Origin of the sequence: Microbacterium sp. MRS-1 (genome assembly GCF_000585455.1) — a bacterium.
Lineage (GTDB): Bacteria > Actinomycetota > Actinomycetes > Actinomycetales > Microbacteriaceae > Microbacterium > Microbacterium laevaniformans.
This window is the reverse complement of the sequence record NZ_JAUF01000003.1, coordinates 1-44,050: the sequence shown is the minus strand read 5'-3', so window position 1 is coordinate 44,050 and position 44,050 is coordinate 1. Positions and strand designations below refer to the sequence as shown.

Annotated in this window: 39 protein-coding genes; 21 read left to right on the top strand and 18 right to left on the bottom strand. The window is 69.7% G+C overall.

The features are described 5' to 3' along the window. The 3 genes from sdhA to sdhC all read right to left on the bottom strand — a co-directional run. A partial coding sequence (sdhA, locus tag AS96_RS00620; RefSeq protein ID WP_036284492.1) for a succinate dehydrogenase flavoprotein subunit occupies positions 1–1,815 on the bottom strand: 1,815 nt, incomplete at its 3' end. 45 nt (positions 1,816–1,860) lie between these two features. After that, positions 1,861–2,325 carry a succinate dehydrogenase hydrophobic membrane anchor subunit gene (locus tag AS96_RS00615; RefSeq protein ID WP_036284489.1) on the bottom strand — a complete coding sequence of 155 codons (465 nt, stop codon included), beginning with the start codon at positions 2,323–2,325 and terminating at the stop codon, positions 1,861–1,863. Next, positions 2,325–2,759: a succinate dehydrogenase, cytochrome b556 subunit gene (gene sdhC / locus AS96_RS00610; RefSeq protein ID WP_081767938.1), complete on the bottom strand. Its 435-nt coding sequence runs from the start codon at positions 2,757–2,759 to the stop codon at positions 2,325–2,327. The genes AS96_RS00615 and sdhC overlap by 1 nt, the downstream gene beginning before the upstream one ends. A gap of 216 nt (positions 2,760–2,975) precedes the next feature. On the opposite strand from sdhC, the gene AS96_RS00605 reads away from it, so the two are divergent. From AS96_RS00605 to AS96_RS00570, 8 genes are all read left to right on the top strand, one after another. Then, positions 2,976–4,091: a mannose-1-phosphate guanylyltransferase gene (locus AS96_RS00605; protein ID WP_036284484.1), complete on the top strand. Its 1,116-nt coding sequence runs from the start codon at positions 2,976–2,978 to the stop codon at positions 4,089–4,091. A 162-nt stretch (positions 4,092–4,253) separates the two neighbouring features. After that, positions 4,254–5,378, top strand: coding sequence for a BMP family lipoprotein (locus AS96_RS00600; RefSeq protein WP_036284482.1), 1,125 nt, complete (start codon positions 4,254–4,256; stop codon positions 5,376–5,378). 89 nt (positions 5,379–5,467) lie between these two features. After that, a complete protein-coding gene (locus tag AS96_RS00595; RefSeq protein ID WP_036284479.1) occupies positions 5,468–6,982 on the top strand; it encodes an ABC transporter ATP-binding protein in 1,515 nt (504 codons plus the stop codon). Next, positions 6,979–8,289 (top strand): ABC transporter permease, encoded by a 1,311-nt coding sequence (locus tag AS96_RS00590; protein ID WP_051498707.1) that lies wholly within the window; start codon positions 6,979–6,981, stop codon positions 8,287–8,289. The genes AS96_RS00595 and AS96_RS00590 overlap by 4 nt, the downstream gene beginning before the upstream one ends. Continuing rightward, complete coding sequence (locus tag AS96_RS00585) at positions 8,286–9,569, top strand: ABC transporter permease (protein WP_036284476.1); 1,284 nt, start codon at positions 8,286–8,288, stop codon at positions 9,567–9,569. The genes AS96_RS00590 and AS96_RS00585 overlap by 4 nt, the downstream gene beginning before the upstream one ends. An 8-nt stretch (positions 9,570–9,577) precedes the next feature. Beyond that, complete coding sequence (locus AS96_RS00580; RefSeq protein ID WP_005048137.1) at positions 9,578–9,979, top strand: cytidine deaminase; 402 nt, start codon at positions 9,578–9,580, stop codon at positions 9,977–9,979. Then, entirely contained in the window at positions 9,976–11,292 is a 1,317-nt protein-coding gene (locus AS96_RS00575; RefSeq protein WP_036284473.1) for a thymidine phosphorylase, read from the top strand. Before AS96_RS00580 ends, AS96_RS00575 begins: the two co-directional genes overlap by 4 nt. A gap of 40 nt (positions 11,293–11,332) precedes the next feature. Continuing rightward, entirely contained in the window at positions 11,333–12,448 is a 1,116-nt protein-coding gene (locus AS96_RS00570) for an adenosine deaminase (RefSeq protein ID WP_036284471.1), read from the top strand. Positions 12,449–12,657: 209 nt separating this feature from the next. Here AS96_RS00570 and AS96_RS00565 read toward each other — a convergent pair whose 3' ends face one another. From AS96_RS00565 to AS96_RS00535, 7 genes are all read right to left on the bottom strand, one after another. Then, positions 12,658–13,554, bottom strand: coding sequence for an endonuclease domain-containing protein (locus AS96_RS00565; protein WP_036284468.1), 897 nt, complete (start codon positions 13,552–13,554; stop codon positions 12,658–12,660). Positions 13,555–13,808: 254 nt separating this feature from the next. Then, complete coding sequence (locus tag AS96_RS00560) at positions 13,809–14,957, bottom strand: mannitol-1-phosphate 5-dehydrogenase (RefSeq protein ID WP_036284466.1); 1,149 nt, start codon at positions 14,955–14,957, stop codon at positions 13,809–13,811. After that, complete coding sequence (locus AS96_RS00555) at positions 14,957–15,394, bottom strand: PTS sugar transporter subunit IIA (RefSeq protein ID WP_005048150.1); 438 nt, start codon at positions 15,392–15,394, stop codon at positions 14,957–14,959. The genes AS96_RS00560 and AS96_RS00555 overlap by 1 nt, the downstream gene beginning before the upstream one ends. A gap of 129 nt (positions 15,395–15,523) precedes the next feature. Continuing rightward, positions 15,524–17,203, bottom strand: coding sequence for a PTS mannitol transporter subunit IICB (locus tag AS96_RS00550; RefSeq protein ID WP_005048152.1), 1,680 nt, complete (start codon positions 17,201–17,203; stop codon positions 15,524–15,526). A 31-nt stretch (positions 17,204–17,234) separates the two neighbouring features. After that, positions 17,235–18,899 carry a phosphoenolpyruvate--protein phosphotransferase gene (ptsP, locus tag AS96_RS00545; protein ID WP_005048154.1) on the bottom strand — a complete coding sequence of 555 codons (1,665 nt, stop codon included), beginning with the start codon at positions 18,897–18,899 and terminating at the stop codon, positions 17,235–17,237. A gap of 20 nt (positions 18,900–18,919) precedes the next feature. Continuing rightward, complete coding sequence (locus AS96_RS00540) at positions 18,920–19,195, bottom strand: HPr family phosphocarrier protein (RefSeq protein WP_005048157.1); 276 nt, start codon at positions 19,193–19,195, stop codon at positions 18,920–18,922. Beyond that, a complete protein-coding gene (locus tag AS96_RS00535) occupies positions 19,192–19,536 on the bottom strand; it encodes a PTS sugar transporter subunit IIB (RefSeq protein WP_005048160.1) in 345 nt (114 codons plus the stop codon). The genes AS96_RS00540 and AS96_RS00535 overlap by 4 nt, the downstream gene beginning before the upstream one ends. 109 nt (positions 19,537–19,645) lie before the next feature. Here AS96_RS00535 and AS96_RS00530 point away from each other — a divergent pair, with 109 nt between their 5' ends. Continuing rightward, positions 19,646–21,571, top strand: coding sequence for a BglG family transcription antiterminator (locus AS96_RS00530; protein WP_036284464.1), 1,926 nt, complete (start codon positions 19,646–19,648; stop codon positions 21,569–21,571). A 34-nt stretch (positions 21,572–21,605) separates the two neighbouring features. On the opposite strand, the gene AS96_RS00525 is transcribed toward AS96_RS00530, so the two are convergent. From AS96_RS00525 to AS96_RS00515, 3 genes are read right to left on the bottom strand one after another with little or no spacing between them, the layout of a single operon-like run. Further along, on the bottom strand, positions 21,606–22,172 hold the full coding sequence (locus AS96_RS00525) for a GNAT family N-acetyltransferase (RefSeq protein WP_036284462.1): 567 nt from the start codon (positions 22,170–22,172) through the stop codon (positions 21,606–21,608). A gap of 35 nt (positions 22,173–22,207) precedes the next feature. After that, positions 22,208–23,902, bottom strand: coding sequence for a phospho-sugar mutase (locus tag AS96_RS00520; RefSeq protein WP_036284460.1), 1,695 nt, complete (start codon positions 23,900–23,902; stop codon positions 22,208–22,210). Further along, positions 23,899–24,732 carry a purine-nucleoside phosphorylase gene (locus AS96_RS00515; RefSeq protein ID WP_036284458.1) on the bottom strand — a complete coding sequence of 278 codons (834 nt, stop codon included), beginning with the start codon at positions 24,730–24,732 and terminating at the stop codon, positions 23,899–23,901. Before AS96_RS00515 ends, AS96_RS00520 begins: the two co-directional genes overlap by 4 nt. 106 nt (positions 24,733–24,838) lie before the next feature. Between AS96_RS00515 and AS96_RS00510 the strand changes: the two genes are divergently transcribed. Continuing rightward, positions 24,839–26,290: an NAD(P)H-quinone dehydrogenase gene (locus tag AS96_RS00510; protein WP_005048170.1), complete on the top strand. Its 1,452-nt coding sequence runs from the start codon at positions 24,839–24,841 to the stop codon at positions 26,288–26,290. A 36-nt stretch (positions 26,291–26,326) separates the two neighbouring features. On the opposite strand, the gene AS96_RS00505 is transcribed toward AS96_RS00510, so the two are convergent. The 3 genes from AS96_RS00505 to AS96_RS00495 all read right to left on the bottom strand — a co-directional run bounded on the left by AS96_RS00505 (position 26,327) and on the right by AS96_RS00495 (position 29,343). Continuing rightward, positions 26,327–26,776: a hypothetical protein gene (locus AS96_RS00505; protein WP_036284456.1), complete on the bottom strand. Its 450-nt coding sequence runs from the start codon at positions 26,774–26,776 to the stop codon at positions 26,327–26,329. Positions 26,777–26,778: 2 nt separating this feature from the next. Beyond that, positions 26,779–28,575, bottom strand: coding sequence for an acetyl/propionyl/methylcrotonyl-CoA carboxylase subunit alpha (locus AS96_RS00500; RefSeq protein WP_036284454.1), 1,797 nt, complete (start codon positions 28,573–28,575; stop codon positions 26,779–26,781). Between the two features lie 78 nt (positions 28,576–28,653). Then, positions 28,654–29,343 (bottom strand): Maf family protein, encoded by a 690-nt coding sequence (locus AS96_RS00495; RefSeq protein WP_005048178.1) that lies wholly within the window; start codon positions 29,341–29,343, stop codon positions 28,654–28,656. Between the two features lie 58 nt (positions 29,344–29,401). On the opposite strand from AS96_RS00495, the gene AS96_RS00490 reads away from it, so the two are divergent. From AS96_RS00490 to AS96_RS00475, 4 genes are all read left to right on the top strand, one after another. Next, positions 29,402–30,748, top strand: coding sequence for a class I SAM-dependent RNA methyltransferase (locus tag AS96_RS00490; RefSeq protein WP_036284453.1), 1,347 nt, complete (start codon positions 29,402–29,404; stop codon positions 30,746–30,748). A 71-nt stretch (positions 30,749–30,819) separates the two neighbouring features. After that, a complete protein-coding gene (locus AS96_RS00485; RefSeq protein ID WP_036284450.1) occupies positions 30,820–31,488 on the top strand; it encodes a response regulator transcription factor in 669 nt (222 codons plus the stop codon). Continuing rightward, positions 31,478–32,716 carry a sensor histidine kinase gene (locus tag AS96_RS00480; RefSeq protein WP_036284447.1) on the top strand — a complete coding sequence of 413 codons (1,239 nt, stop codon included), beginning with the start codon at positions 31,478–31,480 and terminating at the stop codon, positions 32,714–32,716. The genes AS96_RS00485 and AS96_RS00480 overlap by 11 nt, the downstream gene beginning before the upstream one ends. An 8-nt stretch (positions 32,717–32,724) precedes the next feature. Beyond that, on the top strand, positions 32,725–33,753 hold the full coding sequence (locus tag AS96_RS00475; RefSeq protein ID WP_231477023.1) for a hypothetical protein: 1,029 nt from the start codon (positions 32,725–32,727) through the stop codon (positions 33,751–33,753). Between the two features lie 244 nt (positions 33,754–33,997). On the opposite strand, the gene AS96_RS00470 is transcribed toward AS96_RS00475, so the two are convergent. Beyond that, complete coding sequence (locus AS96_RS00470) at positions 33,998–34,237, bottom strand: acyl-CoA carboxylase subunit epsilon (protein ID WP_016463398.1); 240 nt, start codon at positions 34,235–34,237, stop codon at positions 33,998–34,000. 11 nt (positions 34,238–34,248) lie between these two features. Further along, positions 34,249–35,919: an acyl-CoA carboxylase subunit beta gene (locus AS96_RS00465; protein WP_442921697.1), complete on the bottom strand. Its 1,671-nt coding sequence runs from the start codon at positions 35,917–35,919 to the stop codon at positions 34,249–34,251. Between the two features lie 257 nt (positions 35,920–36,176). On the opposite strand from AS96_RS00465, the gene AS96_RS00460 reads away from it, so the two are divergent. From AS96_RS00460 to AS96_RS14620, 7 genes are all read left to right on the top strand, one after another. Then, complete coding sequence (locus AS96_RS00460; protein WP_036284444.1) at positions 36,177–36,965, top strand: biotin--[acetyl-CoA-carboxylase] ligase; 789 nt, start codon at positions 36,177–36,179, stop codon at positions 36,963–36,965. 82 nt (positions 36,966–37,047) lie between these two features. Then, positions 37,048–37,611, top strand: a complete 564-nt coding sequence (locus AS96_RS00455) for a PH domain-containing protein (protein ID WP_036284441.1) — start codon at positions 37,048–37,050, stop codon at positions 37,609–37,611. 219 nt (positions 37,612–37,830) lie between these two features. Next, a complete protein-coding gene (locus AS96_RS00450; RefSeq protein WP_036284438.1) occupies positions 37,831–38,946 on the top strand; it encodes a 5-(carboxyamino)imidazole ribonucleotide synthase in 1,116 nt (371 codons plus the stop codon). Between the two features lie 289 nt (positions 38,947–39,235). Then, a complete protein-coding gene (purE, locus tag AS96_RS00445) occupies positions 39,236–39,703 on the top strand; it encodes a 5-(carboxyamino)imidazole ribonucleotide mutase (RefSeq protein WP_036284435.1) in 468 nt (155 codons plus the stop codon). After that, positions 39,700–41,172 (top strand): LCP family protein, encoded by a 1,473-nt coding sequence (locus tag AS96_RS00440; protein WP_036284432.1) that lies wholly within the window; start codon positions 39,700–39,702, stop codon positions 41,170–41,172. The genes purE and AS96_RS00440 overlap by 4 nt, the downstream gene beginning before the upstream one ends. A gap of 3 nt (positions 41,173–41,175) precedes the next feature. Further along, a complete protein-coding gene (locus AS96_RS00435) occupies positions 41,176–42,279 on the top strand; it encodes a glycosyltransferase (protein ID WP_036284429.1) in 1,104 nt (367 codons plus the stop codon). A gap of 57 nt (positions 42,280–42,336) precedes the next feature. Then, the coding region (locus AS96_RS14620; RefSeq protein WP_442921696.1) for an LGFP repeat-containing protein at positions 42,337–44,050 on the top strand (1,714 nt) is incomplete at its 3' end.

Here is a 44,050-nt window from a genome sequence, read left to right as displayed (position 1 = left end):
CTCCATCGGCGGGTAGTTCAACTCGCCCGCCTCGTTCTTCGTGAAGACGACCGGCTTCCAGTCCAGGCGGATGTGGTCCTCGGGGTCGGGCGAGTGCGGGTCGCCGGTGAGGTAGGCCATCGTGTGCTGCATGTACTGCGCGTCGTCGCGGTCGGGGTAGTCCTCGCGCATGTGGCCGCCGCGGCTCTCCTTGCGGTTGCGGGCGGCGTAGGCGACGATCTCGGCGAGATCGAGGAGGAAGCCGAGTTCGACGGCTTCGAGCAGGTCGGTGTTGTAGCGCTTGCCCTTGTCGTCGACGTGGATGTTCTTGTAGCGCTGGCGCAGGTCGTGGATCGTGCCCATGACGTTGGTCAGGGTCTCCTCCGTGCGGAAGACCTGGGCGTTGGCGTCCATCTCCTCCTGCAGGGTCTTCCGCAGCACCGCGATGCGCTCGGAGCCGGGGTTGTTGCGCAGGCCCTCGATCATCTCGCGGACCCCCTTCGCGGGGTCGTCGGGAAGCGGCACGAACTCGGCGGTCTTGACGTACTCGACGGCGTTGCGGCCGCTGCGCTTGCCGAAGACGTTGATGTCCAGCAGCGAGTTGGTGCCGAGGCGGTTGGCGCCGTGCACCGACACGCACGCGCACTCGCCGGCCGCGTACAGACCCGGCACGACGGTGTCGTTGTTCTGCAGCACCTCGCCGTTGTTGTTGGTCGGGATGCCGCCCATCGCGTAGTGCGCCGTCGGCATGACCGGCACGGGCTCGGTGACGGGGTCGACGCCGAGGTAGGTGCGGGCGAACTCGGTGATGTCGGGGAGCTTGGTCTCCAGCACCTCCGCACCCAGGTGCGTGCAGTCGAGGTACACGTAGTCCTTGTGGGGTCCGGCGCCGCGTCCCTCGAGCACCTCCTTGACCATGCAGCGCGCGACGATGTCGCGCGGCGCGAGGTCCTTGATCGTGGGGGCGTAGCGCTCCATGAACCGTTCGCCGGAGGCGTTGCGGAGGATCGCGCCCTCGCCGCGGGCACCCTCGGTGAGAAGGATGCCGAGGCCGGCGAGCCCGGTCGGGTGGAACTGGAAGAACTCGATGTCCTCCAGCGGCAGACCCTTGCGCCAGATGATCCCCACGCCGTCGCCGGTGAGGGTGTGGGCGTTGGAGGTCGTCTTGTAGATCTTGCCGAAACCGCCGGTGGCGAAGATGACGGCCTTGGAGTGGAAGACGTGCAGGTCGCCCGTCGCGAGCTCGTAGGCGACGACACCGGCGATCTGGGTGTTGCCGTCGGCATCCTTCACCGTGATGAGGTCGAGCGCGTAGTACTCGTTGAAGAAGTTGATGCCGAGCTTGACGCAATTCTGGAACAGCGTCTGCAGGATCATGTGTCCGGTGCGGTCGGCGGCGTAGCAGGCGCGGCGCACCGGGGTCTTGCCGTGGTCGGCGGTGTGCCCGCCGAAGCGGCGCTGGTCGATCTTGCCCTCGGGGGTGCGGTTGAACGGCAGCCCCATGTTCTCGAGGTCGATGACGGCGTCGATCGCCTCCTTGGCGAGGATCTCCGCGGCATCCTGGTCGACGAGGTAGTCGCCGCCCTTGACGGTGTCGAAGGTGTGCCACTCCCACGAGTCCTCTTCGACGTTCGCGAGCGCCGCCGCCATGCCGCCCTGGGCCGCGCCGGTGTGCGAGCGCGTCGGGTAGAGCTTGGTGATGACCGCAGTGCGAGCACCGGGGCCGGCCTCGATCGCGGCGCGCATGCCGGCGCCGCCGGCGCCGACGATGACGATGTCGAACTCGTGGTAGTACACGCCGTCACGCAGGACGGCTTCAGGATGCTGGGTGCTCACGTCAGGGATGCCTTGTCTTCTGCTTCGTCGTTGCTGTGCTCGTCGTCACCGTGCGGCGCACATCTCGATCAGCCACTCCGTCGAGGAGTTCGCCACGCCCAGGCACGGGTCGAAGGTGAACACGACGAGGGTGCCGAGGAGGATGAGGAACCCGGCGGCGATCCACAGCGCCCAGACGAGCACCTTCCGGGTCGTCGCGCCGGTCACGTAATCGTTCACGATCGTGCGCATGCCGTTGGCGCCGTGGATGAGGGCGAGCCAGAGCATCAGCACGTCCCACCACTGCCAGAAGGGCGTCGCGAACTTGCCCGCGACGAACGCGAAGTCGATGCCGTGGATGCCCTCGCCGAGCATCAGGTTCACGAAGAGGTGCCCGAAGATGAGCACGATCAGCAGCACGCCGGAGGCGCGCATGTAGACCCAGCCGACCTTCTCGAGGTTGACGCCCTTCTTGCGGACCTGCGGCGACCGCGGGGCGGCGAGGTCCGGGTTCTGCGTGACGGCGGACATCAGTGACCGCCTCCCATCTGCGAGAAGACGATCGGGATGTGGCGGACGGCGAAGCCGCCGGTGGTGACGACCCAGAGACCGAGCACACCCCACCACAGCTGGCGCTGGTGACGCGTCGCCCACGGCCAGAGGTCCACGGCGATGATGCGCAGGCCGTTGTAGGCGTGGTAGGCGACGGCCGCGACGAGGAAGACCTCGCCGATGCCCATGATCGGATTCTTGTACGTGCCGATGACGGCGTCGTACGCCTCGGGCGAGACGCGGATCAGCGCCGTGTCGAGCACGTGCACGAGCAGGAAGAAGAAGATGGCGATGCCGGTGATGCGGTGCAGCACCCACGACCACATGCCCTCGTTGCCGCGGTACAGGGTGCCGCGAGGGGTCTTCGACGTGGTCTGGGCTACCGACGGTGTGACGCGTGCTGGTGCAGACACGGTCGTCCTCCCTTGGTGTGATCGGACGCTACGCTGCGGCGGGGCCTGATCGGCTGCGGGCCAGAGCCCTCTCGTCGCACACGGGCGCATTCATATCCTAAGTCGCCCCCTTCCACCCGGGCGAGGAAGGGGAGCCTAAGTTCTCTCGATATCGAGAGAACCGCACGAAAAGGCATTCTTTCGGAGGGGGACGGCCGAGGCGATAGCCTCGAAGCCATGGCCCGACCCATCGACGACTTCTACGCCGTGATCCCCGCCGGAGGTGTCGGCAGCAGGCTGTGGCCTCTCTCGCGGGCCGATGCGCCGAAGTTCCTGCACGATCTGACGGGGTCGGGTCATTCGCTGCTGCGGGACACCTGGGACCGGCTCGCACCGCTGTCGGGCGAGGACCGGATCGCGGTCGTGACCGGCCGCGCGCATCGCGCCGCCGTGGAGGAGCAGCTTCCCGGCATCCCCGATCGCAACGTGTTCCTCGAGTCCGAGCCGCGCGATTCCGCTGCGGCGATCGGTCTGGCGGCCGCGATCCTGCACCGACGCGAGCCGGACGTCATCATCGGATCGTTCGCGGCCGACCACGTGATCCGCGGCACGCGGGTGTTCGAGTTCGCCGTACGTGATGCGGTGGAGGTCGCGCGCGAGGGCTATATCTGCACCGTCGGAATCTCGCCGTCCGAGCCTGCGGTGGGTTTCGGCTACATCAAACGCGGCGGCGAGCTCATCGTCGACGGCGCGCGCGACGCGTCGCTCGTCGAGCGCTTCGTCGAGAAACCCGACCTCGAGACGGCGAAGCAGTACCTCGCCGATCGCGACTACCTCTGGAACGCGGGCATGTTCATCTCGCGCGCCGATGTGCTCCTGGCTGAGATCGAGGCGAACAACCCCGAGCTGCACGCGGGGCTTCTCGAGCTCGCCGAGGCGTGGGACGACCGCGATCGCCGTGGTCCCGCGGTCGACCGTATCTGGCCCAAGCTGCCGAAGATCGCGATCGACTACGTCGTCGCCGAACCCGCCGCCGAGAAGGGGCGCCTGGCCGTGGTGCCCGGCCACTTCGACTGGGACGACGTCGGTGATTTCGCCAGTCTCGCCAAGCTCAACAGCGGTGGACGCAAGAACGACCTCGCCATTCTCGGCGAGAACGCCCGCATCCTCTCCGATGCAGCCAGCGGCATCGTCGTCAGCCACACGAAGAGGGTCATCAGCCTGATCGGCGTGAAGGACATCGTGGTCGTGGATACTCCCGACGCGCTTCTGGTCACCACGAGCGAACACGCCCAGCGCGTGAAGGGCGTCGTCGACGCGCTGAAGCTCACCGGCCGCGGCGACGTGCTCTGATCACGAGCCACCGGGCAGGATGCCGTGTTCGTGTCGGCTTGATTGCGTCTTTGTAACCTTTCGCCCGCACCCGAGTGTGCAGCGTGCAAATCCCACGTCACAGTAGGTAACTTCGATCCGTGCGCCCGCGAAATCCGCGGGTCTATCAATGTGGAGGCTGCATTGACCATCTCGACCACCAAGAAGCTCGCCGGCATCACAGCTGCCGCGGGGCTCATCATCGCCCTCGCCGGTTGTGGCTCTGCCCCGACCCCCGCAGGCTCCGGCTCGGCCGCTGCCGGCGGCACCGTCGTGGACGGCTTCAAGCCCTGCCTGGTCTCGGACAACGGCGGCTTCAACGACAAGTCGTTCAACGAGTCGGCCAAGAACGGCATGGACAAGGCTGCCGCAGAGCTGGGCGTGAAGCCCCTCGAGGTGGAGTCGAAGTCCGACAACGACTACAAGCCCAACATGGACGCACTGCTGTCGGGTGGCTGCACGTTCATCGTGTCGGTCGGCTTCAAGCTCTCCGCCGCGACGGTGGAAGCCGCGAAGGCCAACCCCAACGTCAACTTCGCCATCATCGACGACTCCGCCGACACCGACCAGGATGGCAAGACCGACGCGCCGAACATCAAGCCGCTCCTCTTCGACACGGCTCAGGCTGCGTACCTCGGCGGCTACGCCGCCGCTGCGTGGTCGCAGGCATCCGGCGTGAACAAGGTCGGCACCTTCGGCGGCATGCAGATCCCGCCGGTGACCATCTTCATGGACGGCTTCGTCGAGGGCGTCAAGAAGTACGACGCCGACAAGGGCGCGAACGTCCAGTCGTTCGGCTGGGACGCGGCTGCGCAGAAGGGCTCGTTCACGGGTGACTTCAAGGCGAACGACACGGCCAAGCAGACCGCGCAGGGCATCCTCGACCAGGGTGTCGACGTGATCCTGCCCGTCGGTGGCCCGATCTACCTGTCGGCCAGCGCCGCCATCAAGGACAGCGGCAAGAACACCGTCATGCTCGGTGTCGACTCCGACCTCGCCGTCGCCGACCCCTCGGTCGCCGACCAGATCCTCGTCTCCGTCATGAAGCGCATCGACACCGCGGTGTACACCGCCGTGACGCAGGCGTCGCAGGGCAAGTTCGACGGCACGCCGTACGTCGGCACGCTGGAGAACGACGGCGTCGGCCTCTCGTCGTTCCACGACTACGAGAGCAAGCTGCCGGCCGGTCTGCAGGACGAGCTGAAGGCGCTGCAGGCGAAGATCGTCAGCGGCGAGATCAAGGTCACCTCGCCCAGCTCGCCCAAGTAATCCACGAGCACGAGAGCGGGGCGTTTCGCCGGCCGGCGAAGCGCCCCGCTCTCTTCTCGTGCCCGACCTCTCTGGATAGGGTCACACGTATGAAGCTTGAGTTGCGTGGCATCACGAAGCGGTTCGGATCGCTCGTCGCCAACGACCACATCGACATCGTCGTCGAACCGGGGCAGATCCACGCCCTGCTGGGTGAGAACGGTGCCGGAAAGTCCACCCTGATGAACGTTCTCTACGGTCTCTACCGGGCCGACGAGGGGCAGATCCTGCTCGACGACGTCGTCCAGGATTTCCGCGGTCCGGGAGACGCGATGGCCGCCGGCATCGGCATGGTGCACCAGCACTTCATGCTCATCCCGGTCTTCACGGTCGCCGAGAACGTCATGCTCGGTCATGAGCAGACCGGCGTCATGGGCTCCCTCGACCTCGCCGCCGCGCGGGCGCACGTGCGCGCCGTCGCCGCGCGTTTCGGGTTCGACGTCGATCCCGATGCCCTCGTCGGCGATCTACCGGTCGGCGTGCAGCAGCGCGTCGAGATCATCAAGGCGCTCTCGCGCGATGCCAAGGTCCTCGTCTTCGACGAGCCCACCGCCGTGCTCACCCCGCAAGAGACCGATGAGCTCATGTCGATCATGAAGCAGCTGCGGGATGAGGGCACGGCGATCGTGTTCATCACGCACAAGCTGCGCGAGGTGCGCGCCGTCGCCGACCGCATCACCGTCATCCGTCTCGGCAAGGTGGTCGGCGAGGCCGAACCCACCGCATCCAATACCGAACTCGCCTCGATGATGGTCGGTCGACCGGTCGAGCTGACCGTCCAGAAGAACCCTCCGCAGATCGGCTCGGGCGGCCTCGAGGTCAGGGACCTCCGCGTCATCGGTGCCGATGGCGTCGTCCTCGTCGACGACATCAGCTTCGACGTCCGTCCCGGCGAGATCCTCGCCGTCGCCGGTGTGCAGGGCAACGGCCAGACCGAGCTCGCGGAGGCGATCATGGGTCTGAGCGCGCACACGACCGGATCGATCATACTCGACGGCGCCGAACTCCTCGGCCGCAGCGTCAACCAGGTGCTCGCCAGCGGTGTCGGCTTCGTCCCCGAGGACCGCGGTGAGGACGGCCTCGTCGGAGCGTTCTCGGTCGCCGAAAACCTCATCCTCGACCGGTCCGACGACCCCGGTTTCTCCCGCTGGGGGACCATTCGGCGCGGCATCCTCGACGACTTCGCCAAGGAGCGCATCGCCGAGTTCGACATCCGCACGCAAGGCCCCGGCCAGGCGGCGGGTTCGCTCTCCGGCGGCAACCAGCAGAAGGTCGTGATCGCGCGCGAGCTCAGTCGCAGCCTCAAGCTCTTCCTCGCCTCCCAGCCGACGCGTGGTGTGGACGTGGGCTCGATCGAGTTCATCCACAAGCGCATCGTCGAGACGCGCGACGCGGGCATTCCCGTCGTCGTCGTCTCCACCGAGCTCGATGAGGTCGTTGCGCTCGCCGACCGCATCCTCGTGATGTACCGCGGGCGCATCGTGGGCATCGTGCCGGCGGACACGCCGCGTGATGTCCTCGGCCTGATGATGGCCGGCGAGAACCCGACGGAGGATGCCGCGTGAGCACCACGACCGAACCCGCCCCCCTGGCACCCGGCGCGGCGGTACCCCCTCCGCCGACGGCGAACCGCGTCATGACCGAGATCCTGCGCGGCAATGTCGTGACCACGATCCTGGCCGTCGTGCTGGCACTGATCGTCGGCGGTGTGCTCATCGCCGTGACCAACCCGGAGGTGCAGGCGGCATCCGGATACTTCTTCGCGCGCCCCGGTGACACGCTCTCGGCCGCCTGGACCGCCGTCGCCGGTGCCTACGCCGCGCTGTTCACCGGCTCGGTCATCAACCCGAACGCCCCCGACTTCCTGAGCGCGATCCGCCCGCTCGCGAACACCCTCGGCTTTGCGACACCGCTCATCGCGGCGGCTCTGGGCATCGCCGTCGCGTTCCGGGTGGGACTGTTCAACATCGGTGCGCGCGGCCAGATGCTCATCGCGTGCGCCGCCGCGGCGCTCGTGACCTTCCAGCTGGATCTGCCCGCGATCATCCAGGTGCCGCTCACGCTCGTGGTCGGCATCATCGGCGGCGCGCTGTGGGGCGGACTCGTGGGTCTGCTCAAAGCGCGCACCGGCGCGCACGAGGTGATCCTCACGATCATGCTCAACTACATCGCCTTCTACCTGGTGTCGTGGATGGTGCGTGTTCCCGAGCTGCTCCAGAAGCCCGACAACATCCAGCCGATCAGCCGGCCCACGCCGGAGAGCGCGCGCTTCCCGCTCCTGTTCGGCGAACAGTTCAACCAGCTCAACTGGGGCTTCGTGATCGTCATCGTCGCGACGCTGTTCGTGTGGTGGCTCGTTGAGCGCTCCAGCCTCGGCTTCCGCATGCGCGCTGTCGGCGAGAACCCGCACGCGGCCCGCGCCGCGGGCATCAGCGTTCCCCGCGTCTACATCTATGCGATGCTGTTCGCCGGCGGCCTGGCCGGCATCGCGGGCATGTGCCAGATCCAGGGCACGGTGACGAGCGGCTTCGACGGCGGTATCGACGCCGGTATCGGCTTCAACGCCATCACCGTCGCCCTCCTCGGACGCAGCCGTGCGTGGGGCACCTTCTGGGCCGGCATCCTGTTCGGCGCGCTCAAGGCGGGCTCGTTCCCGATGCAGGCGCTGCAGCAGATCCCGGTCGACATCGTTCTCGTCGTCCAGTCGCTGATCGTGCTGTTCATCGCCGCACCGCCTCTGATCCGCACGATCTTCTTCCTTCCCAAGACCGACGCCGAGCGCTCACCGCGTTCGCGTGCCCGCCTCGCGCGGCGCCGCGCCCGCGGCAACGGATCGGATGCCGGCAACGACCAGAAGGCGGTGGCAGCATGACCGCGCCGGTGATCGCTCCCGAGATCGGTGAGCCGACCGTCGTCCAGGTGCGCGCGATGAAGGTGCCGGTCACCCTCCTGGTGCTCGCCGGACTCCTCGGCATCCTGTTCCTTCTCGCTCCCCGCGACGGCGTCACCACGTATCGCCTCGCCGAAGCCGGGGCGGCGATCGCTCTGGGCGACGTGAGCATTCCGGCGCTGCCCGTGGTGTGGGCGGCGTGGGCGATCGCGACGGCGCTCACCGTCGTCTCCTTCGTCGCCGCCCGCCGGTATCGCCCGGTCGGGCTCTGGCTGCCGATCGTCTACGCCGTGCTCGCCATGGTCGCGTTCCTGACGTGGGCCGGTGCCGGCGCGTCCGGCGCCATCACTCTGGTCGGGCTGCTCGGCGGCGCGATCTCGCTCGCGGTGCCGTTGGTCTTCGGCGCCCTCGGCGGTGTCATCGGTGAACGGGTCGGCGTGGTCAACGTCGCGATCGAAGGGCAGTTCCTGCTCGGCGCGTTCACGGCGACCGTCCTTTCCAGCATCACGCAGAACCCGTTCGTCGGGCTCGTCGGTGCGATGCTCGGCGGTGTCGTCGTCGCCTTCGCCCTGGCCGCATTCTCGATCAAGTACATCGTCGACCAGGTGATCGTCGGCGTCGTGCTGAACGTCTTCGTGTCAGGCCTCACCGGCTTCCTCTACGGCGTCATGCTCGCCCCCAACACGCAGACGCTCAACAGCCCGGCGCGGTTCGACCTCATCAAGATCCCGATCCTCGGCGACATCCCCGTCATCGGTCCGGCCCTGTTCAACCAGACCTTCCTCGTCTACTTCATGATCGTCGTCGTCATCGTCGTGACGTGGGGGCTCTACCGCACGCGCTGGGGCCTGCGTCTGCGGGCGGTCGGCGAGCACCCGCAGGCGGCGGACACCGTCGGCATCAAGGTCAACCCGACACGATTCTGGAACGTGCTGCTGGCCGGCGCGATCGCCGGCATGGGTGGCGCGTACTTCACCCTCGTCTCGGTGCCGCAGTTCACGAAGGACATGACGGCGGGGCTCGGCTATATCGCCCTCGCCGCCGTGATCTTCGGCCGTTGGGATCCGGTGCGGGCGACGCTCGCCGCGCTGCTGTTCGGATTCGCCACCAACCTGCAGAACCTGCTGACCGTGCTGAAGACGCCGATCCCCAGCGAGTTCATGCTCATGCTGCCGTACGTCGTCACGATCCTCGCGGTGGTCGGATTCGCCGGCCAGATCCGGGGACCCGCGGCATCCGGCAAGCCCTATATCAAGGAGTGACCGCTTTCATGACCGACATCGACTGGGACGAGCTGCGCGCCGTCGCCACCGAGGCCATGCAGCGCGCCTACGCGCCGTACTCCCGCTATCAGGTCGGAGCCGCGGCGCTGGTCAGCGATGGACGCATCGTGTCGGGCTGCAACGTCGAGAACGCCTCCTACGGCGTCGGGCTCTGCGCCGAATGCGCCCTCGTGGGCGATCTGCACATGTCCGGAGGCGGGCAGCTCGTCGCTTTCGTGTGCGTCAACAAGGAGGGGGAGACGATCATGCCGTGCGGGCGCTGCCGTCAGCTGCTCAACGAGTTCGCCCTTCCGGGAATGCTGCTGGAGACCGTCTCGGGCATCCGCACGATCGATGAGGTGCTGCCGGATGCCTTCGGCCCGCGCGATCTCGAGGAGGTGTCGCGATGAGCGCGGCGCAGAGTGCGGCGGATGCCGCGGTCGAACCGTTCGACGCGGTCGACGTCATCCGTACCAAGCGTGACCGCGGTGCGGTGCCCGAGGACGCCCTGCGCTGGATGATCGACGCCTACACGCGCGAGTATGTCGCCGACTCGCAGATGGCGGCCTTCGCGATGGCCGTGCTCCTCAACGGCATGAACCGCGATGAGATCCGCGTCATGACCGATGCGATGATCGCCTCGGGCGAGCGCATGAGCTTCGCCGGTCTCGGCAAGCGCACCGTCGACAAGCACTCCACGGGCGGCGTGGGTGACAAGATCACGCTGCCGCTCGCGCCGCTCGTCGCGGCGTTCGGTGTCGCGGTGCCCCAGCTGTCCGGCCGCGGCCTCGGCCACACCGGCGGCACGCTCGACAAGCTCGAGTCGATCCCCGGCTGGCGCGCCGCCCTGTCGAACGAGGAGATGTTCGCGCAGCTGCGCGACGTCGGGGCCGTCATCTGCGCGGCCGGCTCGGGCCTCGCTCCGGCGGACAAGCGTCTGTACGCCCTGCGCGATGTGACCGGGACCGTCGAGGCGATCCCGCTGATCGCCTCGAGCATCATGTCGAAGAAGATCGCCGAGGGCACCGACGCGCTCGTGCTCGACGTGAAGTTCGGTTCCGGCGCGTTCATGCGCGACGTCGAGAGGGCACGTGAGCTGGCGCGCACGATGGTCGCCCTCGGCACCGACTCGGGCGTGGCCACGACGGCGCTGCTGACGGACATGAACACGCCGCTCGGTCTCACCATCGGCAATGCCAACGAGGTGCGCGAGTCGGTCGAGGTGCTCGCCGGCGGCGGCCCGGCCGACATCGTCGAGCTCACCGTGGCTCTGGCGCGCGAGATGCTCGCCCTGGCCGGACAGCCCGACGCCGACGTCGAGACCGCGCTGCGCGACGGGCGCGCCATGGACGCGTGGCGGGAGATGATCCGTGCGCAGGACGGCGATCCCGACGCGGCGCTGCCGACACCGCGTGAGACGCATACCGTGGTGGCGCCCCGCGACGGTGTCCTGACGCGGATGGAGGCGCTCCCGTTCGGCATCGCGGCGTGGCGTCTGGGCGCGGGACGCGCGCGCGCTCAGGACCCCGTCGTCCACGCCGCCGGCATCGACCTGCATGTCAAGCCCGGCGCATCCATCGTCGCCGGACAGCCGTTGTTCACCCTTCTGGCGGATGATGACAAGCGCTTCGAGCGCGCCCTCGACGCCCTCGAGGGGGCCTGGGAGATCGGAACGGATGCCCCGGCATCCACTCCGCTCGTCCTCGAGCGCATCACCGCCTGACCCTTTGCTCCACCCGCACAGCCCACCAGAAGGAAGCCCCATGGCCACCGACCCCCACGCCGACCCGAAGCTCGAGGGCGTCTCCATCCGCTCGCTTCCCAAGGTCTCGCTGCACGATCACCTCGACGGCGCGCTGCGGCCGCAGACGATCATCGAGCTCGCCGATGAGATCGGCCTCGACGTTCCGTCGACGGATGCCGAGGAGCTCGCCGACTGGTTCGAGGACCAGAGCGATTCGGGTTCACTCGTCGAGTACCTGAAGACGTTCGATCTGACGACCGCCGTGATGCAGAGCGCCGACGGCCTGCGCCGCGTCGCGAAGGAGTTCGTCGAGGACCTCGCCGCCGATGGCGTGATCTACGGGGAGGTGCGCTGGGCCCCCGAGCAGCACCTGGGCGGAGGGCTCTCCCTCGAAGAAGCCGTCGAGGCCGTGCAGGAGGGCATCGAGGAGGGCGAGGACGCCGTCGATCGCTCGGGTCGCGACATCCGGGTCGGCCAGCTCATCACGGCGATGCGTCATGCCGACCGCTCGCTGGAGATCGCCCGGCTCGCGGTCGCGTTCCGCGGCCGCGGTGCGGTCGGCTTCGACATCGCGGGGGCGGAGGACGGCTTCCCGCCGTCGCGTCATCGCGCCGCGTTCGATTATCTCGCCTCCGAGTTCTTCCCGGTGACGGTGCACGCGGGGGAGGCGGCGGGACTCGACTCGATCCGCTCCGCGATCCTCGACGGCCGCGCCCTGCGCCTCGGCCACGGTGTGCGCATTGCGGAGGACCTCGAGGTCGTGCAGCAGCAGGGCGACTCGGTGCTGGTGACCTTCGGCGACCTGGCGCGCTGGGTGCGCGATCGCGAGATCCCGCTCGAGCTGTCGCCCTCCTCGAACCTCCAGACCGGTGCGATCGCCGCGTGGGGCAAGAACCTCGAGGATCATCCGTTCGACCTGCTGTATCAGCTCGGCTTCGCCGTGACGGTCAACGTCGACAACCGCACGATGAGCCGCACCTCGCTCACGCGCGAGCTCGCGCTGCTGGCCGAGACCTTCGACTACCGTCTCGAAGACCTGGAGGCTTTCCAGCTGAACGCGGCCGCGGGCGCCTTCTTGTCGGTGGAGGAGCGCGAGGAGCTCATCGAGCTCATCGGCGAGGGCTTCGACGCCTGACCCGCACCCCACGGCAGCCCCGTCAAGGGTTCCGGGCCGGCTCGGGTTCGGGTTCGGGTTCGGGTTCTGGTTCTGGTTCGGGTTCTGGGTTCGGGCGGAGCGCGGGGGAGCCCGGTGCGCGTCTCGATCACGTCGATCACGGCCACCGTTCACAACTCCGGAGTTTCCGAGCAGGTTCGGCCCTCTGGGCCACGGATCGGCCTGTCCGTTCACAGTTCACCGGAGTTGTGAACTCGCACGGTGCGCGGCGTGGTGCGAGGGCCGCGGGCTACCGCCCGCCGGAGAACCTCGATCACCCATTCCGGACGGAAGAGGATGTCCTCGGCGAGCAGCCGCAGAGTCGTGAAGCCGAGTCCGATTGCGGCGGCATCCCTGCGGCGGTCTCGCTTGTGATCCCCCCACGACCCGTGGTGCGAGCGACTGTCGCACTCGATGACAAGCCAGCCGTCGACGAGGAGATCCACTCGGCCGACGCCGTCGATTCGAACCTGCAGGTCCACGTGGCATCCCAGACTGCGCAGCATGAGGCGGACGAGGGTCTCGGTACCCGCCTCCGCACGTTGGTCGAGAAGCGGCCGCAGGGATCGGTAGCGCCCGGGAACGTGCGCGAAGACGTCAGCGAGACCGTCTTCATCCACTGCCCCGAGATGCCACGCGCTGTCGAGCGTGGCGATCGCATCCCGCGGCCGCTGGCAGCGCACCGCTGCACATAGTGCTTCGCGGACAGGTACGAGCACATCATCGGCGGCGCTGGAGGTGGGACGCCAATGTCGCACGATCTCCGTCGACGCCTCCGGTCGCGGCGTGCGGGAGGCGTCCGGAGCGAGCTGGATGTGCAACCCCGCACGCTCCCGTACGAACACGCCGAGAAGTCGCAACAGTGAGACGCAGTCCAGGCGCCCGCCCCACTGCACCGCCGCGCACACCTGCGGATCGGTGTCCCGGGGCAGATAGTGATCGCGCCGCAGGCGCAGGAGCCGTCCGTCGCGCACCGCATCGGTGATCTGTCGGCCGGTGGCTCCCGCGGCGAGCAGGTGAGCACGCCGCAGAACAGCGGTCGGGACGTCGCTGGGCAGAACGGGACGGTCGGCAGAAGATCGGATCATGTCCAGAACTCTGACCGCGACGCCCGTCGGGCAGGGCTTTGTGTGCCGCGTCGGTGGACGACCGGGTTCAGCGGGGCGCGGGGGAGGAGTCGTCGCCGTTCACAACTCCGGAGATGCGCTCGCGACCGTCGGCCACAGCCCGGGCTGGGTGCGGTGTACCGAGGGATCTCCGGAGTTGTGAACGGTGGAAGGGGGCCCCGGGCTCCGCGGCCGGAAGCCAGCGCGGTCCGCCGTCCCGGGGTCGGGGGAGCGGGTCAGAGCTCGGACTGACGCTGTCCGACGACGGCTTCGACCGCGGCGAACAGCGGGTGCGACGGCTCCAGACCCGTCACCGCGGCGGTGAAGGTGGCCGCGTCCTCGGCGCGCAGTCGTCGCTGCATCTCCACCGACTGCTCATCGTCGGGCTCGTCGAACTCCAGCGCCGCCCCGATCGCCTCGACCAGGGCGGTCGTGGACAGCCCCCGCTCGGCGGCGGCCGCGGCGGGGCCGATGAACCGCTCGTGTCGCGAGAGTTTGCGCAACGGCTGGCGCCCGACGCGGCCGACGGTGTCGGGCAGAGCCGGGTTGGCGAAGCGGCGCAGGATCGTCGCACGGTACTCGGCGAGCTCGGCAGCATCCCATCCGTGCACCGCGACCAGCAGTGCGGACGTCTCTTCGAGCGCGGCGGCCACGCGGGAGACGATGGACGGATCCGCCAGCGCGTCGGAGATCTTCTCGACGCCCGCGCGGGCCCCGAAGTAGGCGGTCGCGGCGTGACCGGTGTTCACCGTGAAGAGCTTGCGCTCGATATAGGGGGCGAGGTCGTCGACGAAGTGGGCGCCGGGGATGTGGGGCGGGGCGTCGGCGAAGGGGGGCCGTTCAATGGCCCATTCGAAGAAGGGTTCCACGGTGACGTCGATCCCCGCGCCTTCCGGCTGTGCGGGCACGATTCGGTCGACGGCGGTGTTGGCGAACACCGCCCGGTTGCTGATCGCGTCCCACGCGTCACCCGCCTGCTCGCGGATCTCGTCGCGGAGGGTGTCGGTCGCCCCGATCGCGTTCTCGCACGCCATGACCTGCAGCGGAGGCCGAGACGGGTCGCGCAGGGCCAAACCGGCCAGGATGTGCGGCGCGACGAAGCGCAGGATCGTCGGGCCGACCGCGGTGGTCACCACCTCGGCGGTGGCGATCTCGTCGATCAGCGCCTGCGGATCGGTGGCGCTGTTGATCGCGCGGAAGCCTGTCACGACCGTGTCGGTGCCGCCATCGCCGACCTCGTGGACGGTGTACTCCGAAGCCGCGTTGATGGCGTCGACCAAGGATGCCGCGACATCCGAGAACACCAGCTCGTAGCCGCCTTCGTGCAGCAGCAGCCCGACGAAGCCGCGACCGATGTTACCGGCGCCGAAGTGGACGGCCTTCATCAGCCGTTCACCGTCGACAGCAGTGCGAACAGGTCCTCTGCGGTGGTCGCCGCCTTCAGGCGTGCGACCTCCTCGTCTTCGGAGAACATCAGGGCGATCTGCGAGAGGATGTCCAGGTGCTCATCGCCCTTGCCGGCGATGCCGACGACGAAACTGACCTTCTCGCCGTCCCAGTCGACGCCGCCGTCATAGCGGACGAACGAGAGCGCCGAGTCGAGGATGGCATCCTTCGTCTCGTTGGTGCCGTGGGGGATCGCGAGCTCGTTGCCCATGTAGGTGGACACGGTCTGCTCGCGCTGGAGCATCGCGTCGTAGTAGGCGGAGGTGACGGCTCCGGCGGCTTCGAGGATGTCCGCGGCCTCACGCATGGCGTGCTCTTTCGTGACCGATCCGGAGTGGATCCGAACCTGATCGATCTTCAGTACATCGCGTGACATGTCGTCCTCGTCTCTGTGCGTAGCGTCGTCTCGGTCATCGTACGTCTGGGCGACGCTGTATCGGGTGAGAGCCGCGGGGGCGGGGCATCGCGCATCCCGTCCCCGCGGCGTCAGGGTGGGCCTGAGCGATCAGGCCTGGTTCTTGTGCTGCTGGACCACCAGATCCACGACCTCGTCGTACTTCGGCGAGTTCATGAAGTTGTCCACCGACACGTGAGTCGCGTTCGGCGTGCGCCCGCGTGCGCGGTCGGTGAGCTGCTGCTGGGTGATCACGAGGTCTTCGCTGCCGTCGAGGTTGGCGATCGCCTTGTTGGTGACCGAGACGTCGTCGATGCCGGCCTTCTTGATCTTGTTGCGCAGCACGCTCGCGCCCATCGCGGACGAGCCCATACCGGCGTCGCAGGCGAACACGATGTTCGTCACGCGTGCGGCGGGTACCACCGTTCCCGCGGCGACGGCGTCGGCGGCCCGGTCGGCCGACAGCGACGACTGGTCACCCTCGAGCCCGGCGTTCGCGGCCGCCCCGGCGCGGAGGCCGGCGAGGGCCTCGGAGCTCTTGCCCTTGTTCGCCTCGGTCTGGGCGATCGCCGCCTCGAACGATGCGCTGGAGTCCGCCTCTGCGGCCAGGTCACGCTTGCGGGACGCCCGCAGGATCACCGCGGTGATCAAGAACGTCACGGTGGCGGCGAGGATCACCGACAGATACACGACGAACAGGTTGCCGACGCCCGGGCCGATGGCCGCGGCAGTCACGGCGATGATGCTTCCGGGAGCTGCCGGGAAAGCGAGGCCGCCGCCCAGCAGCATGTTGGTCGTCACGCCGGTCGCGCCTCCCGCGATGAGGGCGAGGATCGTCATCGGCTTGCTGAGCGCGTACGGGAAGTAGATCTCGTGGATGCCGCCGAAGAACTGGATGATGATCGCGCCCGGAGCCGAAGCGCGAGCCGCACCGACGCCGAAGAAGGTGAAGGCGAGCAGAAGTCCGACGCCGGGGCCGGGGTTGGCCTCGATGAGGAAGAGGATCGACTTGCCCGCCTCGGTCGCCTGCTGGATGCCGAGGGGGGTGAACACGCCGTGGTTGATGGCGTTGTTGAGGAACAGCACCTTCGCCGGCTCGACGATGATCGACAGCAGCGGGAGCAGGTTGACGCTGACGAGCCAGCCCACGATGCCGCCGAGGAACGTCGAGATTCCCAGCATGATGGGGCCGAAGGCGAAGAAACCGACGATCGCCAAGATCATGCCCAGGATGCCGGCGGAGAAGTTGTTCACCAGCATTTCGAAGCCCGGCTTGATCTTGCCGTCCCAGAGCTTGTCCATCTGCTTGGTGATCCAGGCCGCCAGCGGGCCCATGATCATCGCGCCGAGGAACATGGGGATGTCGGTGCCGACGATGACACCCATGGTGGCGATCGTCGCCACCACGCCGCCGCGCTCGCCGTAGACCATGCGACCGCCGGTGTTGGCGATCAGCAGCGGCAACAGATAGGTGACCATCGGGCCGACGAGGCCGACGTAGGCCGCAAAGTTGCCCGCATCGCCGCTCGCCAGCGCCGTCATCGCGCCGTTCCAGCCGATGTCCGCCGCGTTTCCGCCGCCACCGATGATCTCCGCGACGGGAGACCAGTGCCACCCGAACGGGCTCTCCGCGCCGAAGAAGCCCTTCGTGATGAAGAGCATCGTGATGAAGCCCCAGGCGATAAAGGCCGCGATGTTCGGCATGATCATGCCGGACAGGAAGGTGCCGAACCTCTGCACGCCGACGCGTGCGCGGTTCACCCCCGTCGATGTCGTGGACGCCGTTGTCATTGTCTTCGTTCCCTTCGAATGTGCCGCGCCGTCAGCCGGCGAGGTTCTCAGCGGCGGCCTGAGCCGCCGATCGTGCGGATGCCGCGTCATCGGCGGCAAGAGCGGCCGCGGCGATGCGCTCGGCATCCTCGCGGGTGTACTGCAGAAGCGAGGCGCGCACGTCCGCGAGGGCCGTGGGAGCCATCGACAGCGTCGTCGCGCCGAGGCCCACGAGCACGACGGCCAGCAGCGGGTCGGCGGCGGCCTCGCCGCAGATGCCGACCGGCTTGCCGTTGGCCTTGCCGCCGGAGGCGGTCATCTTGATCAGCTCCAGGACCGCGGGATGCCACGGGTCCTGATACGACGCGACCGAGCCGAGCAGACGGTCGGCGGCGAGCGTGTACTGCGTGAGGTCGTTCGTGCCGATCGAGGCGAAGTCCGCGATCTGGAGGATGCGCTTCGCCTGGATCGCGGACGAGGGGACCTCGACCATGACGCCGGCGGTCTTGATGCCGTACTCCTTCGCGAGCGTCACGAAGTAGTCCGCTTCCTCGACGGTGGCGACCATCGGCGCCATGACCCAGAGGTCGGCCTCGGTCGCGGCGTCCGCGTTCGCGAGCGCGGTGAGCTGCTCGCGCAGGATGTCCTCGCTGGCGCGGAGGGCGCGCAGGCCCCGAAGGCCCAGGGCGGGGTTGTCTTCGTGCGCGTCGTTGAGGAAGGCGAGGGGCTTGTCCGCCCCGGCGTCGAGAGCGCGGACGACGACCTTCTTGCCGGGGAACGCCTTCAGCAGCTCGGTGTACGACGCGGTCTGCTCGTCGACGGTCGGTGCCTGCGTGGCCGACAGGAAGAGGAACTCGGTGCGGAAGAGTCCGACGCCCTCGGCGCCCAGCTCGACCGCCTCGGCGGCGCCGCCCGGCTTGCCGAGGTTGGCCAGCAGCGGCACGGCGGAGCCGTCCTTCAGTGCACCCGGGGTGAGCGGGGCGGATGCCGCGGCGGCACGGTCGGCGGCGCGGTTGTGGGCCTGGGCGAGCTCGTCCTCGGTGGGGTCGACGGTCACGACACCCTTCGCGGCATCCACGATGACCGTCTGCCCGTCGGTGAGGTCCTTCGCGGCGGCGGCGCCGACGATGGCGACGATGGACTTCTCGCGCGCCAGGATCGCGGTGTGCGAGGTCGGCCCGCCGTCGGTCGTGATGAGCGCGAGCACCTGGTCGAGGTCGAGCAGGGCGGTGTCGGCGGGGGCGAGGTCCTTCGCGACGAGCACGAACGGGTGACCGGGGTCGGGCACGCCCGGGGCGGGCAGGCCGCGCAGGCGTGCGATGACGCGCTGGGCGACGTCGTCGAGGTCGGCGGCGCGCTCCCCGAGATAGCCGCCCATCGCGGCCAGGGTGTCGCGGAAACTCGCGAACGCCTCGTGTACGGCATACTCGCCGGTCTTGCCGGCGTTCACGCGCGTGGAGACCTCGGTGTCGAGTGTGGGGTCCTCGGCCATCATCGCCTGGGCCTCCAGGACGTCGCGGGCGAGACCTCCGGCCTTTGAGCCGCGCTCCTCGAGCTCACGGGCGACGGCGGAGACCGCCGCGCGCACGCGGGCCAGCTCCTCGTCGGGCGTCAGCGTGCTGGGTACGTCCGAGGGGGCGGGCAGCGGGTCGGCCATACGGGCCACGGGACCCTGGGCGACGCCCAGTCCGATACCCACTCCACGCAGTTCACTCATCTTCGGGTCTCTCTTTCGGTTCAGTTGTCGTCGTGGTCGGTCGTGAGCAGCTCGGCGAGTACGTCGAGCACGGCGTTGGCGTTCTCGCCTTCCGCGGTGAGGGTGACGTAGTCGCCCTTCTCCGCTCCGAGGGAGATGACGCCCAGGATGCTGGCGGCGTTGACCGGTGCACCCGCGCCTTTGGAGATCGTGACCTCCAGGCCGGAGTCCTTCACGCCCTGGGCGAAGAGCTTCGCGGGGCGGGCGTGCAATCCGTTGGACGATCCGATGCGGATCGTGCGGGACACAGAGCTCATGCGGGGTTCCTCTCCGTCGAAGCGGGCATGTCGGGGTCTGTCCTCAGGGTCTCGTCGATCAGCGCGAGGGTGCGCGTGCCGTGGAGATCGCTGTAGATGTCGGGCGGAAGGAGGATCACGCGTACGAGACGCGGCGCCGCTTCGCGACGGATGCGATCCAGGCTGCTCTGCAGGTGGGGACCCACGAGCACCACGTCTGCGGCATCGATGTCGATCGGGAGCGACTGCTCGGTGCCGGCGACGGCACTGAGCTCACGCTCGGCCGCCTGCGCCGCGTGACGAACACGCTGCGCGACGAACGTGCTCGACGCTCCCGCGCCGCACACAACGAGGATCCTCATCGATCCGCCTCCTTCTCCGCCATTCTTGTGAAAGCGCTGGGAGGCGACAACCACACCTGTTTCCGCGGGGGCGGAAACACCCCGCGATGGGCGTGGTTGACTGGTGGATATGAGCAGAGCGCGCCAGGACCGGGTCATCGCTCTGCTCGCGCGCGAGGATGACTGGCTTACGGCCGCCGAGCTCGCCGACATCGTCGGAGTGACGCCGCGCAGCATCCGCAGCTACGTCACCGCGCTCAACGCCCGCGTGCCGCGGGGCGTCGTCGTGGAGTCCGGTCCGCTCGGGTATCGCGCGGGTGCGGATGCGCCCGCAGCGCTGCGCGCCGGAGCGGATGCCGCGACACCGCGGGAGCGCGTGCACCGGCTCGTGCGTCGACTGCTGTCGGGCCGCGAGGGCATCGACGTCTTCGAGACCGCCGAGGACTTCCACGTCAGTCCGGCGACCCTCGAGGGAGACCTGGGCCGGGTCCGTGCGCTGCTGGGCGACACCGAGCTCACGCTGGAGCGCAGCGGATCGCGCGCGCGGCTGAAGGGCACGGAGATGGCACAGCGTCGCCTGCTGAGCCGGCTTGCCCACGACGAGACGGACGACGGCGCGTTCGACCTCGATGCCCTCCGGCGCAGCCTCGGCGCGGGATCGATCGGCGAAGCGGTCTTCGGCCCGTTCAAAGCCGATCTGGTTTCGGGTCTGCGCGAGCTCGGCTACTTCGTCAACGAGTTCGGTATCGGCGATGTGATGATGCACGTCGCCATCACCGCCGACCGCGTCGCCCACGACCGTGCGCTGGAGACGACGGCGCTGGAGAGCACGACGCCCGCTCAGGAGCAGGTGGGGACGCTGCTGGACACGCTCTGTGAGCGCCATCTGGGGGTTCGCCTGGGGGCGGGCGACCGGCGCCACCTCTCCGCGCTCGTCCTCGGCCGCGTCGTCGCGCCCGGTCCCGGTGAGGCCGCGTCGGTGACACGAGCGGGTCTGCAGCCCGAGGTCGAGGCGGCGGTGCGCGACGTCGTGCACCGTGCGGCATCCGAGTTCCTCGTCGACATCGAGCACGAGGATTTCGTGCTGCGTCTCGCCCTCCACGTGCAGAACCTGCGGCTGCGCGCACAGGAGCAGGCGTGGTCGCGCAACCCCCTCACCCGCTCGCTGAAGGCGACCTACCCGATGATCTTCGAGGTCGCGGTGTTCATCGCCGACGGGCTACGGGGGCTTCTCGGCATCCCGCTCCTGGACGACGAGATCGCCTACATCGCGATGCACGTCGGGGGTCAGTTGGAACGGAGCCGTCACGCCGGCACGGTGTTGACCGCGACGATCGTGTGCCCCGGGTACTACGAACTGCATGAACTGCTGCGATCGAGCGTGGACCGCTCGCTCGGACAGGCGGTCGACGTCGTCGGCGTCGACACACGGGCCGACCCCGACTGGCGGGCGATCGAGACCGATCTGATCCTCACGACGATCGACCCGCCCTTCGCCGGTGACGGCATCGTGCGCATCCAGCCCTTCCTGACGGAGAGCGACATCGAGCGCGTGCAGGCGGCGGCCGGCCGCGTGCGCCGCGCGCGTCGCTTGGCGCGACTGCGGGACGAGCTCGGCCGCTACTTCTCCGCCGATGCCTTCATCGGACGCGTCTCTGCGGACGCCGATGAGGAAAGCGTCATCCGCGATCTGGGAGCCCGGCTCGTCGCGCAGGGCGTCATCGACGAGGGATACGTCGAGCGCACGCTCGAGCGCGAACGGCTGTCCTCGACCGCATTCACGGACGCGCTCGCGGTGCCGCACGCGATCGGGATGACGGCGACGCGCACGGCGATCGCCCTGGGCATCGCCGACCCGTCCATGGCCTGGGGTGAGGGCCGCGTGCAGGTGATCGCAATGGTGGCCTTCTCCGAGAGCGATCGCGAAGCGTTCCAGACGGTGTTCGAGCAGTTGGTCGAGGTCTTCAGCGAACGCGACAGCGTGCAGCGGATCGTCCGCCGCGGCACGTCGTTCGGGCCCTTCCTGGACGAACTGGTGGCCGTCGTCGACGGTTGAGGCGCGCCCACGCCGCGTCGTCCGTCGTCGACGCTCAGCGCAGGCGAGCCTGAAGGCCCCGCTTCACCGTCGGCCACTCGTGCGGGAGGATCGAGTAGATCACGGTGTCGCGCAGGGCGCCGTCGGGACCCACTCGATGATTGCGCAGCACGCCGTCCTGCTTCGCGCCGAGACGCTCGATCGCGGCGCGCGACTGACGGTTGTGCCAGTGCGTGCACAACTGCACGGCGATCACGTGGCACGCCTCGAACGCGTGCTGCAGGAGCAGGAGCTTGGCGGCCGTGTTCACGCCGGTGCGCTGCACTGTCGGCGACAACCAGGTGTAGCCGATCTCCACCCGCGGACTGTCGAGATCGATGGTGCAGAACGTCGTCATCCCCACCGCCACGCCGTCGACCACCACCGCAAACGGGTTCATGCGTCCGCTGTCGCGTTCGGCGAGCCGGTGGGTGATGTCCGCGCTCGCGTCTGAGGGAACGGAGGTGTACCAGGCGTATTCCAGCCCCTCGCGGGCGCGCTGGAGCTCGGCCGCGTGATCGGCCCGCAGCGGTTCGAGTCGGACACGCTCGTTCTCGAGGACGACAGGCTCGGTCAGCAGCACGCGCTGAACCTCCCCGGGTCGCCCCACCGCCGCACTCACCCCTGCGCCGCGGCGATCAGCGCCCGCGTGCCGGCATCCAGAGCGGCGAGCCGCTCCTGTGCGTCGTCCGCCGATGCGCCGCGCACATCCAGGTACGCCTTCAGCTTGGGCTCGGTGCCGCTCGGGCGCACGATCAGGCGCGACCCGTCCTCCAGCCACAGCCGCAGCACGTCGCTGGCCGGCACGCCGCCGGTGCCCGTCAGCAGGTCGTCGATGCCGGTCACCGCGACATCGCCCACCCGAGCAGGCGATGCCTGGCGAAGCGCCGACATGATGCGCCCGATCATCGACAGATCGTCGACGCGCAGCGACACCTGCCCCGACGCGAAGAAGCCGAACGTCTCCGGGAAGCTCCGCAACAGATCCGCGAGGCTCTCGCCGCGCTCGCGGGCCTCGGCGATCATGCCGAGAATCGCCACCGCGGCGGAGATGCCGTCTTTGTCGCGTACCGTCTCGGGGTTGACCAGGTAGCCGAGGGCCTCTTCGAAACCGTAGAGGATGCCGGGCGCGCGCGAGATCCACTTGAAGCCCGTCAGCGTCGCGTGGAAGTCGAGACCGTAGTGCTCCGCGACGCTCTGCAGGCCGGGGGACGACACCAGCGAGCAGGCCAGCGATCCCGTCTCACCGCGTTCGACGGCGCGGGCGGCGGCACGCCACCCGAGCAGCAGCCCGATCTCGTTGCCGGTCAGGCGGCGCCAGCCCCCGGGCGCGGTCTCGTCGGGCAGGGCGACGGCCAGGCGATCGGCATCGGGATCGTTGGCGATCACGAACTCGGCGCCGACGGCGCGAGCCGTCTCGAACGCGAGGTCCATGGCCCCCGGCTCCTCCGGATTGGGGAAGGCGACGGTCGGAAAGCGCCCGTCGGGAACGATCTGCGCCTCCACGACGGTGGGTCGGGGATAGCCGGCGAGCTCGAGGATCGCGTGCAGGGTCTCGGAACCGACACCGTGCATGGCCGTGTACACCCAGTTCATGCCGGCCGCACCCGCGGTAGCGGGGGCGACGGCCGCGGTGGCGGCGACGTAGGCGGTGATGACGGACTCGTCCGCGACCTCGTACTCGGCGCGAGCCAGGTCGGGGACCGCCGAGGTCGCCGCGATCCGGTCGATGTGCGCCGCGATCTCGGCGTCGGCGGGGGAGATGATCTGTGAGCCGTGGTCGGCGCCGCCGAGGTACACCTTGTAGCCGTTGTCGTCCGGCGGGTTGTGCGACGCCGTCACCATGACGCCGGCGGCGGCGCCGAGGTGGCGCACCGCGAAGGCCAGCACCGGAGTGGGGAGCATCCGCGGAAGCAGCACCGCCCGCAGGCCGGCCCCCGCGAACAGTTCCGCCGAGTCGCGGGCGAACACGTCCGAATTGCGACGCCCGTCGTAGCCGATGACCACGAGTGGTGTCGTTCCCGGCGCAGCCTTCCCACGCAGGTAGGCGGCGAATCCCGCGGCGGCCTGAGACACCAGCACCCGGTTCATGCGGTTGCTGCCGGCTCCCAGCCGTCCCCGCAGTCCGGCCGTGCCGAACTGCAGGCGGGAACCGAAACGATCGGCGAGGTCGGCGGATGCCGCCTCGTCGCCGCTGGCCGCGGCATCCACGATGGCACTCAGCTCCGCGCGGGTGACCTCGTCGGGATCCTGCGCGAGCCAGGCGCGCGCCGCGTCGAGCACGGTCGTCCCCGCGGCATCCGCGCCGCTCACAGCTGCCCGATCACGCGAGCCAGCAGCGCGGAGATCACGGGCTCGGCGGCCTGGCCGGCCTCGATGACCTCGGCGTGGCTGAGCGGGGTCTTCTGGATGCCGGCGGCGAGGTTGGTGATGAGGGAGAAGCCCAGCACCTCCATCCCGGCCTGACGCGCGGCGATCGCCTCGAGCGCCGTCGACATGCCGACGATGTGGCCGCCGATGGTCTTGGCCATCTGCACCTCTGCGGGGGTCTCGTAGTGCGGGCCGCGGAACTGGCAGTACACGCCTTCGTCGAGGGTCGGATCGACCGTGCGGGCGAGCTCTCGCAGGCGCGACGAGTACAGATCGGTGAGGTCGATGAACGTCGCCCCCTCCAGCGGCGAGTCGGCCGTCAGGTTGATGTGGTCGCTGATGAGCACGGGCGTCCCGGGCGTCCACGTCTCCTTGATGCCGCCGGCTCCGTTGGTGAGCACCATCGTCGTCGCTCCGGTCGCGGCGGCCGTGCGGACGCTGTGGACGACCCGGCGGACGCCGTGTCCCTCGTAGTAGTGCGTGCGGGCGCCGATCACGAGCACGCGCTTTCCCTCGGGGGTGACGATGCTGCGGATCGATCCGACATGGCCGGCCAGTGCGGGCGCGCTGAAGCCGGTGACATCGGTCGCGGGAATCGTCGCGGTCGTCTCGCCGACGAGGTCGGCCGCCTTGCCCCAACCGCTGCCGAGCGTGAGCGCGATGTCGTGCCGTTCGACGCCGGTGAGGCGTGCGATGTCGCCGGCGGCGCGCGCGGCCACCTCGAACGGGTCGGCAGAAGGGTCGTCGAGCGGGTTGGTGTTCATGTCGGACATGTTCCCACTCTAGGAACCGCGGCTCCGGCGGGCCACTCGCCTCGTGCGCCGATCGACGTCATCGCAGCGACACGGGACGACGCCGGGGGCCTGAGAGAATGGAGCAATGTCCTCGAGCTTCGTGAACACCCAGTCGGTCGCCGTCCTCGGGGGCGGTCCCGGAGGCTATGAAGCGGCGCTCGCGGCGGCACAGCTCGGCGCGGACGTCACCCTCGTGGAGCGTGCGGGCGTGGGCGGCGCGGCTGTGATCACCGATGTCGTCCCCTCCAAGAGCCTTATTGCGACGGCGGATGCTGCGGTCGCCATCTCGGAGGCCTCCGACCTCGGCGTGCAGTTCTTCGCGAAGGGGGAGAGCGGTGTCGCGCTCAAGCCCGAGGTCGCGATCAACCTCGCCGCGGTCAACAAGCGCCTGCTCTCGCTCGCTCGCCAGCAGTCCGATGACATGCGCGCGCAGCTGGTCGATGCCGGTGTGCGCATCATCTCCGGACACGGGCGTCTGGACGGCCATCACGCGATCGTCGTGGCCACCGGCCCCGGCGGAACCGATTTCGATCGCGTGGAGGCCGACACCCTGGTCGTCGCGGTCGGCGCCTCGCCCCGCGAGCTGCCCACCGCCCGCCCCGACGGAGAGCGGATCCTCACGTGGACGCAGCTCTACGACATGAAGGCGCTTCCCGAGCACCTCATCGTCGTCGGCTCCGGCGTCACCGGTGCCGAGTTCGCCTCTGCCTACATGAACCTGGGCGCCAAGGTGACGCTCATCTCCAGCCGCGATCAGGTGCTCCCGGGCGAGGACGCCGACGCCGCCGCGGTCCTGGAGAAGGTCTTCACCCGGGGCGGCATGACGGTGATGTCGAAGTCGCGCGCCGAGGGGGTCGAGCGCACCGCCGACGGTGTCGTCGTCTCGCTCTCGGACGGCCGTACGGTCGAGGGCAGCCACTGCCTGCTCGCCGTCGGCTCGATCCCGAACACCTCGGGTATCGGACTCGAGGATGCCGGCGTGCAGCTGACCGCGTCGGGTCACATCCGCGTCAATCGCGTCGCCCGCACCTCGGTGCCGAACATCTACGCCGCCGGCGACTGCACGACCTTCGTTCCGCTGGCCTCAGTGGCCGCCATGCAGGGGCGCACCGCGATCTTCCACGCGCTCGGCGACACCGTCATCCCGCTGGAGCGTCGCCGCATCACCGCGAACATCTTCACGGCGCCCGAGATCGCCACCGTCGGCCGTCAGGAGAAGGACCTCGAGACGGGCGCCATCAACGGCTATGTCTACAAGCTGCCCCTCGCGGCGAACGCCCGCGCGAAGATGATGGGCATCACCGACGGCTTCGTCAAGATCATCGCGCGCGAGGGCAGCGGCACCGTCATCGGTGGCGTGATCGTCGCCCCGCGTGCCTCCGAGCTCATCTACCCGATCGCGATCGCCGTCGAGCGTCGGCTGACCGTGGATCAGGTCTCGCGCGTGTTCGCCGTCTTCCCCTCGCTCAGCGCGTCGATCACGGACGCGACCCGCGCGATGCACCTCGTCAACCGCGACGACGACTTCTTCGGCTGAGCGCTCTCGCCGCCGGCTCGCGCGTGCGCGCGCCTCTTACCGCTGGAGCTGCGCGGTCCAAACACCTTCGCCGTCCGACGAGGTTGCCGAGACGGTGAACGAGGTGAGGTTCTGCATCGCGGTGGGAATGGCGATGGGGGTGCGCAGGGCGCCGTTCTGACAGACGATGTCCTGCTGTGTCCCCACGGTCGAGCTTCCCGCGACGTAGGTGAGCGCGAACTCGGCGCGCGCGGCGCCGATGCAGCGCAGCTCCACGGCGCGAAACGCCGTCGCGGGGGAGAACTCGAGAGTGATGCCGCGCGCGGCGGAGGCTGTGATCGGGGCGCTCGCGGCCGTGTTCGGGGTCGTGCCCACGATCGCGGTCGACCATGCGGTCCACGCCGCGCGGTCGGCATCCGACGGGCCGGTGCTGCATCCGGCCAGGGTGAGAGCCAGGAGGCAGGCCGCGCCCGTCGCCAGGATCGGACGTGAGCGGGCCGGACGCATGATCAGGAGATCGTGAGCAGCTGGTGGCCGGCAGAGACGGTCGTGCCCGGGTCGGCGTTGATGGCGCCCACGACACCGTCCTTGTGGGCGGGGATGGGCTGCTCCATCTTCATGGCCTCCAGGACGACGACCAGGTCGCCCTTGACCACCGACTGGCCTTCTTCGACGGCGACCTTGACCACGGTGGCCTGCATCGGCGACGTGACCGCGTCGCCGGACGCACCGGCGACCGCCGAGGGCGCGTGCGAGCGGCGCGAGGGCGGCGCCGCCACGGGGCGACCGATCTTGGCCGGGGCCGCCGCGATGCGGTCCGGCAGGCTCACCTCGAGGCGCTTGCCCGACACCTCGACGACAACGGTGTGGCGCGGCTCGGCGCCGGCCGGGGCTTCGGCTTCGCCGTCCCACGGCGCGATGTCGTTGACGAACTCGGTCTCGATCCAGCGCGTGAACACGCCGAAGTGACCGTCTTCCGCGGTGAACGCGGGGTCGCGGACGACCTTGCGGTGGAAGGGCAGCACGGTGGGCATGCCCGCGACCTCGAACTCGTCGAGGGCGCGACGCGAGCGCTCCAGCGCCTCGGCGCGATCGCGGCCGGTGACGATGAGCTTGCCCAGCAGCGAGTCGAACGCGCCGGAGACGCTGTCGCCCGCGGTGACACCGGAGTCCAGGCGGATGCCGGGGCCGCCGAACGTCTTGAACTGGTGGATGCGTCCGGGTTGGGGAAGGAACCCGCGGCCCGGGTCTTCGCCGTTGATGCGGAACTCGATCGAGTGGCCGAGCGGCTCGGGGTCGTCGTAGTCGAGGCTGCCGCCCTCGGCGAGACGGAACTGCTCGCGCACCAGGTCGATGCCGGTGACCTCCTCGGAGACGGGGTGCTCGACCTGCAGGCGGGTGTTCACTTCGAGGAACGAGATCGTGCCGTCGGCGCCGATGAGGAACTCGCACGTGCCCGCCCCGACGTACCCGACCTCGCGGAGGATCGCCTTCGACGATGCGTAGAGCGTCTCCTTCTGCGCGGCGGTCAAAAACGGCGCGGGCGCCTCCTCGACGAGCTTCTGATGGCGTCGCTGCAGCGAGCAGTCGCGCGTCGACACGACGACGACGTTGCCCTCGGCATCCGCGAGGCACTGCGTCTCGACGTGGCGCGGCTTGTCGAGGTACTTCTCCACGAAGCATTCGCCGCGGCCGAAGGCCGCGACCGCCTCGCGGGTGGCCGACTCGAACAGCTCGGCGACCTCGTCGAGCTCGCGGGCGACCTTGAGACCGCGTCCGCCGCCGCCGTAGGCGGCCTTGATCGCGATGGGAAGGCCCACCTGCTCGGCGAAGGCGACGACCTCATCGGCCCCGGCGACTGGCCCCGGGGTGCCCGGGGCCAGGGGAGCGCCCACCTTCTCGGCGACGTGGCGGGCCGTGACCTTGTCGCCCAGAGCCTCGATCGCCTCGGGTGACGGGCCGATCCAGATCATGCCGGCGGCGGTGACGGCGCGAGCGAATTCCGCATTCTCCGCGAGAAAGCCGTAGCCGGGGTGCACCGCGTCGGCGCCGGAGCGGCGGGCGACCGAGAGGATCTTCTCGATCGACAGGTAGGTGTCGGCGCTCGTGGCGCCCTCGAGCGCGTACGCCTCGTCGGCGAGCTTGGCGTGCATGGCGTCGCGGTCCTGGTCGGCGTAGACCGCCACCGATGCCTTCCCCGAGTCGCGGGCGGCGCGGATCACTCGGACCGCGATCTCTCCGCGGTTCGCGACGAGCACTTTCGTGATCTGCGGGCGCGGGGACGTCAGGTCCAGTGAGCGTGGCATGGATGCCAGCCTACCCACGGGAGAGCATGCTCCTTTGGATCAACCGCACAAGATCGTCGGCGATTCGTGTGTGAGAGCCTACGAAGACGCGCCGTCGTCCGGCGCGCTGCCCGATCGGGAGGGGGCCGACCTCCACAGATCGGTCCAGGCGATGCCGAGCGCGTTGCACAGGCGGCGCACCGTCGACAGCGACATGCCCACCACCGTGGACGGATCGCCGTCGACGCGCTCGATGAAGGGCCCGCCCAGGCTGTCCACCGTGAACGCTCCGGCCACCTGCAACGGCTCGCCGGTCGCGACATACGCGGCGATCTCGGCATCCGAGATGTCCGAGACGAACGTGACCGCGGCGGCGGCCACGGCGTGCTCTTCGCGCGCCGGCTGTCCGGGGCGGACCCGGATGACGCTGTGGCCCGAATGCAGCACGCCCGTCTTGCCTCGCATCTGCTCCCACCGCGCCACGGCAATCTCGGGTCGCAGCGGCTTGCCGAGCACCTGACCGTCGATCTCGAACATGGAGTCGCCGCCGACGACGACTCCGTCGAAGTCGGGCAGATCGCGCACGAGGGAGACCGCGACGTCGGCGGCTTTGCGTCGCGCGAGCAGCAGAACGTGCTCGTCAGGAGGCAGGATGCGCGCCTCCCGCTCCTGCACCTCGTCGATGACGGCCTCCTCGTCGACGTCAGGCGCACGCAGCAGCGGCTCGATGCCCGCCTGGCGCATGAGCATGAGGCGGGCGGGCGAAGTGGAGGCGAGGCACACGCGCATGCCGTCCAGCGTACGGTCCGTCGCGTGCGGGGTCGGCGATCCGTGACAGCATCGAAGGATGAACCCCGGAGACCTCCTCGACCTCGACATCACCGATGTGGCCCATGGTGGCGTGTTCATCGCACGTCATGAGGGGCGGGTCGTGTTCGTCTCCGATGCGGTTCCCGGGGAACGCGTCCGGGTGCGGCTGACCGAGACCGCGAAGTCGTCGTTCTGGCGCGGCGCCGTCGTCGAGGTGCTCGATGCCTCGCCGCATCGGCGTTCGCACGTCTGGGCGGCCGCCGATGTCCAGATCGACCCCGATCGGCGCCCCGGCGGGGCGGACTTCGGCCATATCGCGCTGGCGTACCAGCGCGAGCTGAAGCTCCAGGTGCTGCGTGACGCCCTCGAGCGCTTCGGCGGTCTCGAGCTCCCGTCGGTGGCCATTCGCGGTGCGCGTCCTCTCCTCTCGGAGCAGGGAGAGGTCGTCGCCGAGGAGTCCGCCGACGCGACCGGTTGGCGAACACGCGTGAGCCTCCACGTCGACGGCGACGGTCGGGTCGGCCCGTACGCGGCCCGCAGCCACCGCGTGATCGAGGTGGAGGAGCTGCCTCTCGCTACGGCCGAGATCCAGCGCGCGGCGCGTGCGCTGTCGGCTCCCTCAGGCCGGGTCGATCTCGTCCAGCCCGCCGACGGCCGTGTGCGCATCGTGCCCCGCCCCGAGGCCTCGACCCCCGTGCGGGCCGGATCGGGCCGCCGTGGCGGCGGTCCGCGGCGCGGCACGCCGCCACGTGCGGGAGGGGATGCCGCGGCGCACGAGATCATCACCGAGGACGTGGACGGGCGTTCGTTCCGGCTCGACGCGGGTGGGTTCTGGCAGGTGCACCGCCTCGCCGCGCACACCCTGACCCGCACCGTGGCCGATCTGCTCGCCGACGCCGACGGCGTCGATCCCGAGGCTCAGCACCTCGACCTGTACGGCGGTGTCGGCCTGTTCGCCGCGACCCTCGGCACCCTCGGGGGCCCCGCCACCCGCATCACCACGGTCGAATCCGACCCGCGGGCGACCGAGCATGCGGGGGAGAACCTCGCCGACTGGGTGGGAGCGCGCGCCGAGACCGCCCGCGCCGATCGGTTCCTCGCGCGGTTGCACGCCCAGGCGAGCGCGGCGGAGCGCGGGCGCCTCGGTCGCGGCGTCACGCTGCTCGACCCACCGCGCGCCGGCGCGGGGCGGGAGGTCGTCGACGCGGTCGCGGCGCTCGCACCGGCATCCGTCGTCTATGTGGCGTGCGATCCGGTGGCGCTGGCCCGGGATGTCGGAGCGTTCCGGGAACGCGGGTATGGCGTCCGCCGCATCGAGGCTTTCGACCTGTTTCCGCACTCGCACCACGTGGAAGCCGTGGCGCTCCTGCAGCGCGAACCGTGACGCCGGGGGCCGCCCGAACCTCACTCCTTCGTCGGATGTGGGCCTTCGAGTGGCCTCGTTAGGCTGAAGACATGACCCGCGTCGCCCTCATCGATGACCACGAGTCCGTGCGCCTCGGGCTCGAGGCGGCGTGCGCGCGTGCCATGACCAAAGAGGTCGTCTTCTCCGGCAGCAGCGTGCGGGCCTACCTCGAGTGGCGCCAGCGGTCGGGCTCGGCTCCCGTCGACATCGTCGTCCTCGACCTCACGCTCGGCGACGGCACCACCGTCACCGAGAACGTGACCAGCATCATCGCCGACGGCTCGCCGGTGCTCATCCACAGTGTCGCCGATCGCCCCGCCGCCGTCCGCGAGGCTCTGGCGGCCGGAGCGGCCGGTGTGATCAGCAAGGCCTCGCGCATCGACGACGTCATCGCCGCCATCCGCACGGTGGCGCGCGGCGAAGCCCTGGACAACGTCGAATGGGCCAGTGCCGTCGACGGCGACCGTGCTTTCGCCGATGCACAGCTGTCCAACCGCGAGCGCGACGTGCTGCGACTGTATGCCGCCGGCCTGCCGTTGAAGGCGGTCGCCGACCGGCTCGGCATCGCCTATTCCACGGCGAAGGAGAACATCACGCGCGTGCGCACGAAGTACGTCGAGGTCGGTCGTCCCGCCCCCACGAAGGTCGATCTGCTCCGCCGTGCGATGGAGGACGGTCTCATGCCCGGCCACGCCGGAGCGACCCGCGGTGACGACTGAGCCCCTGCCGATCGCCGTCGACCCGGCGGTTCGCCGTCCCCTGGGCGACATCGCCGCGGGTGCGGAGCGGTTCACGCAGGCGCGGGTCGAGCGGATCATCCGCACGGTCGTCGCCCTGGGGTGCGCGGTGCTGGGCACGCAGGCCTTCCTCAACGCGCTGGGCTCGCGCCAGGAGGCGCCGCCGACGCATCTGCCGCTTCTGCTGGCCGTCTTCATCCCGCTCGCGATGATGGTCGCGGCATCCGTCGCCGGCGTGGGGGTGCGCACGGTCGCCGGGATCTTCGCGGTCGTCTTCCCGATCGTCCTGCTCTGCTGGCCCCTCGTCACCTACGCTCGTGCGGATGCCGCGGACGGTGCGCCCTGGATCTGGTATCTGCTCAACGTGGGCACCTCCGCGGCGGTGCTCGCCTTCGGCCTTCCGCTGCAGATCGCGTGGGCGGCCCTGATCCCGATCCTGTATGCGATCTCCCGGCTGGCCCAGCTCGGCGGGCCGTCCTCTGACGCCGTCGACGTCGCACGCGACACGGTGTTCGCCGCGATCCTGGCAGCCGTGGTGATCACCCTGGGACGTCTGCTGCGTGGCGTGGCGGTGGGTATCGATCAGGCGCGCAGCGACGCTGTCGCCTCCTACGCCGTCGCCGCCGCCAACAACGCCGCCGAGACCGAGCGGGTCGCTGTCGCCGCGCTCATGCACGACAGCGTGCTGGCGGCGTTGATCGCGGCCGAGCGAGCGCGCACCCCGCGGGAGGAAGCACTGGCGACCGCGATGGCGCGCGAGGCGCTGACCCGGCTCGCCAACACCGATCAGGACGCCGGGGAGGGGCCCGACGAGCCGGTCGCTGTGACGGCGATCGCCGCAGCCCTCGAGAGAGTCGTCGCCGATCTGGACGCGAATGCGGCTGTCGCGGCCGATATCGATGCGGCTGCCCCGACCGTTCCGGGGCGCGTCGCGCGCGCCGTCGTGCTCGCCGCCACTCAGGCGGTGTCCAACGCCATCGTCCACGCGCACGGCGAAGGCCTGCGCGTGGGGTTACGGGCCGACAGGCAGCGTCTGCGGGTTCAGGTGATCGATCGGGGCCCCGGCTTCGATCCAGCGGGCATCCCCGATGATCGTCTGGGCATCCGCGGTTCGATCGTCGCGCGCGTGGCGGCTGTGGGCGGCCGTGCGCGCGTGCGGACGGGGACGGGTGGGACGCTCGTGGTGCTCGACTGGGAGTTCCCCCGATGAATTTCCGCGTGCATGCCACCCTGTCGGCGTTGGCGATCGCGTTCACGACCTATCTCGCGATCGGCGGTCTCGTCTGGACGGCCGCGGCGCAGATGCCGCTGGTCGTGGTCAGCGCGGGGGCGTTGTATCTGGCGACGACGTGGATCTGCGTCTTCTGGAGCTCCGGCGCCCTGCCGACGCGGCGCGATCCCATCACCGGCGACCTCGGGCGCAGTCCGGTACTGCCCGCCGGGGCCGCGGTGCTCGCGCTCGCCGCGGCGGTGCTGGTGCCCAACGCGACGTGGCTCGCCGTCGAACCCGAGGCGCGTGGCGCGGATGCCGGCACCTGGAGCCTGGGAGCCATCGGTGCGCTGCTGACGATCGTGATGGTGCGCCGCCGCCCGTGGGTCGCGTGGAGCGGGGTCGTCATCCTCGCCGCTGAAGCGGCCTTCTGGATCGGCCCGGCCGCCGCGCTGGCGCTCGGTGTGGTCGGCGCGGTGCTCTGGGTGGGGGTGGCTCAGTTGCTGACGTGGCTCGTCGATCGGGCCGCGCGCGACACCGCGGAGCTCGCCGCGCTCCAGCGAGCCGCGTCGGAGTGGCTCGCAAGCCAAGAGGGTATCCGGCGCGAACGTCGCACGCAGGTGCAGCGTGCCCTCGCCCTGGCCGGGCCGGTGCTCACCCGCACGATCGAGGCGTCGGGGAGGCTGAGCGAGGGCGAGCGTCACGCGGCGCGCATCGCCGAGGAGGCGCTGCGCGACGAACTGCGCGGCTCGGCTCTGCTCGACGCGGATGTGCGTGCGGCGCTCGCGGCGGCGCGGGAACGCGGGACGACGGTGTCCGTGCTCGACGAAGGGGGCCTCGACGGCCTCTCGCCGGCGGAGCGGGCGGCGGTTCGATCGCGGCTGGCGGCTGTCCTGGCGGAGGCTGACTCCGACCGCGTCTACGTGCGAGCCGCCACCCACGACGACGTCGCCGTCACCGTCGTCGGTCGCTCGGCGGCCGACGATGACGGCGAGGACGAGGTCGATCTGTGGAGCGAGATTCCGCGACGGCCATGAATGCGCGCGGGCGGAAGATCCGCCCCGGCCGTGGGACGAGACCGTTGGAAGAAGAGGAGGCGAGGGGCGGCGAAGCCGCCCGCCCCTCGCCATGCGAGTGGTTACCCGAAAACCGACTCGCGAAGGGCCGACCCACTCATGAAGCAGATCGGCCGAACGCAGAAGCGTTCCAGCGATATCGATTCTTCCCGGTGGAAGAAGCTGTGTCTGTAGGTATTTTGGGGGACAAGCGACCGACCGTGGCTCAGCCCGCGAATCGTCCCCAGGCGACATCGCGACGCAGGGGTGCCCGGAGGCCGCGCGCCGAGACCTCCCAGGCCGACCGCAGCGGTGCGTCTTCGACGACCGCATCCGCGGCCTCGCGCTCGTAGGCCTCCGTGACGACGGCGATGACGGCGGCGAGCTCCTCCGCGGTGGGGTTTCCGCGACGGATGTCGATGTGCACGGCATCCGCGCCGGGCGGATCCGCCTCCGGCGCGGGCATCGCGGGCGTGCTCATAGCGGGATGTTACCGTGCTTCTTCGCGGGCAGGCTGGCCCGCTTCCCGCGCAGGGAGCGGAGCGCCTTCGCGACCGCGACGCGGGTCTGCGCGGGCTCGATGATGCCATCGAGCTCACCGCGCTCGGCCGCCAGGAAGGGTGACGCGACGTTGTAGGTGTACTCGTTCGCGAGGCGCTGGCGCACGGCGGCGACGTCTTCGCCGGCCTCCTCGGCCTTGCGGATCTCGCCGCGGTAGAGGATGTTGACGGCGCCCTGTCCACCCATGACGGCGATCTCGGCCGTGGGCCACGCGAGGTTGACGTCGGCGCCCAGCTGCTTGGAGCCCATGACGATGTACGCGCCGCCGTAGGCCTTGCGCAGGATCACGGTCACCAGCGGCACCGTCGCCTCGGCGTACGCGTACAGCAGCTTCGCGCCGCGGCGGATGACGCCCGTCCACTCCTGGTCGGTGCCGGGCAGGTAGCCGGGCACGTCGACGAGCGTGAGGATCGGGATCGAGAATGCGTCGCAGAAGCGGACGAAACGGCTCGCCTTCTCGCCGGCTTCGATGTTGAGGGTACCGGCCATCTGCGACGGCTGGTTGGCGATGATGCCGACGGTGCGGCCCTCCACGCGGCCCAGGCCGATGACGATGTTCGGGGCGAACAGGGGCTGCACCTCGAGGAAGTCGCCGTCGTCGACGATGTGCGAGATCACCTGGTGGATGTCGTAGGGCTGGTTCGGGGAGTCGGGGATGACCGTGTTGAGCACGCGATCGGCATCCGTCGTCTCCCACTCGAACCCGTTCTCGTAGACCGGGATCTCGGCCATGTTGTTGTCGGGGAGGTACCCGACCATGGTGCGGACGTAGTCGATCGCGTCGTCCTCGTCTTCGGCGAGGTAGTGCGCCACGCCGGAGCGGGTGTTGTGCGTGTACGCGCCGCCGAGCTCCTCCATGCCGACGTCTTCGCCGGTGACGGTCTTGATGACGTCGGGGCCGGTGACGAACATCTGGCTCGTCTTGTCCACCATGACGACGAAGTCGGTGAGGGCGGGGGAGTACACCGCACCGCCCGCGGCGGGGCCCATGATGATCGAGATCTGGGGGATGACGCCGGATGCCGCGGTGTTCAGGCGGAAGATCTCGCCGTACTTGCCGAGGGCCACGACGCCTTCTTGAATGCGGGCGCCGCCCGAGTCGAGGATGCCGATGATCGGCATGCCGGCGCGGAGGGCGAACTCCATGACCTTGATGATCTTGTCGCCGGCGACCTCGCCGAGCGATCCGCCGAAGGTCGTGAAGTCTTGCGCGTAGACGGCGACGGTGCGGCCGTGGATCGTGCCGACGCCGGTGACGACGGAGTCGCCGTACGGACGGGAGCGGTCCATCCCGAAGGCGCTCGTGCGGTGGCGCACGTACTCGTCGAGCTCGACGAACGAGCCCGGATCCACGAGCAGTTCGATCCGCTCGCGGGCGGTCATCTTGCCTTTGGCGTGCTGCTTCTCGCGGGCGACGACCTCGGCGTCGACGACGGCCTCCTGGTAGCGCGCGCGGAGGTCGGCGATCTTGCCGGCGGTCGTGGACAGGTCCGGCTGGTCGGACGAGGCGGACGGCGCGGGCTGGTCGGGCTGCTGTGGCACGCATTCCACCCTAGCGAGCGGGCCGTGCGAGCGGTCGGGGAACATCCACAACGAGAGCGCCGATGCGCTGTGGGTCCTCGTGTGCCGAAGCTCCTCTGAGCGCGGCGCGCCCTGGTTCGGCAGCGTGCCCGGGTTCGGCGGCGTGCCCGGTTCGGCAGTCGCTCGAGCACAGTCCCGCGCGACGACACTGTGCTCAACTGACGGCGCAATCCGCGGGGGAGCTCTCGACGGCCCGCGTGCGCACCGCCCGACCGCGCGCCCGACCGCGCCGCTCGACCGCGCGCTCGGCGTAGGGTGGCGACATGCCGATTCCGTCCGAGGGATTCCCGCTGTCCGCCGCCATCTCACCCCGCGTCCACGTCATCGAGACGGTGGATTCCACGAACGCGAAACTGCTGCGGGATGCCGCGGACGACCCCGACGGGCACCCGCACCTGTCGGTGGTGGTCACGCGCGACCAGCGCGCCGGCCGGGGCCGGCTCGATCGCACCTGGACGACCCCTCCCGGGTCGGCGCTCGCCGTCTCGGTGCTGCTGCGGGTGGGCGCGGTGGCCACGAGCGACCGCGGGTGGATTCCCCTCATCGCAGGAGTGGCGATGGCGGATGCCGTCGCCGCACAGCTCCCGTCGATGCGGGCGGGTCGCGATGTGCAGCTCAAGTGGCCGAACGATGTGCTCGTGCAGGGGCTGAAGATCAGCGGCATCCTCGCCGAGGTGTTGCCGACCGACCCGCACACGGTTGTGCTGGGCGCGGGCGTCAATACGACCATGGCGAAGGTGGATCTCCCGGTGCCGACCGCGACGTCATTCGCCGCGCTCGGGGCGACCGCGGACGAAGACCGGCTGCTCGCCGACTTCCTCACCGGCCTGCGCGACGGCATCGCGCGGCTGGCGGTCGACGGTTCGGCGGCGGTCGCCGATGACGTGGCGGCCCACTGCGCGACGCTCGGTGCAAAGGTCACGGTGTCGCTGCCGGACGGCGCGACGCTGCACGGCACGGCGGTGCGGCTCGACGCCGACGGGCGGCTCGTCGTCTCGGCCGACGGGGTCGAAGCCGTCGTGTCCGCCGGTGACGTGGTGCACGTGCGCTGACCCGCGGGCGCGTTGCCGACGCGGGCACGCCGCGCCCGGCGGGATCCGGCGGTCGTGACCCATCTGCCGCCACAATGGTGGGGTGACCCAGCCGATGGCGTATCCGGGCCGCCCCGCGGCCCCGGCTCCGGGCGCCGCGACGCCCGAGCTGCGCATCGCGCGCGTGCGGCCGCACGCGCGGCGGCTGTTCTGGTCGGCTCTCGTGCTCGTCGCCGTCGCGGCCGCGGTCGGCTTCTTCACCGACAATCTGCCCGAGCCGTTCGAAGACTGGATGCTGTGGGCGGCAGCGGGAGCGGTCGTGCTGCTGCTGGTGCTGCTGCCGTACCTCCGGTGGCTCGGTCACACCTACACCGTCACGACGCGACGGGTGATCGCGCAGTCGGGCCTCTTCGGCCGCCACCGGCGCGAGCTGCTGCACGCCCGCGGGTACACGATCTCCGAGCGTCGCGGGCCGCTGCAGCGGATGTGGGGAGCGGGCACGCTCACCCTGTCGAACGGGGTGGATGAGCCGCTGCGGATGGCGAACATCCCGGCCGTCCGGCTCGTGCACGAAGTGCTCAGCGACCAGGTCGAGGTGAGCCAGATCCTCGCCCACCGCGATTCGCACAGCATCCCGGTCATCGGCGACCCGCCGCCGCTTCCCTGACCCGCGGCGCGGGCCCCGGCATCCGCCTCGCTCGGCTCGGCGACGGCCGGTTGCGACGCTCAGGCGACGAAAGAACACGCTCAGGCGCCGAAAGAACAACTGCCCGCCGAGGGAACGGGTGTTGCCCGTGCTCTCGGCGCGCAGTTGTTCTCTCGCGGGGGATGGCGCGGTATCCCGCCTGTCGACCTGGGAGGATGGACGAGACGAAAGGGAGCACGTATGGCGCTGACACTCGGGATCGTCGGGGGCGGGCAGCTGGCCCGCATGATGATCGCTCCGGCGGTGGAGCTCGGCGTCGACGTGCGCGTGCTCGCCGAGGAGCCCGGCATGGCCGCGGCGCTGGCGGCGACCGCGACCGGCGATTACCGCGACCTCGAGACGGTGCGCGCGTTCGCGCGGGGCGTCGACGTGCTGACCTTCGACCACGAGCACGTGCCGCAGGAGGTGCTGCGCGCCCTGATCGCCGACGGCATCGCGGTCCATCCGGGGCCGGACGCCCTGCAGTTCGCACAGGACAAGCTGCGCATGCGGGCGCGGCTGGCCGGGCTCGGCATGCCGCAGCCGGAGTGGGCGAGGGTGACGGATGCCGCGGGCCTGCAGTCCTTCCTGGACGAGCACGGCGGGCGGGCTGTCGTGAAGACGCCGCGCGGGGGGTACGACGGCAAGGGCGTGCGCGTCGTCGCAGACCCCGAGGAAGTCGCCGACTGGTTCGACGACGGCGAACTGCTCGCCGAGGAGCTGGTGGACTTCACGCGCGAGCTCGCACAGCAGGTGGCGCGGCGGCCGTCGGGTCAGCTCGTCGCCTATCCGGTCGTCGAGACGGTGCAGCGCGATGGGGTGTGCGCCGAGGTCATCGCGCCCGCACCGCACGGGTCGACGCGGCTGACGGAGGTCGCGGCATCCATCGGCTCCGCCATCGCGGAAGGGCTGGGCGTGACCGGGATGCTGGCGGTGGAGCTGTTCCAGACCACCGATGACCGGCTGCTGGTGAACGAGCTGGCGATGCGTCCGCACAACAGCGGGCACTGGGGGCAGGACGGGGCCGTGACGGGACAGTTCGAGCAGCATGTGCGCGCCGTGCTCGACCTGCCGCTCGGCGATCCTGCGCCACGGCAGCCGTGGTCGGTGATGGTGAACATCTTGGGCGGCCCGGTGGACGGCACGCTCGAGAGCCGGTTCCCTGCCGTTCTCGAGGCCCATCCGGCGGTGAAGGTGCACACGTACGGCAAGGCGCCCCGGCCGGGTCGCAAGGTCGGGCACGTCAACGCCGTCGGCGACGATCTCGACGCCGTCGTCTACGAGGCCCGCGCCGCCGCGGCCTTCTTCGCCGACTGACCCCCGCACCGCGGTCGTTGAGCGAGGGAGCGCCAGCGACCGAGACGAAACGCCGCAACCCGCCCCGGTCCGCTGATGCCGTTTCGTCTCGCTCGTTCCTCGCTCGCTCAACGACCGGTGTGTCCCGCGCCCGCTGGTCGTTGAGCGAGGGAGCGCCAGCGACCGAGACGAAACGGCGTGACCCGCCCCGCGCCGCGCGCCGCTCCGGCGATCTTCCAGCCTGCCGCCCTAACCTTGTCGGGTGACACGGCCCCTGCATTCCTCGGCATCCCCCCTCGTCGGCGTCGTCATGGGATCGGATTCCGACTGGCGCGTCATGAGTGACGCGTCGCAGGTGCTCAGCGAGTTCACGATCGCGCACGAGGTCGAGGTCGTCTCGGCGCACCGCACCCCCGACAAGCTGCTGCGCTACGGGCGTGAGGCGCGTGAGCGGGGGCTGAAGATCATCATCGCCGGAGCCGGCGGCGCCGCGCATCTGCCGGGCATGCTGGCGTCGGTGACGGCCTTGCCAGTGATCGGCGTTCCGGTGCAGCTCGCGACGCTCGACGGGCTCGATTCGCTGCTGAGCATCGTCCAGATGCCCGCCGGCATCCCGGTGGCGACCGTCTCGATCAACGGCGCGAAGAACGCGGGGCTGCTGGCGGCGCGCATTCTCGGCGCCGCCGACGACCGCCTCGCCGACCGTGTCGAGCAGTATGCCCGCGCGCTCGAGGAGCAGGTCGAGGAGAAGAACCGCCGGCTGAAGGACTCGCTGTGAGCGTGTCGGCTCCGCCTCGTCCGCCGGCATCGCCGCGGGGCACCTCGGCCGGGGTGATCCTGGGCGAGCAGCCCATCCGCCGACCCGACACCCGGTCACCGCAGGTGATGACGCGGCGGGCGTGGTGGCTCGTGGCGATGAACTTCCTCGTGCCCGGTTCCGTGCAGGTGCTGGCCGGCAACCGGCGGCTCGGCCGGGTCGGGCTCGCCGCGACCCTCGTGATGTGGGTGCTGGTCGTGCTGACGCTCGTCGCGGCGCTGGTGTGGCCGACGCTGATCGTCGACCTGGGCGTCAACGGGTTCGTCCTGCTCGTGGTGCAGCTCGTGCTGCTGGCGTACGCCGTGCTGTGGGTCGTGCTGACCGTCGACACGCTGCGGCTCGTGCGGCTGGTGAAGACACGGCCGGGGGCGCGTCCGCTTGTCGCGGTGACGGCGATCCTGGGGCTCGTCCTCGGGTCGGGCGGCGCTGTCTACGCCGCGCAGCAGCTTCTCGCGCCCGCGCGGGAGGCCCTGGCATCCATCTTCACGAACAACGCGCCGCCGGTGCCGCCGTCCAACGGGTACTACAACATCCTGCTGCTGGGGGCCGACAGTGGCCTTGGGCGCGATTCGATGCGGTTCGACAGCATCTCCGTGGTGTCGGTGAATGCCGATACCGGGGCGGTGCACATCACCGGCATCCCGCGCGATCTCGCGCACGTGCCGTTCTCGGCGGGGCCGATGCAGGATCTGTATCCCGACGGGCTCGAGGGGCACATCTCGCAGACGTGTGGCTGGGGTCCCGGGATCAATCAGCTGATGAACGCGGTGGAGGTCTGTCGCGAGGATCGTGGCGCGGGTCTGTATCCGGATGCCGCGGCGAACAGTTCCACGCCGGCGATCGAGGCGACGAAGGATGCCGCGGAGGGAATCCTCGGGATCGAGATTCCGTACTATGCCTTCGTCGACATGAAGGGGTTCGCCGACATCGTCGACGCGCTCGGCGGGGTGGACATCACGGTTCAGGAACGGCTGCCGAAGGGCGGCGGTCCCGCGTATGACGGACAGAGCGCCGAGGATTGGGCGATCGGCTGGATCGAGGCCGGGCCGCAGCACATGGACGGCGACACGGCGCAGTGGTATGCGCGGTCGCGATACACGACGAGCGACGCCGACCGAATGCGGCGGCAGCGCGAACTGCAGCAGGCGATTCTCGCGCAAGCGAACCCGGCGAACGTGCTGACGCGCTTCCAGGAGGTCGCGGCGGCGGGGGAGGACCTCGTGCAGACGGACATTCCGTCGTCGCTGCTGGGCTTCTTCGTGAACTTGGCCGTGAAGGCGAAGGACCAGCCCGTGCAGACGCTGGAACTCACGCTCGATGGCGCGGGGATCGACACCGACAACCCGACGCCCGAAGCGTACGCGCACGTGCGGGAGCTCATCCAGCAGGCACTGTATCCGCCGTCGCCGACACCCACGCCGGAGGGCTGAGCGGTGTCGGCGGTGCTGCGGGTCGTGCTGGATCAGGTCGTTTCCCCGACGGATGCCGATCTGGCGATGGCATCGCGGGAGCTTGCGCGGGCGCTCGTGGCGTCGGCGCCGAGCGGGTGCGAGGTCGCGGCGATCGTGCCGTCGGGCGCGGATGTCGCCGGGACGGTGGAGGGCGCGGTGCCGGGGTTGGCGTCGCTGGCGCGGATGCCGCTCGCGCGGCGGGAGCTGGCGGCGTCGTGGCAGCTGGGCGTCGCTCCGGGGGTCGGCGGGGGCATGATCCATTCGCCGACGCTGCTGGCGCCGCTCGTCAAGCACGATCGGGTGCACGATCACGATCAGACCGTCGTGACGCTGTGGGATCTGGATGCGTGGGAGCGGCCGGGCGAGCTGCATCGGGCCGCGGTGACGTGGCACAAGGCGATGCTCAAGCGGGCGGTCAAGCACGCCGATGCCGTCGTCGTGCCGACGCATGCGGCGGCGTCGCGGCTGGCGGAGCTGGGTGCGTTCGGCGACCGGATCCGCGTGATCTCGGGGGCGGCGCCGGCAGGGTTCCGAGTGCCGACCGACGAGGTGGGGCGCCGGCGGGCGCTGACCGTGCCGGATGGGTGCGTCGTGATGTCCGGGTCGTCGGCGCCGTCGGCGGGACTTGCGGCGGGATTCGCGGCGATCGCGGCGGCGGGCACGGATCTGCCGGTCGTCGTGCTGGACGCGCCCGAGGGGGACGAGCCGGCGGTGCTCGACCTGGCCGCCGCGGCGGGCGTCGCACAGCAGCGGGTGCACGTGCGCGGTGCGCTGGAGGATGCCGATCGGGCAGCGGTGCTGGGTGCCGCTGTCGCGCTGGTCGCGCCTTCGGAGCTGACGGCGTTCCCGTGGCGGGTGGTGGAGGCGCTCGCCGTCGGCGTGCCCGTGGTGGCAGCGGAGTCGGAATCGCACCGCGAGGTCGTGCTCGACGGGGGAGTGGTCGGCGACATCGCGCCAGGGCTGGCAGAGGTGCTCGGGTCGACCGCGGCCGTCGAGCGCTACGCCGTGCTGGCCGGAGACCGGGGCCGCGCGTTCTCGTGGCTGGGCGCCGCGGAGCGCGTCTGGCAGCTGCACGCGGACCTCTGAGGCTGCCGGGATCGGCGTGTCTTTGGCGTGTCGGGGACGGTGCGCCCTGTATATCGAGTGACCTTCAGCCACAATGGTCACGTGCGTACCCGAAGCCGATCCCCCCGTCGCGCGCTCCGGCCGGCATCCCGCGCAGGATGGAGCGCCGTCGTCGCGACGTTCGCTCTGGTCCTGTCGTTGCTGGCTGCGTCGCCCTCGAGCGCCTCGGCGACGAGCCCCGCAGACCTCACCGCATCGACGATCGCCGACTCGGCGACTGTTGACGCGGGCATTGTGAAGGCAGCGGCCGTCGTCGGCTTCAACCCCGAGAACATCATCTCCGACGCGCTCTTCTACGACGGCAATGCGATGTCGTCCGCCGAGATTCAGGCGTTCCTGGATAGCAAGATCGGGGCGTGCCGCAACGGCAAATGCCTGAACGTGCTGACGGCAGGGATCTCGTCACGCGACGCCGTGTACTCGCAGACGACCGGAAACCTCATCTGTTCCGCCATCCAGGGCGGATCGATGAAGGTGTCGGAGCTGATCTACCGCGTGCAGGCGGCGTGCGGTATCTCCGCCAAGGTCATCCTCGTGACACTGCAGAAGGAACAGGGGCTGACGACGAGCAAGGAACCGTCGGACTGGAACCTGAAGGCCGCCATGGGCGCATCCTGCCCCGACACCGCTCCCTGCGACCCCGCCTTTGCGGGAGTTGGTCCGCAGATCCTCAAGGGCACGCAGCAACTGAAGACGTACAAGGCTGCGAAGTTCGCGAAGCAGCCCGGCGTCAACTGGATCGGGTACAACCCCAACACCGCCTGCGGTGGTACGAACCTGAACATCCAGAACTACGCGACGGCGGCCCTCTACAACTACACGCCCTACCAGCCCAATGCGGCGGCCCTCGCGGCCGGCTATGGACTGGGCGATGGATGCTCCAGCTACGGCAACCGCAACTTCTACCAGTACTTCGCGGACTGGTTCGGGTTCGCCGAGCAGCCGGTCGTCGCGGGAGCTATCAAGGCCCGCTATGACGCGATAGGTGGAAGGTTGAGCTACCTTGGTCTGCCCACCGCCAATGAAGAATGCGGTCTCGCTCGTGGCGGGTGCTACCAACCATTCGCCGGGGGATACATCTTCATCTCCCCTGCGGGCGGGGTCTTCGACGTCTCCCAGGCGATTCGCGCCGGGTGGGGGCCATCCTTCGAGTGGGGTCCGCACGGTTACCCCACGGGTAACACGACCTGCGGGCTAACGAAGGGTGGGTGCTACCAAGTCTTTGAGAATGCAGTGATCTATAGCTCAGCGATGGGCTCGTACGCCGTGGAGTCTCTAATGCAAAGGGCATACTCGGCCGCAGAAGCCGAATGGGGAAGCCTTGGGTACCCGGTTGCAGCCATCCAGTGTGGGCTTTCCCGGGGCGGGTGTTATCAGGCGTTCGAGGGTGGACAGATATTCCGGAACCCCGCGGGCTACGCGTTCGCGGTCCTTTCGGACATCCGTGGAGCGTGGGCCCCCGACTTCGAATGGGGAGCGCTCGGGTACCCCGTCGGTGTGCGGGAATGTGGCTTGACCGATGGCGGCTGCTACCAGGCGTTTGAGGGCGGGCTCATCTTTAGCGCACCGCGTTCCGGAGCACACGCTCTGACTACCGACTTTGCGGCGGCGTATTCTGCCGTCAACGCTGAGTATGGCGTGCTCGGCTATCCCACGACCGATCGTGTCTGTGGGTTGGCTGGTGGCGGCTGTTATCAGGCGTTCCAGGGCGGGTACATCTACTCGTCGTCGG

What these genes read in the sequence shown, in the direction of transcription:
- AS96_RS00615 (WP_036284489.1), bottom strand. Translation starts at nt 2,325, where the DNA reads ATGTCCGCCGTCACGCAGAACCCGGACCTCGCCGCCCCGCGGTCGCCG.
- AS96_RS00605 (WP_036284484.1), top strand. Translation starts at nt 2,976, where the DNA reads ATGGCCCGACCCATCGACGACTTCTACGCCGTGATCCCCGCCGGAGGT.
- AS96_RS00595 (WP_036284479.1), top strand. Translation starts at nt 5,468, where the DNA reads ATGAAGCTTGAGTTGCGTGGCATCACGAAGCGGTTCGGATCGCTCGTC.
- AS96_RS00585 (WP_036284476.1), top strand. Translation starts at nt 8,286, where the DNA reads ATGACCGCGCCGGTGATCGCTCCCGAGATCGGTGAGCCGACCGTCGTC.
- AS96_RS00580 (WP_005048137.1), top strand. Translation starts at nt 9,578, where the DNA reads ATGACCGACATCGACTGGGACGAGCTGCGCGCCGTCGCCACCGAGGCC.
- AS96_RS00575 (WP_036284473.1), top strand. Translation starts at nt 9,976, where the DNA reads ATGAGCGCGGCGCAGAGTGCGGCGGATGCCGCGGTCGAACCGTTCGAC.
- AS96_RS00570 (WP_036284471.1), top strand. Translation starts at nt 11,333, where the DNA reads ATGGCCACCGACCCCCACGCCGACCCGAAGCTCGAGGGCGTCTCCATC.
- AS96_RS00565 (WP_036284468.1), bottom strand. Translation starts at nt 13,554, where the DNA reads ATGATCCGATCTTCTGCCGACCGTCCCGTTCTGCCCAGCGACGTCCCG.
- AS96_RS00560 (WP_036284466.1), bottom strand. Translation starts at nt 14,957, where the DNA reads ATGAAGGCCGTCCACTTCGGCGCCGGTAACATCGGTCGCGGCTTCGTC.
- AS96_RS00555 (WP_005048150.1), bottom strand. Translation starts at nt 15,394, where the DNA reads ATGTCACGCGATGTACTGAAGATCGATCAGGTTCGGATCCACTCCGGA.
- AS96_RS00550 (WP_005048152.1), bottom strand. Translation starts at nt 17,203, where the DNA reads ATGACAACGGCGTCCACGACATCGACGGGGGTGAACCGCGCACGCGTC.
- ptsP (WP_005048154.1), bottom strand. Translation starts at nt 18,899, where the DNA reads ATGAGTGAACTGCGTGGAGTGGGTATCGGACTGGGCGTCGCCCAGGGT.
- AS96_RS00540 (WP_005048157.1), bottom strand. Translation starts at nt 19,195, where the DNA reads ATGAGCTCTGTGTCCCGCACGATCCGCATCGGATCGTCCAACGGATTG.
- AS96_RS00535 (WP_005048160.1), bottom strand. Translation starts at nt 19,536, where the DNA reads ATGAGGATCCTCGTTGTGTGCGGCGCGGGAGCGTCGAGCACGTTCGTC.
- AS96_RS00530 (WP_036284464.1), top strand. Translation starts at nt 19,646, where the DNA reads ATGAGCAGAGCGCGCCAGGACCGGGTCATCGCTCTGCTCGCGCGCGAG.
- AS96_RS00515 (WP_036284458.1), bottom strand. Translation starts at nt 24,732, where the DNA reads ATGTCCGACATGAACACCAACCCGCTCGACGACCCTTCTGCCGACCCG.
- AS96_RS00510 (WP_005048170.1), top strand. Translation starts at nt 24,839, where the DNA reads ATGTCCTCGAGCTTCGTGAACACCCAGTCGGTCGCCGTCCTCGGGGGC.
- AS96_RS00505 (WP_036284456.1), bottom strand. Translation starts at nt 26,776, where the DNA reads ATGCGTCCGGCCCGCTCACGTCCGATCCTGGCGACGGGCGCGGCCTGC.
- AS96_RS00500 (WP_036284454.1), bottom strand. Translation starts at nt 28,575, where the DNA reads ATGCCACGCTCACTGGACCTGACGTCCCCGCGCCCGCAGATCACGAAA.
- AS96_RS00495 (WP_005048178.1), bottom strand. Translation starts at nt 29,343, where the DNA reads ATGCGCGTGTGCCTCGCCTCCACTTCGCCCGCCCGCCTCATGCTCATG.
- AS96_RS00490 (WP_036284453.1), top strand. Translation starts at nt 29,402, where the DNA reads ATGAACCCCGGAGACCTCCTCGACCTCGACATCACCGATGTGGCCCAT.
- AS96_RS00485 (WP_036284450.1), top strand. Translation starts at nt 30,820, where the DNA reads ATGACCCGCGTCGCCCTCATCGATGACCACGAGTCCGTGCGCCTCGGG.
- AS96_RS00470 (WP_016463398.1), bottom strand. Translation starts at nt 34,237, where the DNA reads ATGCCCGCGCCGGAGGCGGATCCGCCCGGCGCGGATGCCGTGCACATC.
- AS96_RS00465 (WP_442921697.1), bottom strand. Translation starts at nt 35,919, where the DNA reads ATGTTCCCCGACCGCTCGCACGGCCCGCTCGCTAGGGTGGAATGCGTG.
- AS96_RS00460 (WP_036284444.1), top strand. Translation starts at nt 36,177, where the DNA reads ATGCCGATTCCGTCCGAGGGATTCCCGCTGTCCGCCGCCATCTCACCC.
- AS96_RS00450 (WP_036284438.1), top strand. Translation starts at nt 37,831, where the DNA reads ATGGCGCTGACACTCGGGATCGTCGGGGGCGGGCAGCTGGCCCGCATG.
- purE (WP_036284435.1), top strand. Translation starts at nt 39,236, where the DNA reads ATGGGATCGGATTCCGACTGGCGCGTCATGAGTGACGCGTCGCAGGTG.